Genomic DNA, 57,671 nt, shown 5'->3' on the forward strand with positions numbered 1-57,671 from the left:
TGGTAAAAAAATTACCAAAGAATTAGGAGCAGGAGTAGAAGAAAAATTAGCCTTATAAGAATATCTGAAATTTATGAAACGACCATGAATTTTAGCATTCTAGAATACACCCAAGAGAATGATTAAAATTCATCGGGAGTTCCATCTGACAAATGAAGATAAATTTTAAATAGATGAAAGAAATCGGAATTTTAAACAGAGCAATAGCAAAAATCATCTCAGAGCAAGGTCATGGAGATCTTTTGATGGTGTGTGATGCAGGTTTTGCCATACCCAAGGGTATTGAAGTTGTAGACTTAGCCCTGGCACCCAATAAACCTATGGTTATGGAAATGTTGACTGAGTTAAAGCAGTACTTCTCGGTAGAAAAAATGATACTGGCCAACCAAACAAAAGAAACTAACCCAACACTTTTCAAGGATGTTGCAGGTTCTTTTGGAGAAGGGATTGAAGTTGAAATGATTGACCATACTGAATTAAAACAAAAATCTCACGAAGTAAAAGCTGTTATACGGACAGGTGATTTCACTGCTTACGGAAACGTGATTCTGGTTTCAGGAGCGGGAGAAAGATGGTATTGTGAAAAATAAAAAGCTAAAAAATGAATATAAGTACAATTGATCTAATTATAATAATAGCATTTCTTGTTGGAATTACCCTTATCGGAATATTTCAGATGAGAAATAAAAGAGAAACCAGCGATAGCTTTTTTCTTGCTGGCCGAGATTTGAAATGGCCACTTATTGGATTGTCATTATTTGCAGCCAATATATCAACTATACACCTTGTAGGTTTAGCAGCTTCCGGTTTTAATGAAGGTTTGGTTTGGGGAAGTTTTGAGTGGCTGGCTGGTATATCTCTAATTTTATTGGCTGTTATATTTGCACCATTTTACTTTAAAAGTCGTGTACAAACCCTACCCGAATTTTTAGAACGAAGGTATGATTCGCGTTCAAGAACTGTGTTCGCTTTCATTGCTATTTTAGGGGCATTGTTTGTGCATATCGGTTTAAGTCTTTATACCGGAGCCATTATTTTTCAAAGATTCTTTGGTATTAGTGCATGGACTTCCATCTTTACCTTATCGGCTCTTACATTGGTTTATTATTTGGCAGGAGGTTTAAAAGCAGTTGTGTACACACAGGCTGTGCAAACCGGAGTATTAATATTCGGATCTGTGGCATTAACTATTGCAGGATTAATGAAGCTTGGTGTATTTATGGAAGAAAGCACATTAATGGCCAATGCTGCGATTGATGGTTCAGTTCAACAACTAGGCTTCATAGATAAATTTATGATGTTAATAAGAGAGGGGCAATTAGATGTACTGCATACAAATGAGTCAATTACAGCCTTAACAGGAAGCATCAATGAAGATTTTTCGGCAAATGGTTTCGATACCCTATCAGGAAGCGGGTTGACTTGGTACGCTGCATTTTTGGGCTATCCTATTTTGGGTTTATGGTACTGGTGTTCTGATCAAACCATTGTGCAACAAGTACTGGCTGCCAAAACCAAAAGTGACGCTCAACGAGGGCCTATCTTTGCGGGTTTTTTAAAGTTACTGACTCCATTTATCATGATTGTTCCAGGTATCATCGGTTATATCCTTTTTAAACAAGATATCTATGATGCGGCACATTCTGCAATTCCGGCGGTATCTCGCCCTGGAGATGTGGCTTTATCAGTATTGATCGATAAACTTCTACCTGTTGGATTAAGTGGTCTTTTTGCTGCTGCATTAATGGCAGCACTGATGAGTACTATTGCAGCGGCTTTAAATAGCATCTCAACATTAGTATCTGTAGATATATATAAAAGGGTAAAACCAGAAACGAATGATAAAAGCTTAATAAAAATAGGTAGAGTGGCAGCTATATGCATTATGGCTCTTGCCGCAATGTGGTCTACGCAAGGCGATAAATTCTCTAGCGTTTTTGAGGCCATTAACAAGGTAGCCGCAGCATTATCTCCGCCAGTAGCAACAGTCTTACTGTTAGGTGTACTATATAAAAGAGGGACAAAAGAAGCTTCGCTTATTACTTTAATAAGTGGTTTAGTATTGGGAATGACCTTGTTTGTCCTGGACTTTAAATTTACTCCGACGGGTACTTCAATAGTAACCGAAGTTTGGGGTATTCCATTTATGATGCAAGCTTGGTGGTCCTTCTGTATTTGTGTAGTAATATATTTAATTGTTAGCAAGCTAACACCAAAATCAGATGCTAAAGTTATAAAAGAATATACTTGGGAGAATCCATTGGCTATTGTAAAAGGGAAAATAGAAAAACTAAACGATATTAGGGTGTTAGTGATGTTATTGTTAATAACTATTGCTGCTTTGTACGCCATATTTTCATAATTCAGACCATTTAATGATGAGACAAGCAATAATGACAAAACCTGGTATTATCGAATTCCAGGATATTCCAAAACCAAATAAATTAGCACCAAACGAAGTATTATTAAAGATTCAACGTATTGGTGTATGTGGTACCGATATTCATGTTTTCCATGGAGAGCATCCTGCAACACCTTATCCTGTTGTTCAGGGTCATGAGTATTCAGCAGAGATTATTGAGGTTGGTGAAGCTGTAACAAAAGCAAAGCCCGGAATGAGAGCAACGGCACGTCCGCAGTTGGTGTGTGGTAAATGTGGTCCGTGTTTACGTGGCCAATACAATGCATGTCAGGAATTAAAAGTACAGGGATTTCAAGCACCTGGTGTAGCGCAAGACTTCTTTATTGTGCCGGAAGACAGGCTAATTATTTTTCCGGATTCAATGAGCTATGAATATGGAGCAATGATAGAACCTGCTGCAGTAGGTGCACATTCCACCAGCAGAACGACAGGCGTTGAAGGCAAAAATGTAGTAGTTTCAGGTGCAGGAACCATTGGTAACCTGGTAGCTCAATTTGCCAAAGCCAGAGGGGCAAAAAAAGTTTTAATTACAGATGTCAGCGATTTCCGTCTTGAAAAAGCCAAAGAGTGTGGTATCGAAGGAACTTTAAATGTAAAAGAGACTGATTTTGCCAATGGAGTAAAAGCTTTTTTTGGTGATGAGGGTTTTCAAATAGGGATGGAAGCTGCAGGTGTGCAGGCTTCACTGGACACATTAATGGCCAATGTTGAAAAAGGCGGTGATATCGTAATCCTTGGTGTGTTTGCAAAAAATCCTGTGGTCAATATGTATTACCTGGGCGAACACGAACTGAATGTGTTCGGCTCAATGATGTACAAACATGAGGATTACGAAGCGGCCGTTGAGATGATATCAACAGGTAAAATTAATCTTGAACCGCTGATAACAAAACACTTTCCTTTTGAAGAGTATTTGGATGCCTATAAATACATAGATGCACAAGCAGATAAGAGTATGAAAGTCATGATTGACCTTTAAAACAGTTGACTATGGAAAGTAAACCTAAAGTTATTGGTATAGGCGAATTGTTATGGGATGTGCTTCCTGAAGGTAAAAAATTAGGAGGAGCACCTTGTAATTTCGTTTATCATGCCCAAAAACAAGGAGCAGTCGGATTATCTATAAGCGCTATTGGCGATGATGAGAATGGTAAAGAAATACTGGAGGTTTTAAAGGAAAAAGGTATTTCATCTGATTTGATTCAAATCAATCAAAAGCCAACCAGTACAGTTGATGTTAAATTAAATGAACAAGGTGTTCCTGAATATATCATTCACGAAGATGTAGCGTGGGATTATATATCCTATACGGACCAATTGAAACAGGAAGTATCAAGTGCAGATATTATTTGTTTTGGAAGTTTAGCTCAACGAAATAAAGAATCTCGAAAAGCCATTAAAAGTATGTTGATGGATTGTGGATCAGATACCTTGATTGTTTACGATATCAACCTGCGTCAGGATTATTATACCAAAGAAATAATTAATGAATCTTTGCAGCTTTGTAATGTATTGAAGCTTAACGAAGATGAGTTGCCCATAGTTTGCGATTTATTAGATATTCATGGTGAATCCGAAGAGGAAAAGATTGAAAAACTTATTGATGCCTATAAGCTAAAACTACTTGCGTTTACCAAAGGCAGTGAAGGCAGTTTGTTGATGACTCCTTTTGAAAAAAGTTATTTGGAAACTCCTAAAGTTGATGTAAAAGATACAGTAGGGGCAGGAGACTCTTTTACGGCGGTTATGATCATAGGCTTTGCCAAAGGAGAGCCATTGAAACAGTTACATCAAAAAGCAGTTGATATTTCTGCGTTTGTATGCACCCAAAATGGCGCTATGCCGGATTATTCTGAAACTACAATAAACAGTTAAAATATAGAACAATGATTAATACAGATATACAATCGATTGACCCAACAACAGTTTGTCAATTACAATTACCCGATGGTACATTAATGCCACAAGCAGCCATGGGAACATTTCATTCCGATAATCCGGACCTTAAAGAGAAAATGGAAGACATCATTGTTGAGGCCATTCGTTTGGGGTATCGTCATTTGGATTGTGCTACAGCCTATCAGAATGAAGATGTGGTAGGTAGAGCAATTAAACGAGCGATAGATGAAGGATTGGTAACTCGAGAAGAGTTGTTTGTAACCACAAAGTTGTGGAACAAACACATGTCACCGGAGGAAGTAATTCCTGCTTGCGAAGATTCCTTAAGAATGCTACAGCTTGATTATGTGGATATGTATGTGGTTCACTGGCCATGGCCAAACTTCCATGTTCCCGGAGCTTCGGGCGATTCCGTTAACGATCATGCCGTACCCTATATTCACGAAGACTTTATGAAGGTTTGGGATAAAATGACCGAGTTAAAGAAAAGCGGCAAGGTAAAAAATATTGGTACATCTAACCAAACGCAAAAGACTATAGAGCTGTTGTTGAGGGATACCGATGACTTTAACCGTCCTGTATATAACCAAATGGAGCTTCACCCATTGTTCCAGCAACAAGAGTTGGTGAAATTTTTCCTGGATAATAAAGTTGTTCCTTCTGGTTATATGGCCTTAGGTTCTCCACGACGTCCAGGTCGCGACAGGTTTGCCGAACATCAGGCAGATATGCAACATCCACTCATTCAGAAAGTAGCACAAGAATCTGGGCTTACTCCACCTGAAGTTTGCTTGTCATGGGCACATCATCGCGAAAATAATCAAGTTGGTTATGTAGCTATGGCAGAACGTTCAGAGTGGATCAAGTCCAACCTGATGGTATCGTGCAAGAATATGCTTACTCAAGAACAATTTGAGGTAATTAACGGTGATGGAACGGAAGAAAATCCAGGCATTAATACAAATAACCGTCTGATCTGGGGGCAGGTATTTTTCTGGCCGGAAGCGAGAGTGCTTGGACATGATAGGGATGTGTTGTGGAATGATACTCAGGTTTTTGAAACCAAAGACGATTACGATAAATTTAGAAAGGCTGTTGGCGAATTTTATAAGGTTTGGAAAGAAACAGCTGTGGATTTGGCTATAAAATATTAAGATTGAAGGTTATGAAACAAATCAATATAACTCTTTACCTTGCTGTGACATTATTATGTGTTACATTTTTTTCGTGCACAACAAGTAATCAAGTTGAATTAAATCAATTAAAACTTTGGTACGACGAACCCGCCGAGCACTTCGAACAATCACTGGTATTGGGTAATGGTAAAGTAGGTGCTTCTGTTTTTGGAGGAGTGCAATCCGATAAAATTTATTTGAATGATGCTACACTCTGGGCAGGAGAACCTGTAGATCCGAATATGAATCCTGATGCACATAAATCGATACCCAAAGTAAGGGAGGCATTGGCCAATGAGGATTATGAATTGGCGGACAAGCTCATTAGAAATGTACAAGGCAAATTTTCTGAGTCCTTTGCTCCTTTAGGAACGATGCATATGGATTTTAACCATAAAGATTCTGTTTCTAATTATTATCGCGAACTGAATATCAGCAATGCCACATCGTTAACAAAATATGAGGTTGATGGCGTGCGGTTTGAGCGTGAGTACTTTATCTCGCATCCCGATCAGGTGATGGTAATTAAACTTAAAGCGAATAAGAATAATGCACTTAATTTTAAAGTTCGTTTCGAGAGTCTTTTAAAGTATGATTTAACCGGGAATGAAGATATTCTAAGAGCTGATGGCTATGCACCCTATCATGCTGAGCCAAACTATAGAGGGGATATGCCCAATGCTGTACAGTTTGATGAAAATCGTGGTATTCGTTTCTCTTCCTATTTTAAAGTAAAAGAAACGGATGGGGAGGTATTCATAAATGACAGTATACTTTCGGTTAAAGATGCCAGCGAAGCAGTATTGCTTGTATCTATAGCAACCAGCTTTAATGGTTTCGATAAAGACCCTGTTAAAGAAGGAAAGGACAATAAAGCTATAGCTGAAAATCAGATATTGAAAGCAGAGAAGAAATCTTTTGAAGAAGTAAGAAAATCTCATATTACCAACCATCAAACCTATTTTAACCGGGTTGAATTGAATTTGGGAGCAGAGGATTTGACAAATATCCCTACAGATGAAAGGATTAAAAGATACACAGCTGGAGCGGTAGATACTGATTTGGAAGCGTTGTATTTTCAATACGGCAGATATTTGTTAATGGCCGGATCCAGAACTGAAGGTGTTCCTATGAACCTGCAAGGCATCTGGAATCCTTATATGCGACCACCCTGGAGTAGTAACTATACGGTTAATATTAATGTGGAGACCAATTATTGGCTGGCAGAAAATACCAACCTTTCGGAGTTTCATCAACCTATGCTTTCGTGGATTAAAAATGTCTCAAAAACAGGAGAGGTTACGGCAAAAACATTTCTGGGTGTAAATGGGTGGACAGCCTGTCACAACTCAGATATATGGGCAATTAGCAATCCGGTTGGTGATTTTGGACAGGGACACCCTTGCTGGGCAGCCTGGTTTATGGGTGGTGCCTGGTTAAGTACCCATCTGTGGGAGCACTACACGTTTACTCAGGATCAGGAATACCTAAAGCAAGTTTATCCTACCATTAAAGGCGCTGCTCAATTTTGCTTAGAGTGGTTGGTAGAGGGTAAAAATGGTAACTTGATGACTTCTCCTGGCACTTCTCCCGAGAATCGTTTTTATACCCCGGATGGATATGTAGCATCAACATTGTATGGATCAACGGCCGATTTGGCTATGATTAGAGAGTTATTTGAATTGACCATTAAAGCTTGTAATAGATTGGAATGTGATAAGGATTTTAAGGAAAGTTTAAAAACAGCTCATAGTCGTTTACAACCTTATAAAGTAGGCTCAAAAGGGCATCTGCAAGAATGGTTTCACGATTGGGAAGATGTGGATAAAGAACATCGCCATCAAACGCATTTGTATGGATTATTTCCTGGAAACCATATCACAACAAACGATACTGTTTTGGCTAATGCATGTAGAAAGACCTTGGAAATGAGAGGACCCAAAGGTATGGGTTGGTCATTTGGCTGGCGAATTTGTTTATGGTCAAGGTTATATGATGGTGAAAATGCACATAAGGTACTGCAAAGCTTATTGAGATTTGTTGAGCCAACAGGGCCGCATCCGGATTATTCAGGCGGAGGAGGTACTTATGCCAATTTATTTAGTGCAGCTCCACCTCTGCAAATAGATGGTAATTTCAGTGGAGCAGCTGGTATAGCCGAAATGCTTTTGCAATCAACAGAAGATGAAATTAGAGTAATACCTGCCATTCCTGAAGCCTGGTCAACAGGTTCGTTTAAAGGAATGTGTGCCCGAGGCGGTTTCGAAATTGATGCCAGTTGGAAAGATAAAAAACTTGTTGAATTGAAAGTAAGGTCTAAAGTGGGCAAGCATTGTAAGCTGCATTTTGGAGATCGAATAATCGATTTTGATACCAAAGAAGGAAGTGAGTACTCGATTAATTCAGATTTTGAAGTTCGGGAATTATAAATGTGAAAATTGAAATTAAAATAATACTCAAAATGAAAATAAAATCTACAACTCTTACTATTGTAATGCTGTTATTCGCAGCCATGTTAGTTAGTGCTCAAATAACAGAGCGACAACTTCCTGCTGAATGGAAAAATCTTGTTTACGGAGGTCGTTTTATGGATCGTTTTCTACCCATGCATCCTGTTGGTGAGTTAACAAGGGATACCTGGGGTGCACCAGAAGTTGTACCTCGTTATACCGATAATGGGTTGGAAGATAATATTATTTCCTACTGGGGTGGCAATGTGAAAGTTGATAAAGATGGCAAATACAACCTATTTGTTTGTGGTTGGCCTGAAACCTCTCCAAAAGGGCATATGTTCTGGGCGAAATCTACACTTTACCAGGCGGTGGCCGATAATTCCTTTGGTCCCTATAAAGTTAGAAGGGCAATTGGTCCCGGGCACAATCCGGAAATATTTCAATTAAAAGATGGTCGTTATGTCATTTATATTATTGATGGATACTATATAAGCAACAACTTGAATGGACCTTGGGAGCGTAAAAAGTTTGATTTCAATCCTCGAGACCGTAAAATAATAGAAGGGCTAACGAATGTAACATTTGCACAACGCGAAGATGGTACATATTTGGCCGTTTGCCGAGGAGGGGGTATTTGGTTTAGCGAGACAGGAGAGTCGTCGTACAATCAGGTTACCGATAAACGTGTTTACCCTCCTGTTAAAGGACGTTTTGAGGATCCGGTTGTTTGGCGAACCAATATACAATACCATCTGATTGTGAATGACTGGTTGGGAAGAATTGCCTGGTACATGCGCTCGAAGGACGGCGTAAATTGGAAAACAGAACCAGGTGAAGCATACCTGCCAGGACTAGCCGTTTATGAAGATGGGACAAAGGTAGATTGGTTTAAATACGAACGTTTAAAATTTCTTCAGGATGAGTACGGGCGTGCAACACAGGCTCACTTTGCTGTAATCGATACCATAAAATGGAATGATTTGGAATATGATAACCATAGCTCAAAACATATTGTTATTCCTGTGGTGAAAGGACGTTTGCTTACTGTTTTAAATGAAAAACCACTTACTGCCAAAACAAAAACAATTGAAGTAAAGATTGAAGCAGAAGAGGACTTCAACCCCAATACCGATATTGATTTGGAATCAATCCGTTTTGGTGCATCTGAAGAGGTTAATTTTGGGAGAGGATGTAAATTAAAAGAAACTAAGGAATCGGGTAACGATTTAATCCTTGTTTTTGATGGCAGTGGTAATGGGTTTACAGACGATAATTTTGCCGGGAAACTATTGGGAAAAACATCAAAAGGAGAACTTTTGTTTGGATATTCGCGCTTACCCGGTGTTGAATATATTGAGCCGATTCTTTCTGCCCGTCAACCAAAAGTTCTTCAAAAGAACAAAGGACTATCCTTTAATGTAGAAGTTCAGAATTTTGGACAGGTAGCATCCGAAAAAGCCAAAGTTGAACTGAGGGTTGAAATCGATAAGAAAATGCAAAAGATTGCTAGTGGAGTAGTTATCCCTTTAAATCCTTTTGAAAAAACAACAGTAGGAATACAATCTGCTAGGAAACTTGAAAAGGGAAAAGAATATAAAGCAAAAGTTTTGATAACATCTGGTAGTTTGAAGCCCGTAGTTTTTGAAACGAGTGTTGTACTGAAATAGGAGAGGGTAAAGTTAAACTTGCTTAATTCTGCTTAAGAAAACAGCAATTCCAAAGTGAATTTAGGTTTAATACCGATTTGTTAATGGCATGAGCGGTAAATTTGTTCCTTTTTATAGCTGTCATTAATCGATCGGCATTATCCCAAGCGCTCATTTCATAATTAAAATGGTATAATATTCGATCTTCGACGTTTAACTGAGCGGTTTTTGTGGCGTAAAAAGAGATCTTTCGTCCTGAGATTGATGACCAAAAGAACAAGAGAATTAAATATCAATCTTTTTGATTCATAATTGTTAATACTGCAAACCTGTAGGATTTTAGAGCTAAGACTCCTTGTTGTATAGCCAGTCCTGATTTGTAATCAGGGCTTTGGTAGCTTAGGATTTTTAATCCGAAAAGAAAAAATTATATACAGATGAAAAAAACAACCATTTTTTATTGGGTAATAGCACTCAGTAGTTTAATAACGTCATGTGGACTATCTACTCAGGATAAGAAAACCAAACTTAAACTCTGGTACAACAAACCCGCTGAACATTTTGAACAAGCGCTGGTTCTGGGAAATGGAAAAGTAGGAGCTTCGATTTATGGAGGAGTTAAAAAGGATAAAATTCATTTAAATGATATTACTCTTTGGGCAGGAGAACCAGTTGATCCGTACATGAGCCCCGAAGCTTATAAGGCTGTGCCCGAGGTAAGAGAAGCCTTGGAGAAAGAGGATTATAAAAAAGCAGATAAACTGGTAAGGCAGATACAAGGAAAATTCTCGGAGTCGTTTGCACCTTTGGGAACCATGTATCTCAATTTTCAGCACAAGGGTGATGCCAGTGAGTATTATCGCGAACTGGATATCTCAAATGCTGTTTCAAAGCTGACTTATAAAGTGGGTGATATACAATATAACCGAGAATATCTGGTTTCGAACCCTGATAAGCTGATCATGATAAAACTATCGGCCAGCGAAAAAGAAGCTTTAAACTTTGATGTAAAATTTGAGAGTTTACTAAAATATGCCACGGCTAATGAGGAAGGAGTTTTAGTGGCTCATGGTTATGCACCTTATCATGCCGAACCTAATTACCGGGGTGATATGCCCAATACCGTCCGGTTCGATAAGAATAGAGGAACCCGTTTCTCTAACCTGATTAAAGTAAAAGAAACCGATGGAGAAGTTGTAGTTACTGATAGTACCATACAAGTAAGAGGGGCAAAAGAAGCTGTTTTGTTGCTTAGTATTGAAACCAGCTTTAACGGATTTGATAAGGATCCTGCCAAAGAAGGAAAAGACAATAAAGGCTTAGCTTTAAAATACTTGTCAGAAGGTTTGGCAAAATTAACCGATGCAATAGAAAAAACTCATTTAGATGATTACCATTCTTTCTTTAATCGTTTGGAATTAAATCTGGGAACAGAAACAGAAATAAACTTGCCAACCGATGAGCGTCTGCAAAGATATGCAACAGGTGCTCAAGATAAGAATTTGGAGATATTATATTTTCAGTTTGGACGATATTTGCTGATCAGCTCATCGAGAACATTAGGTGTACCAGCTAACTTACAAGGGCTTTGGAACCACTACTTGCGTCCGCCTTGGAGTTGCAATTACACAGTTAATGTAAACGTAGAAGAAAATTACTGGTTGGCCGAAAATGCTAACTTATCCGAGTTGCACTTGCCTATGCTTAGTTGGATAGAGAATGTATCGAAAACCGGTGAGGTAACAGCAAAAACTTTTCTTGGAGTGCAAGAAGGATGGATGGCTTGCCACAATTCAGATATTTGGGCCATGAGCAACCCTGTGGGTGATTTTGGTAAAGGACACCCGGTTTGGGCCAACTGGTATATGGGTGGTGCTTGGTTAAGTACTCATTTGTGGGAGCATTACTCGTTTACCCAAGATAAAGCATTTTTACAAGAGGCCTATCCTATTATGAAAGGAGCTGCGCAGTTTTGCTTAAACTGGTTGATAGAAAAGAATAGAGAATTAATTACTTCACCTTCTTCTTCGCCAGAGAATTTATATAAAACTGATAAGGGGTATGTGGGAGCAACCCTATATGGTGCAACCGCCGATTTAGCATTTATTCGCGAGTTGTTTGAGCAATGCCTAAAAGCAACTGATGTTTTAGGGATTGATGCCGATTTTAAAAAAGAAATGGAAAAAGCCTACTCTGACTTACGTCCATATCAAATAGGTAATAAAGGAAATCTGCAGGAGTGGTATCACGATTGGGAAGATTACGACCCACAACATCGCCATCAAACCCATTTGTTCGGATTGTATCCCGGCCATCACATCTCTACCACTAAAACTCCTAAGCTAGCAGAGGCTTCACGAAGAACATTGGAAATCAAAGGAGATGAATCCACGGGTTGGTCAAAAGGATGGAGAATTAATCTTTGGGCACGCTTAAAAGATGGAAATCATGCTTATAAAATGTATCGCGAATTGTTGCAATATGTTGATCCATCTGGCTTAAAAACTACCTATGGTGCAGGAGGTGGAACCTATCCTAACCTGTTGGATGCTCACCCACCATTCCAGATTGATGGTAATTTTGGAGGAGCAGCTGGAGTTATAGAAATGTTGGTTCAATCCAATGGTGAAAGCATTGAATTATTGCCCGCATTGCCTGATGCTTGGAAGGAAGGAAGCGTAAAAGGGGTTTGTGCCCGAGGTGGTTTTGATTTGGATATGGAATGGAAAGATGGAAAACTTACCAAGCTTACTGTTTTATCGAAAGCAGGAAAAAAATGCTCCTTGCTTTATCAGGATAAAATAAGCGTATTGGAAACTGAAGCTGGCATGGAATATAAGCTGAATGGAGAATTAATTATAGAATAATTCAAAGACGCTTTTCTCTCATTGAGGATATCAATATTTTACTACTGAGAGCTTAATTTGGAATGAGAATTTCAAGTCTTCCTCTTATTTATATTTACCGGTAAATCTGCTCCCAAAAATTTTTATCGTACGTATTTTGGTTTTTCCCTCGGGCGAGGGAAAGACTTTTAATTGTACGTATCTTAGTTTTTCCCTGCCTCGAGGGAAAAGGTTCGACACTAGGGAGGGAAATGTCTTACCGAAAATATTGGTATATTATTATCATGATCCAGACACCAGTTTTCTTTACAGATTAACCAAAATTTATGCCTGATTGCTTGAAAGACCCAGATTTTTATCATGATTCCATGAACCTCCATTGTCTGGCCTTTGTTTACATTGGTATAAAAGAAAAAAAACCTTGCAAACGTACAGTTTACAAGGTTTTTCTTTCTGTTACATTTCTGCGAGGCGGAGAGAGAGGGATTCGAACCCCCGGTACGTTGCCGTACAATGGTTTTCAAGACCACCGCATTCGACCACTCTGCCATCTCTCCAGTATTTGTGCGAGCTTTGCTAGCTCTGTCATCTCTTGTGATAACGGGTGCAAATATAGAATAAAATTTAATTGCTACCAAAATTTTTTTTGCAATAAATTCGAATTGTTTTCGAAGCACTTGATGATCAGATCAATTAATTTATCTATGCATGCAGATCAAGTTCATTTAGCATGTAAAGAGAGTGTTCAATGGTTTTAAAAATCTCTCCGCAATACTCCTTAACAGCTTTAGGACTTCCAGGTAGGGTATAAATTAATGTTTGATCCATTACACCGGCAATTCCTCGGCTGAGCAAAGCGTTTGCTTTATTCATGCCATATTTTACTCTAATCAACTCCATAATTCCGGGAATCTGTTTTGTGATATGCTTATCAACCACTTCTGGTGTAATATCTTTTGGGCCTATTCCTGTACCGCCTGTAGTAAATACAATATCAAATCCTTCTTTTTTGGCTTTGTAAAGTAACTTTGAGAGTTCTTGTTCCCGATCGGGAATAATGTGTTTCTCTATTTTAAAATGTCGGTTTCGGGATAAATAAAACTCTTCACATAGCTTTTCAGCCAATGGACCGCTTTTATCTTCGTATTCGCCTTTTGAAGCTCTGTCACTTAGAGTGATAATCATTGTTTTAATTACCCTTGGATGATACATTAATATATCGCCGGCTTTTAAATCACCATCTTTAATCACCCTACAAAAAATCCCTTCTTTAGGCATCACACAATTTCCAAGTTCTTTGAAAATATTGCAATTGTCACCATGACATGTTTTTCCAATCTGCGTTACCTCCAGTTCCAGATCACCAAATGTGAATTTATCAAGAGGGGCAGTTTGATACAGTATAATTCCTTCTGTGGTAATATTCTCAGCAAATTCCCCAAAAGAAATTTCTCTTTTTGCTGCTGCCGAGAATATATCAATGCTTTCTTTGGCAAGCAAACTAACCTGGCGATGCCAGTTTCCTGTGTGAGCATCACCAACAACACCAATGGAACGCAATTGAATCGATTCAACAGGCTTTTTAATCGTACCTTTCTGTTCTGATATATTTACGGATAGTACATTAACTTCTTTTATCATAGTCTTATTTCAAATCAGTTTTATTTTTTTCCACCAAATGAATGTCTATTATTCTCATATTTTTATCAACAGCTTTGCACATGTCATAAATTGTAAGCAGAGCCACACTGGCAGCTGATAATGCTTCCATTTCTACTCCGGTTAGCCCAATGCATTTTACTCTTGTATCAGCAACAACTCCACCATCAAACACAGTACATGTAACTTCGGCTTTTGTAATTTGTAATGCGTGGCATAAGGGAATTAAATCGCTTGTTTTTTTAGCAGCCTGAACTCCTGCTATTTCGGCTACCGTTAGCACATCACCTTTTTTTATTGAGTTTTCTTTGATCAAACGAACTGTTTCCTGTTCCAATATAATTTTACCACTTGCTCTGGCTTCTCTAATCTTAGGAGTTTTACCAGCAACATCAACCATATTGGCTTTGCCTTTATTATCGATATGACTAAATTTTCCCATTCTATTATGTAATTAGCATGTTTTATGCGTTAAAGCGCATTTTTTATTATTAACCACCAATGCCATAGAAACTGTTCTTTTTATTTTTGCTTCCGGCTTCCGGTTTCTGATTAATTGATTGCTCTATTGCTCGTTTAGCACCCAATTCTTTCAAATCATATTCGCTCTGGTTAAATAAACATGGTTTTACTTTTCCGTTAGCAGTAAGACGAATGCGATTGCACTCAAGGCAATTTCCGCCTTTACCACCTTCAACAATAGAAAACTCACCAGTTTCCAGGTTCATTTGCCTGATAAATCGGAGATCAAGTTTTTTGCTCTTGCAATACTTCCTCAAAGCAGTTAAATCATTCAAATCAGTATCTGGCATTCTAACGCAGTTAATTTTAACCGGATGCAAACCTGCTTTCAAGGCGGCGTCAACTCCTCTAAACACATCTTCAATATTCCCAAAACGTGTTAATTGCCTGTATTTATCAGGATTCATGGTATCTAAGCTAATGTTTACACGCATTAGGCCAGCTTTTGCAAGTTTTTGGGCGTATTTTTCAAGCAGAATACCGTTGGTGGTCATGACAAGCTCTTCAATTCCTGCTGTGTTGGCAATCTTCTCTACCAATTCAACAATTCCTTTTCTTACCAATGGTTCACCACCTGTTAGTCTCACTTTCGTGATCCCCGAGGCTATTGCTTCTTTTACAAAATTCAAAATTTCTTCAAAGCTCAGTATTTCATCGTGCGCAATTAAATCAACCCCTTCTTCGGGCATACAATAAGTGCATCGAAGATTACAACGATCTGTAACGGATATTCTTAAATAGTTAATGTTTCGTTTATAGTTGTCTAACATGTACAAATTCTCCTTCGGTAAATTCATCAACCTCCCTGGGAACAGCCATTATTCCATCGGCAAATGTAAATGCGTTAATATGCGCTGATCCATGATATTCGATAGGAACAACTCTATTATTGGCATTAAATCGAACAGGAATAAATTCAAGCCTGTCAGTTCGTTTTCGCTTGTAATCTTCTGCTATAGGCATACGTACCATAGGAGCATTGTAGTCATGCCCCATTAATCTAAAAACAAGAGGTTTTCCTAATAGTTCGAACTGAACGAATGAGGATACCGGGTTGCCAGGCATTGCAAATACGTATTTTCCATTTTTTGCGGCAAATACAGTGTGTTTTCCCGGTTTTACAGCCAATGTGTGAAACCAGATGTTAAAACCAAGTTCTTTCAATATTTGCGGTACATAATCGTAATCACCAACCGAAACGCCTCCCGATACAATTATGATGTCATTTTCGGCAAGACATTTTTCCAAGGCTTCTTGAGTGACTTTCTTCGAGTCTTCAACTATCCCATAGTAATTTAGATCAATGCCAATTTTTTGCAATTGCGCTTGCAGCTGCCAGGAGTTTACATTTCTGATTTGAGAGATATTTGGCTTTTGTTGTGGTTCAACCAACTCGCTTCCAGTTGAAATTGAAGCTATACGAGGTTTGTTGTACACCAAAGGATGAGTACAACCAACAGTTGCCAATACGGATATATGCTGAGATTTTAATCTGGTTCCTTTTTTCAAAACAACATCATTTTCCTCAATGTCTTCTCCCTTTATGCAGATATTCGATTTTGTGATCTCTTTAATAATTCGAATTTTCTTGTTGTTCACTTGTTCAGTGTGCTCCACCATTACAACGGTATTGGCACCTTCGGGAATCATGGCTCCAGTCATTATTTTCGAACACTGTTTGCTTCCTATTTTTTTACTTGGAGCTACGCCAGCAGCAATTACTTCCAAAACTTCCAATTCATCAAACAAATCTTCTTTTCTACAAGCATAACCATCCATAGCCGATTTGTTAAAAGGAGGAATTGCCATATCTGATCGAACATCTTCAGCTAATACGCGATGTAAGCATTCTGAAATATCAATATGCTCTTTTTCTAACTTTTTTGTAGCGTGTTTTACTGTTTTAAGAGCCTCGTGAAACGTTATCATATTGCTAGTTCTTTATTATCCATTTTTTTTCAGAGAAACAGATGCTATTGGCATTAAGGCTGAATTTTTCACCATCAAATTCAATATTTAGATTCGCTATTTCTCTAAATTTTAATGTGTTGGGTTTTAGTTTCTTATTGTTTTTGCTTTCTATCATTATAAATAAACCGGGCCGAATAATATTTCTTAATCCTCCCGATTCTATTATAAAAAGGCTGTTTGTCGATATAATACTATTCAAGCAAAGCAGAACCTCATTTAGATATTTATCTTTTGATTGCACATAGTATACTTCTTTTGCTCCGGCTGCAAGAAGTCTGTTACTATCCTTACTGCCAACCTGATGGGTTTCTTTTATAATCTGATAATTATCCTCACTTGCTATCACTTCCGCATTAAGGTCAAGATCATGAAAATGAGGACAAATTTTAATTCCAATAACCGAATGTTTTTGCTGCAATGATTTGATAAGCTGACAAGCAAAAAGTGTTTTTCCAACATTTTGACCATTACCAGCAAGCAGAACTATATTTTTCCTCTTTATTGTCATACAAAAAAACCTCCAACTCATCGCAGAATTGGAGGTAATCTATATGTTTTGTTTTCAATAGATTGATGACAAGTACTCAATCCATTCCGATTCACACAATTTCGCTCCTTTCCAATTTTTGGACATTTATCCTGCGGGAGGCAAATCCGTTTACGAACTTACCCATCGGTTGATAAGTCGTGCAGATTTTGATATCTGTTTAGAACTTATAAACTCGGAGTTATTTTTATTACTGTTTGTAAAGATATTAATATTAACGAATCTAAAAATGTGTGTGTTTGATTTGTTCTAGGTTTTAAAATTAGGATGATTTTGAATGAATGGAAAAGGGAATACAAACCACTTGTCATCATTGGGTTTTATAAGAATTACTTAGCAAGCTGTAATAAAGTAAAAAAGACTTTTCCCTCTTATTTATAATTGATTTGATTAAAAATGGCTTTATTTAATATGTCATTTAGCTTATTTAATTGAATATGGGAAATCACGCACACCATCATAAACAGGATCATGGTCATTTGAAGGGAAGAAACTTAGGCATAGCAATTCTTTTGAATATAGGAATTACTGTAGCGCAAGTGGTTGGTGGATTTATTTCCGGAAGTTTAGTATTACTGTCTGATGCATTGCACAACTTTTCTGATGTTTTGGCATTAATTATTAGTTGGTTTGCAAGCAAATTGTCAGGAAGAAAGCAAAGTGCTCGTCAAACTTTTGGTTACAAACGAGCGGAAATATTGGCGGCCTTAATCAATGCTGTTTCATTAATTGTAATCGCATTTTTTCTTTTAAAAGAAGCAATTGAACGATTGGGAGAACCTCAGAATATTAACTCGGGAATTGTAATGATTCTAGGAGGTGTTTCGATAGTTTTAAATGGATTAAGTGTTTTGTTGGTAATGAAAGATGCTAAGGACAATATTAATATGCGATCAGCCTATTTGCACTTGCTTACTGACATGATATCGTCGGTGGCAGTTTTACTAGGTGGATTAGCGATGTATTTGTGGGGAATTTCTTGGGTTGATGGCATCCTGTCTATTGCAATAGCACTTTACCTTGTATACTCAAGTTGGGGACTAATTGTAGAAAGTGTCAGGATCATAATGCAATTTGCTCCAATTCATATTAATCTGGATGATGTTCAGGAGAAGTTAAAAACTTTAGAAGAGGTCGAAAATATACACCATGTGCACGTTTGGCAGTTAGATGACAAGCAGATTAATTTTGAGGCCCATATAAGTTTCAAAAAGGATTTACCTTTAAGTGTAGTGAATATTGTCCTACACAAAATAGAGCAAATCCTTCATGATGATTTTGAGATTAATCATGTTACCTTACAACCCGAAATTAATGGATTCTGCCAGGATGATAGCTTGATAAGTCAAGATAAACCTCTTTCGCATTAGTCGAATGAGGCCATTAAATCCATAGGATTTTCCAATAAGGTTTGTGCTCCGTTTTCCAACAATTCTTCCAAATCTCTAAAGCCCCATAAAACACCAACTGCATGCATGCCTGAGTTGTGAGCTGTTGCCATATCAACACCTGAATCGCCTACATACATTAATTCAGAAGGATCTATACCCATTTTATCACTAATAAAAATTGCACCTTTAGGATTAGGTTTTCTCGGTATTTCGCCACCGGCTCCCAATACATGTTCTAATTTCCAATCGGAAAGTAAAACTTTAACTACCTTTTGTGTAAGTTCGTTTGCTTTGTTTGAAAAAACTGAGATCTTAATCCCTTTATCCCTAAGGGAATCTAAAAGGTCTTTAATGCCAGGATATAAGCAGGTTTTAACAATGCAATTCTCATCGTAAACGCTCATCATGCGTTCGTAATTTTTTTTAATTTCTTCAGAGCTTCTGTTTTCATTTGGTAATGATTTTTCAACCAATGATCTTATTCCTCTTCCAACAAAGGTTTTGTAAGTGGTGTAGTCGTGGGTTGGAAAATTATTTTCTTCAAGCACCTGATTCATTGAATCGGCAATATCTTCAATTGAATTGGCAAGTGTGCCGTCTAAATCAAAAATTACTCCTTTTATCATGATTTGAGTCAGTTAATTTATATTTGTGTTCAATGCAAATATAATAACCAGAGTTTGATTAAAAATGTTCTTACAGTTTGCACTGATTTTAATTGGAAATTAATCTAAAAGTATTATAAGTTCTCTTAAAAGGTCATTGTTACAAAATCTTCAATCTCTGATATTAGCAATATAGATTCTAAAATATTTTTTAGGAGTCGCATTGTTTCAAAATAAAAATATCTATATTTGAACCTCACGAAAGCGTAGAAACAGATAATGCATAAAAGTACGAACATAGCTATGATGAACATGCCAACAGTTGGTATGTGCGCTGCTTTTGGCATTACCACCACCACAACTACAACAACGATGACCCGTTAGGGGTCAATATTATTACATATCACCAAATGTGAGTATTAACCATACTCAAAAGTACATCGAAAAGTTTGTGTCTGATAAAATACATGTCGTAAATTCATTTGCGATATTATAGTATTAGATAATGATTACCATTATATAATCATTGATGATGAAATCAACATTTGTAAGGAGAGAAAATCATCAAAACAAAACAAAAGCATGAAAGTTTTAAAATTTGGAGGAAGCTCGGTAGCCAATGCAGAAAGTTGCCATCGGGTGAAAGAGATTGTCAAAAAGAACCAAGAAAGCTGTAAGCAAGTTGTAGTTGTGTCGGCTTTTGGCGGTGTTACCGACGAACTTGAACGTTGCATTAAAATGGCTAGCCTAAAAAACAAGGAGTACGAAATGGTTGTAGATGATGTGCATCAAAGACACCAAAGTATGATTCAACAGCTAGGGCTTAATAGCAAATTAAATGAGAAATTGTACGCAAAATTTGCTGAAATTTCGGATCTATTGCAAGGAGTTTATCTTTTGGAAGATATATCGGAAAAAGTACGCAATACAGTATTGGGAGCAGGTGAATTGATGTCCTCTATGATTCTCGCAGAGTTCTTTAAAGAGGCTGGTCTTAAAACGGAGTATTTCGATTCCAGAAAATACATAAAAACACAAAATGGGAAAGGTGTTTATTTAAATGCCGAACAAACCAATGCCAAACTCAATGAACTTAAACAACAACAATTCGAGGTAGCGTTATTTCCAGGTTTTATAGCTTCAGGGCAAAAAGGGGAGATGACTCTACTGGGGCGCGGAGGTTCTGATTATACTGCATCAATTCTTGCAGCCGGCTTAGGCTGTTCAGAACTGGAAATCTGGACCGATGTAAGTGGAATGTATACTGCGGATCCAAGATTTGTTTCTCAGGCTGCTCCAATTAATAGAATGTCTTTTCAGGAAGCAATGGAGTTGTCTCATTTCGGAGCTAAAGTGATTTATCCTCCAACTTTGATTCCTGTTGTCCAAAATCAAATAGATGTTCGCATTAAAAACACTTTTGCCCCTGATGACCAAGGAACTTTAATAAGTAAAACTCCAGGAGAGGAAAGGTCTGTGGTTCGAGGATTATCTTCGGTGAACGAAATTAATCTTTTTACTTTATCTGGCAGTGGTGTTATTGGTATTAGTGGTTTTGCTTCCCGTTTTTTTACTGTTTTGGCACAGAATAAAATTAATGTTGTATTAATTACCCAGGCGTCATCGGAACATAGTATTAGTGTTGGTATCCATAAGGATGATACCGAACATGCAGTAGAAGCTCTTAAGAACGAATTTGAAATGGAAATTCGAATGAACCTGGTGAACAAACCTGCGGTGGAAGAAAATTTATCGATTGTAGCCATTGTTGGTGAAGATATGGGATTCACTCCCGGAATATCAGGAAAAGTGTTCAGCGTTCTTGGCAAAAACGGGGTGAATATTCGTGCCATGGCGCAAGGTGGTAACGAAATGAATCTAACTTTTATGGTTCGCACCAAGGACATTAAGAAAGTTCTGAATGTAATACATGAAGAATTTTTTGATTCTACTTACAAAAAGGTGAACCTATACATTGCAGGACTTGGAAATGTAGGAGGGAAATTGTTGGAGTTTATTAAAAATCAGTACGAACACCTTTTGGAGGAGAAAGGGCTGCAGTTAATCATTAGAGCCGTAACCAATAGCCGAAAAATGTACTTTGCTCAAAATGAGGGCCTGCTTGAAAACTGGGAAGAAAAACTAAATAGTGAAGGGATAAAAGCAGATTTGCAGGAGTTTGTAAAGTTAATGGATCAATCAAATCTACGTAATCGAATTTTTGTTGATATTACAGCCAGCGAGCAGGTAAGCGAGGTTTACGAACAAATATTAAACTCAACGGTTGCCATTGTGGCATGTAATAAAATTGCTGCATCCTCTGAATTCGAAAACTATAAAACCATTAAGGCAACAGCAAAAAAACACAATGTTGAATTCATGTTTGAGAGTAATGTCGGAGCAGGATTGCCTGTAATCAGTACCATAAATAGTTTGGTGAATACTGGAGATGAAATTATAGGGATAGATGCCGTTGTTTCTGGTAGTTTGAATTTTATCATGAATGAATTTAATAAAGGAAAGTCTTTAGCTGAAGCGGTAAGAATGGCAATAGAACAAGGGTTTACAGAGCCTGATCCAAAGATTGATTTAAGCGGAATGGATGTTCTTAGAAAATTGTTGATTTTATCCAGAGAAGCAGGATATCAATTGGAAGAAAAAGAGGTGGAACATCAACCTATGATACCGGAATCATGTTTGCAAGCTAATACTGCTGAAGATTTATTGAAAGATTTGGAAGCAAACAATGATCATTTCGAAGCATGGAGAAAAGTAATGAAAGAAAAAAATATCCGTTACCGATACATTGCTTCATTTATAGATGGAAAAGCCAATGTAAGCCTTAAAGAGGTTAGCCCAGATCATCCGTTTTATGATATCCACGGTAAGGATAATGTGATTTCCCTAAAGACCAAATGGTATGATGATCAACCTTTAATTATAAAAGGAGCTGGAGCTGGAGCAGAAGTTACGGCATCGGGAATTTTTGGTGATATTATAAGAGTGAGCAGAAATTAATCTAGTGTTAAGATGGAAAGGAAATCGGTAAACTATTGTAAAAACGGTGGTAAGAGTGGGGTAAACATGGTGGAAGAAGTTAAGGTTTTTGCTCCTGGCAGCGTGTCAAATGTTGGCTGTGGTTTCGATATATTAGGATTAGCCATTGATGGTGTTGGTGATGAAATGATCTTGAGAAAGAATGATGAAAATAGAATTATCATTCGTCCGGTAAACGGATATGAAAATTTGCCAACAGATCCGAAAAAGAATGTAGCCGGAGTTGCCATTCAGGCGCTTTTAGATGATTTAGCCAGCAATCAAGGATTCGATGTAGAAATTGTAAAGAATATCAAGCCAGGAAGCGGAATTGGTTCTAGTGCAGCAAGTGCGGCGGGAGCCGTTGTTGCTGCTAATGAGTTGTTGGGCAATCCCTATTCACGAATGCAGTTGGTAGAGTTTGCTATGATTGGTGAGGAAGTAGCTTCCGGAGATATTCATGCTGATAATGTAGCGCCAGCTACTTTGGGTGGTTTCTGTTTGATTCGCGGATACAACCCATTGGATGTAATTCATATCAATCCCCCTAAGGATTTGTGGTGTGTGGTAATTCATCCGCAAATTGAGATCAAAACGAAAGAATCAAGAGAGTTATTGTCGCCAGAGGTTTCATTAAAAAAAGCAATTCGCCAGTGGGGTAATGTGGCTGGTTTAATGTCTGGGTTGTACACTTCAGATTATGGCTTAATCGGAAGGTCGTTGGAAGATCATATTGTGGAACCACAAAGAAAAGTTTTAATTCCCGAATTTGATGAACTGAAATTATCAGTGATGGAGGCAGGTGCATTGGGTTGTAGCATTTCAGGCTCTGGTCCATCTGTATTTGCTTTTGCTAATGGAAAAGAATCAGCCGACGTGGTTGCCAATGCCATGGATGTGGTTTTTAAAAGAACCCAACTGGATTATAAAATATATGTATCGAAAGTAAGTGATGGAGGAGTGAAAATTTTATAAAAGAAGATTGATGAAGTATTTTAGTACTAATAATAAAGACTTGCGATATAGCTTTAAAGAAGCCGTATTAAAAGGATTAGCTCCAGATAAAGGATTATTCTTCCCAGTAAGTATCCCAAGATTAGATGATACATTCTTTCAAGATCTACCAAATAAAAGTTTAGCTCAAATTGGTTTCGAAGTTGCAAAGTATTTTGTTGGTGATGATATCTCGGAAGCTGAGTTAAGAAAAATATGTGAGGAGGTATTTAATTTTCCTATACCCTTGGTAAAAATTGAAGAAAGGGTGTACACTCTTGAGCTATTTCATGGTCCAACATGCGCATTTAAAGATGTTGGAGCACGTTTTATGAGTAGATGTTTGCGCGCTTTTGCAAAACAAAATCAAGAAAATGTTACCATTCTTGTTGCAACATCTGGTGATACAGGTAGTGCTGTAGCTAATGGTTTTTTAGGAGTAGAAGGTGTTAATGTAATTATTCTCTATCCCAAAGGAAAGGTGAGTCAAATTCAGGAGCAGCAGTTAACTACAATGGGGCGGAATATAACGGCTTTGGAGGTTGAAGGAACATTTGACGATTGTCAGACTTTGGTTAAAAGAGCTTTTGCGGATGAAGAATTAGGTAGGAAAATGAATCTAACATCGGCAAACTCAATAAATATTGCTCGTTTGTTACCTCAGAGTTTTTACTATTTCTATGCTCTTGCTCAATTGCCGGAAAAAGATAAGGATGTTCTTGTATCAGTTCCAAGTGGTAATTACGGAAATTTAACAGGTGGTTTACTAGCAAAACAAATGGGTTTGCCAATTAAGAATTTTATTGCATCTGCAAATAGAAATAAAATTGTTCCGGATTATCTTGATAACGGTATATATGAGCCAAAGGCATCAGTACAAACCATATCTAATGCAATGGATGTTGGTGCTCCAAGTAATTTTGTTAGAATGATGGAATTGTATCAGGAGAATCATTCAGATATTATTAATGATCTTAGTGGAGCTTGGTTTAGTGATCAGGAAACAATAGATGCAATGAAGAATGTATATAAAACGAAATCTTATATTTTAGATCCTCATGGAGCAGTTGGTTATTTAGGATTGAAAAAATACTTAAATAAAGAAAAGCAAGTTGGAATATTTTTAGAGACGGCACACCCTGCCAAATTCAAAGACACAGTTGAAAGTGCAGTAAAAAAAGAGATTGAAGTACCTAATTATCTTGTTGACTGTCTAAAAAAGAAAAAAAATAGTATAGCGATAAGTAAATATTTTGATGACTTAAAAGAATATCTATTAAATCAATGAATTAGAATGTATAAGCATGTATTTAAGGTGGTTTCTTTGAACAAATTAAAATGATATAAAACACTGGAATGTACATATGCGGAAAAAATAGTACTATTTTAGAAATTGATGTAAAGTGTTGAAAGTAAAAGATTAATGATGAATTTACTCGAAGTGTAATTTATATAAGTTATCTGGTAAAATGCTTTTCGTAAAGTGAATTTGGTTAAATCTAAATATAGAATAAGTACTGTTATGATTTGATTATATTTTCTGTGTGTAAGATATATTCTATGGTTTTAAAAAAGCCTATGCATTATTATGTTTTTATTTTAGACGGAAAAAGTTTCTTGTTTTTCCTAAATGAAATTTGCAAACGTTTAGAAATCCTTTATATTTGTATAGAAATCAAATTAAAAGAATTTTTTTAACCCTAAAATTTTATAAAGTTATGAACAAAGCTCAATTAATTGATGCAATTGCTAGCAAGGCTGGTTTAACTAAAGCTGATTCTAAAAAAGCATTAGACGCTTTTATTGAAACTACTACTGAAGCATTAAAAGGTGATGATAGAGTAGCCCTTGTTGGATTCGGTTCATTTTCTGTATCAAAACGTGATGCTAGAACAGGTAGAAATCCTCAAACTGGCAAGCCAATCAATATTCCTGCTAAAAAGGTTATTAAATTTAAGGCTGGTTCAGAATTAGCAGACTCAGTACAGTAAATATATTGTAAGTCAGATGAAATTAGGGGGGTAATCATACCTCCTTTTTTTATACCATAAGTTTTAAATATGGATAAAGATTTACTTCTGCGATCAATTCAATTTTTAGAGGAATTTTCAACAAAAAATCGCATAGATCTTATAAATCAAAACATAAACAACAGAACAAGATTTATTTCTGTTGTTTTAGAAAATATTTTTCAATCTCAAAATGCAAGTGCAGTTGTGCGTTCTTGCGATTGTTTTGGTATTCAGGATTTACATATCATCGAAAATTCCAATGAGTATATTTTGAATCCTGATGTGGTAATGGGGGCATCAAAATGGGTTGACCTATACAGGCATAATGAAAAGGAGCAGAATACGCTCGAAACAATAAAAGAACTAAAAGAGAAAGGATACAGAATTGTTGCAACAACTCCTCATACTAATGATGTTCTCTTACCGGATTTCGATTTGTCAAAAGGGAAGTCAGCTTTCTTTTTTGGTACCGAACTAACAGGTTTATCCGATGTTGTAATGGAACATGCTGATGAATTTGTAAAAATACCCATGTACGGTTTTACCGAAAGCTTTAATGTTTCTGTTTCTGCTGCACTAGTTTTAAATCAATTGGCTACCAATATTAGAAAAACAAATGTTGATTGGCAATTATCAGAATTAGAGAAGTTGGAATTAAAGCTTGAATGGTTGAAAAAATCGGTTAACAAAGGCGAAATGTTGTTAGAGGAACAGTATAAACGCTGGAAAATGAGATAATAAAGCCAAAATTTTAGTTGAACTGATGTCTAGGTAATATTTTCTATAAATATTTCGGAAATGGTAAAAAGATTGTTATTTTTGATGAAAACATTCTAACAGTAGACAAATAATATTTATTCGCTTGTACCTGACAATTAAATAATACCACTATATGAACTGCGTTGTAATAGATGATGATAAACTTTCAAGAAAAGTTGTAGAGAGTTACATTGAAAGAACAGATTTCCTAACTTTTGGAGCATCCTACCCAAGTGCCATTGATGCAATCAATAACATTAAAAAGAACGAACCTGTTGATTTGATATTTTTGGATATTGAAATGCCGGAAATGAGCGGCATGGAATTCCTTAATAGTTTAAATACAACGCCTCAGATTATTATCATATCATCGAAAGAACAATATGCTTTAGAAGCTTTTGAATATGATGTTACTGATTATTTGTTAAAGCCCATCAGTTATAGTCGTTTCTTTAAAGCAGTAAGTAAAGCAAATAAGCGTTATAAAAATAGCGAAGGATTTATTCAGGATAAGAATGAGATTTTTATCAAAAGCAACTCTTCACTGGTAAGATTGAATTACGACGACATTTTGTGGATTGAAGCCCTGGAAAATTATGTTGTAGTGAATACCTATCAGGAAAAATATACAATTCATTTTACCATGAAGGCTATTGAAGAGAAGATGCCTGCTGCCCGTTTTTCGAGAATCCATCGTTCGTATATCGTAAATCTTAGTAAAATAGAGATGATTGAGGATAACTCAGTCGTAATTGAAACCGATGGAGGCCCAAAGTCAATTCCAATAGGAAAATCATACCGTGATAAATTAATGGGAGACATCAATTTAATGACTCGATAGTTTTCTTTTCGCAGGATTTTTTTGAATTTTGTATTCATTAAAAATTCTGAGTATGATTAGCAATAGACAATTATTTTTACAACATGTAGCTACAACTTCTGATTTTCCAATTGCATTGGAAATAGAACGAGCAGAAGGAATATATATGTACGACCCGAGCGGGAAGCCTTATTTGGATCTCGTTTCGGGCGTTTCTGTTAGTAACCTGGGGCATGGACATCCAAAAGTGCGACAAGCCATAAAAGATCAGGTAGATAAATACATGCACTTAATGGTGTATGGTGAATTTATCGAAACCCCGCAGGTTCAGCTAGCAAAATTACTTTCCGATAATCTTCCTGAAAATTTAAATTCAGTTTATTTCGTGAACTCAGGTAGCGAAGCAAATGAAGGAGCACTTAAACTTGCAAAAAGATATACAGGAAGATCTGAAATTATTCACTTTACAAGAGCTTATCATGGAAGTACTCATGGAGCTTTAAGTGTATTGTGCGATGAGGAAATGAAAAATTCTTACCGCCCATTGTTGCCGGATGTAAGAATGATTGAATTCGGAAATCTAATGCATTTGGAACAGATAACAGAGCGCACAGCTTGTGTTATTTTAGAGCCTATTCAGTCGGAAGGAGGAATGATCATTCCTTCGAAAGAGTACATTCAGGCCTTAAGAGCTCGTTGCACCGAGAAAGGAGCCCTGCTTATTTTCGACGAGGTACAAATGGGTTTCGGACGAACTGGTAAGCTATTTGCTTTTGAACATTTCGATGTTGTGCCGGATATTTTATGCTTGGCTAAAGCCATGGGAGGAGGAATGCCTGTTGGAGCGTTTATTTCTGATAAGAAAATTTTAGACTCTTTTAAAACCAACCCAATGCTTGGCCATATCACAACCTTTGGAGGTCATCCTGTGTGTTGTGCAGCTGCTAAAGCTTCATTGGAGGTTCTGTTAGAGGAAAAGATTGTTGAAGATGTTCAGCGAAAGGGAGAGCTTTTTGTTGAACTGCTAAAAGATCATCCTTTGGTAAAGGGGTTTCGACAATTGGGACTTTTTATTGCGGTAGTTGTAGAATCCAAAGAAATAATGCTTGAAATTATGAAGGAAGCCCACGAATTGGGAGTTGTGATGGATGCATTTCTTTTCTGTGATGATGCGTACAGAATTGCTCCACCTTTGAATATCACTGATAAGGAGATTCACCACGCTTCAAATCTATTAATTCAAGCTATGGATAAGGTAAATAGCTAATATGAAAATTGCTTGCATACTATTGTTATTATGTTTTGGAATTGATTCACATGCTCAATTGGCAGAATCGGAAAGTAAATTAAAGTCAAATTTTGATGCTTTGATTGAAGCTGAACAGGATTCTGTAAAACTGGCAATCTGTAAACGAATCGAAAAATCTCTTGTAAAGATCTTAAAGCAAGAGGAGAGCTTTGAATATCCTTTTGCCAAATTAAATTACTTGGGAAAAATAACTTCTCCGGATTTAAGATTCAGAATTTACAATTGGAACTGTGCACTATCGGATGGAAGCTACAAGTATTTTGGTGTGTTTCAGTTCAAAGAAAAATCTAATATAAAAGTGCAGGTTCTTGCCGATAAAGTTGAAGCAAATATGTTTTCCTCTTACCGAAAGGAAAATTGGCCGGGAGCTTTGTATTACAAAATCATACCTTTTAAATCAAAAGGAATGGCTAGTTATATTTTACTAGCTTGGGACGGAAACAATATGACTAGCAATAAAAAAATAATCGAAGTCATTTGTTTTGATAAGACTGGAATTGTATTTGGAAAACCAGTCATTTTTTGGAGAGGAAAAATGTTGAATCGTGTGATTTTTGAATATGCCAAACAAGCACGAATGAGTATTGAATATCAAGAAGAAGAAAAAAGATTGGTGTTTGATCATTTGGCTCCATCTTCACCACAATATAAAAATCAATTTGAATATTACGGTCCTGATTTTACCCATGATGCTTTGGTTCTTAAAAAAGGAATCTGGGTATTGCAGGAAAATGTTGATGTAAGAAAAAAATAGTTATGAACGATACTTTTAAATACCAAACGGAGCAATTTGCCGATGTAAAAATTTTGCGATATCAGGTTCCGGGATTTCAGGACTTAAGTTTACAGCAAAAAAAGTTGATCTATTTTTTGGCCGAAGCTGCAAGATGTGGTCGTGATATTTTGTTTGATCAGAACAATAAATACAACCTTAGGATCAGAAGAACATTAGAAGCGATTGTAAAGTCGTATGATGGTGATAGAGAGACTGACGACTTCAAGAAATTTTTAGTTTATACAAAAAGGGTTTGGTTTTCAAATGGTATTCATCACCATTATTCCATGGATAAATTTATGCCCGAGTTTGATGAGGAATATTTTGGAGAATTACTGGCTAATACCAATCCTGATTTATTACCATTGGCACAGGGACAGGAACTTATAGGTTTGATGGATGTTCTTCTTCCCGTGATTTTTGAGAAGGAAAGTGAGGCAAAGAGAGTAGTCTTAAATCCTGATTTGGACTTAATCTCCGATTCTGCTAATAACTATTACGAAGGAGTAAATCAGAAGGAAGCAGAAGAATTTTATTCAAGCGCATACAAAGGAGATCCTGATCAACCATTATCGGTTGGTTTAAATTCAAAGTTGATTAAGGAGAATGGTCAATTAATCGAAAAAGTATGGAAAATTGATGGTATGTATGCCGAGGCAATCGAGAAAATTGTTTTTTGGTTGGAAAAAGCCATTGATGTTGCTGATAGTAATCTTCAAAAAGAATCGTTACTAAAACTTGTTGATTTTTATAAAACAGGAGATTTAAAAACTTTTGATGAGTACTCGATACTCTGGGTAAAGGATTTAGATGCGCATGTGGATGTGGTGAACGGGTTTATTGAGGTATATGGCGATGCATTGGCATTTAAAGCCAGCTGGGAATCGGTGGTTAATTTTAAGGATATTGAGGCTACCAAACGAACCGAGATGATTTCGGATAATGCGCAGTGGTTCGAAGACAATTCGCCTGTTGATGATAGATTTAAGAAGGATGAAGTGAAGGGAGTTAGTGCGAAAGTGATTACAGTAGCCATGTTGGGAGGCGATTGTCATCCGGCTACTCCAATAGGAATTAATTTGCCTAATGCCGAATGGATTCGAAAAGAACATGGTAGCAAATCGGTAACCATTGATAATATTACGCATGCTTATCATCAATCATCACTAAAAAGTGGGATGTTAGAAGAATTTGCCTATAACCAGGAGGAAATTGCAAGGGCCAAAGAGCATGGCTATTTGGGTGGAAATCTTCATACCGATTTACATGAATGTTTGGGACATGGGTCAGGACAATTGTTGCCGGGGGTTGGAATGGATGCCTTAAAGAATTATCACTCGACCTTGGAAGAGGCCAGAGCTGATTTGTTTGCCCTTTACTATATGATGGATCCGAAAATGCTTGAAATCGGCTTAATGCCAAGTTTGGATGTAGCCAAAGCAGAGTACGATGGATATATCCGCAATGGATTAATGACCCAACTTACACGAGTAGAGTTGGGTAAGGATATCGAGGAATCGCACATGCGAAATCGCCAACTGATTGCCAAATGGGTTTTTGAAAAGGGTGAGAATGCCATCGAGAAAATCGTAAAGGAGAATAAGACTTTCTTTGTGATAAAGGATTACGAAAAACTACGAGACCTTTTTGGAAAATTACTTGCAGAGGTTCAGAGAATTAAATCGGAAGGTGATTTTGAGGCAGGTAAAGCCTTGGTTGAAGATTATGCAGTTGTGGTAGATACCGATTTGCACAAGGAGGTGAAAGGGCGATTCGAAAAACTGAAGCTTGCTGCATACGCCGGATTTATTAATCCTGATTATCATCCGGTAATAGAAAATGATGAGATGGTTGATGTGGAGATTTCGTATCCTATGGATTTTTCAGAACAGATGCTAGAGTATAGCGAGAAGTACTCCTTCTTGCCACACATCAATTAAAAAATAGTTTTGCGAAAAGGATACTATAAGTTTTAATTATTTGAAGAAGGCAAAGTTCATTGCAACTTTGCCTTCTTTTTTTCTTCACACATTTTTTGTAAGACCCGTTTTATCGCACCAATTTGGGTTTACAACGAATAATATAAAGAGGTAATCCCATAAGAGCTTTTCTTTTTCTAAATTTAAAGTCTAAACCATTAATTAAACCATAAGTCATGATTAAAAAAATATCGATAAGTATTGGCCTTTGCATGTCATCCTTTTTCTGTTTTGCTCAGGATATGGATTATACCAGAACGCTGGTTGAAAAATTAAGCTCTAAAGAATTTCACGGTCGTGGATATGTAAACAAAGGCGATAGTGTTGCAGCAGCCTATTTATCGAAAGAGATGAAGAGCATTAAGCTAAAAGGTTTTACTGATAACTATTATCAGCCCTATTCAATTTCTGTGAACACTTTTGCAAAGAATACCAAGCTTTCATTCGATGGAAAAGAGTTGAAGCCAGCAAGCGAGTATGTTGTAAACCCGGATGTGAGAACAGGAAAAGGTGAAGCCAAAATAACATGGATTACCAAGGATATTTTTAAAAATACCTATGCCCTTAGTACGTTTATGAAGAAGGATCATTCAAATTCATTTTTGGCAATTGATTCAACAGGATTAAATAATCCGGAGCTATACGATTTTGCTCAAGTCATGATGAAAAAGAATGTTTTTGATGCAAAAGGTATGGTGCTGATCAATGGAAAATTGAAGTACTCGGCGAAAAATAAATTGGTTGATTTTACAACAATATTGGTGAAGACCGGGGCAATTGATTCGAAAGCAAAGACAATACAATACGACATTAAAAGTGAGTTTATTGAGGATTATAAAACGCAAAACTTGCTGGGATATCTTCCTGGTAAAACAGATACTTGTATTCTATTTACGGCACATTACGATCATTTAGGATATTTTGGCGAAAACATGTATCCGGGAGCTAACGACAATGCCAGTGGAGTTGCCATGGTATTGAATTTGGCAAAATATTTTAAAGCCAAAAAGAAAAAGCCACATTACACTTTGGTTTTTGCTTTGTTTAGTGCCGAAGAAGTTGGTTTGTTAGGATCGAAACATTACGTTGAAAATCCATTGTTTCCGCTGGAGCAAACCAAAATGGTTTTAAATTTTGATATGGTTGCCACAGGAGAGAAAGGTATTTATGTAATTAATGGGCAAATGGTTCCTGATGAAATGAAAAAGTTTCAAGCCATTAATAAAGAGAAGGAATATGTGTTTAATATGTTTGGAACACCAGAATCTTCTTCTTCCGATCATGCCCCTTTTCACGATAAAGGCGTAAAAGCCGTATTCTTTTATACTCATGGTGATAATGCCGATTATCATGAGACCACCGATACGGCAGACCGATTATCCTACAAGCAATTCGAAGGAATTTTTAAGTTGGTGAGAGATTATGTGGAGATGAAATAATTCCGTAGAGACGCAGTATACTGTAGAGACGCAGTATACTGCGTCTCTACAGTATTTTCAAACGAAAAAACTGTCAGGTTCAGAATTCTGACATTTTAAAATGTTATCAATGATTGTTGTGATATTCTACTAATTTGTAGAGGGAATTATAATTTTCCGGAAGGAAAAAGAATTTAAGAAATTATCCGTGTAACGGTGGCAAAATGAAGAATTAAGCTTGCCGATTTTTACCTCAGAGCTAAAGAATAAAGATGATATATCAGATCTTTCTTAAAAAAACAAAACAAGGCCTCTCAGCCTTGTCTCTGCCTGCAACCGCTTAATCCACTTTGCTGCTTACTTCTTCATCGGTTGTAGCTTTGCTTCTGCGAGTTCTGATTTTTTGGTTGATTAAATGGATGTAGTGATTAATCTTTGCATATGTATCGGCATAGGTTTCAGGCTGATTGTCTGTTAAAATTCCTATGTAGGGAAGTAATTTTTTATTGATAATTTCCACTACTTCTTTTTTAAATACCCTGGAAGGAATGGTTTGCTTTTTTATGGCTTTTACTTCCTGTCCCTGACGATACATACTTTGCAAATTGGAGTAAGCCGTTTTGCACAATGTATAGCTTTCTTTTACGCCAAACAGATCTGACATCATGCTCTGATAGTCTTCCTGATCCAATTCGGTAAATAAAGACATGGCATGGGTCATTTGATCTTCGTAGCCCAATTTGTACAGATAGCGATCGTTGGCATCTACCTGAGCCCAGATTTTGCCGGCCTTGTTAACAAATATAGGATCTGCCAAATGCATGTTGGCTTCCACAAACATTTTAAAACAGATGATCCTGTCATCAAAAATTCTATCCAAAGCCGAAATTTCAGCCGTAAATTCCGACTTGCTTTCAACTCCAATTGAATTGAGAAGGCTGTTTTCTTTCGATTCTAGTTTGGTAACAATTGCAGTTAGGTTGGTATCTGCGCTAAAATCGATTTTAGAAAGAACAGATCGAGCGTTACTACTGGCGTCGTATGCTTCGCCGCCTGTACATGATCTTAATAATTTTATATCCATTATTAGATAAGTTTAAATTAAAATATTTCGTTGAGTGGTTTGAACTTAATAAAAACGCATCTATTAAGAAAAGAAAAATTTACAAAAATCCTTAAAGTGTAAACTTTTGCTTTTCAGTGTTTGTTATTTGATGGACAATGGTTAAATTGATCGGTTTTCGAATTAACAAAATAGATTTATATAAAAAATCAGGCTGTGTTGCCTCAGAAATTCAGATCAGGAAATTTACAAGCGAAATTGGAGTGAGAAATCCAGAGAAATAAAATTTTACTTGTAAAAGGAGTGCGAAATTCAGATTAGTGAAAAATGACAGTGTTTTTTGTCTCAGAAATCCAGATCAGGAAATTTACAAGCGAAATTGGACTGAAAAAATCCAGAGAAATAAAATTTTACTTGTAAAAAGGAGTGCGAAATTCAGATTAGTGAAAATGACAGTGTTTTTTGTCTCAGAAATCCAGATCAGGAAATTTACAAGCGAAATTGGACTTAGAAATCTGGAGAAATGAAAACAAAATGAAAAATGGGAGTGAGAAAGTTCGATTTTTAAATTTCAGAAGAAAAATGCTTTCAGAAATCCATCGAAATCAATTTTGAATAAAAAAAGGCTTTCAGAAAGTCAGATTTCCCGAAAATGATTTGTAAAAAGACTGATCCGGACAGATCACTGCAAAATTCAAATTAAATTTCGCTCAGAAATCGAGCGAACTGCCATTTCCGGATTTTGAAGTTCTCAGAAATTCGGATTTGCGGTATTTCATCACTAAAGGATAACAAAGGATTTTTGTCATTGGTAAAGACGTCATACTAGTGTAAAGAATGCTAATTCCCCGAACTAATTTTTTGACCTATTTTCCTTTCTACTACGTTAAGCTTTTTCGCCGTAGCTAAGGCTATGCCTGTAAACCTTGCCTTGTAAATAGAAGAATATTTTCAAAAACTTTAATTCGTTTTATTAACACTCTTCACACTAGCTTTGTATAGCCCAAAACAAAAGCCTGTAAGATTTCAAACTCTGACAGGCTTAAAAAGCAATTCCTTAAATATCCTTAAAAATTAAACTTCAATTTCACACCGGTATCTCTATGATTTTTGCCATCGAAACTCCACACCACTTCAACATCCATAAAAAGGAAAATCTGCGATAAGCCATAACCAACTTCCCAATAGTTTTGCTTGTTTACGTCGAACTCACGTTATTTAAAACCGGCAATCGTTTAAATAAAAGTTGGCTTTTTAATAAATGTGTGGTTTTTAGATACATCATATACTTTAAAACAGTGGAAAAACAATGTGAAGTGTGAATTTATAAAATGCATGATCTTAAAGTAAGCCATTTAAGAAGTTTTATATTTTGTTAACAGTATTGATTTAAGTACTGGTGCAAGAAATTTTTTCATATTAGGAGTAATATCATCTGCCAAAATTCTGCACTTTTTTCATCTTTCCTGTCTTAATGTCATAATTGTTGTATTGGCACAGGCTTTGACTAATGGCAATCGGAAAAATTAAAATTAATCTTTAAAACAATATAAGTATGTCAACAGGAAAAATTGGTGTTACCAGTAACGATCTGTTTCCAATTATCAAGAAATTTTTGTACTCAGATCATGATATCTTTTTGAGAGAGATTGTGTCGAATGCAGTAGATGCAACTCAAAAGTTGAAAACCTTGTCTTCAACCGGCGAATTCAAAGGTGAATTGGGTGACCTAACTGTTCGTGTGAACATTGATAAAGAAGCTAAAACCATTACCATTTCGGATAAAGGTATTGGTATGACTCAGGAAGAGATCGAAAAATACATTAACCAAATTGCCTTCTCGGGAGCCGAAGAATTCCTTGATAAATACAAAGATCAGGCGAATGCCATTATCGGTCATTTTGGTTTAGGATTTTACTCTTCGTTTATGGTATCCGATAAGGTGGATATTGTAACTCTATCGCATAAAGAAGACGCAAAGGCTGTAAAATGGAGCTGCGAAGGGAATCCGGAGTACTCTATCGAGGAAGTTGAAAAAGCGGAAAGAGGTACCGACATTGTAATGCACATTTCGGAAGACGAGAAGGATTTTTTGGAAGAAAGCCGCATTCAGGAATTGTTGAACAAGTACTGTAAATTCTTGCCAATCGAGATTGCTTTTGGTAAAAAGAAAGAGTGGAAAGATGGTAAGGAAGAGGAGACCGATGAGGACAATGTAATTAACGATATCAATCCGGCTTGGACCAAGAAACCGGCTGATTTGAAGGAAGAGGATTACTCAAGCTTCTACCGTCAGTTGTATCCAATGGGCGAGGATCCATTGTTCCACATTCATTTAAATGTTGATTATCCTTTTAACCTTACGGGGATTTTGTATTTCCCAAAAATCAAAAACAGTGTTGAAATTCAGAAGAACAAAATCCAGTTGTACTGTAACCAGGTTTTTGTAACCGATTCGGTTGAAGGAATTGTTCCTGAGTTTTTGACTTTGCTACATGGTGTTATCGATTCACCGGATATTCCATTAAACGTGTCTCGTTCCTACCTTCAGTCTGACGGAAATGTGAAGAAAATTTCGAATCACATTACCAAAAAAGTGGCTGATAGCCTACTGGACATCTTCAAGAAAGATAGAACAGAGTTCGAAAACAAATGGGATGACCTTCGTTTATTTGTTCAGTATGGCATGTTGACCGAGGAAAAATTCTTCGACAGAGCCAAAAAATTCTTCTTGATTAAGAATACCGAAGGAAAGTATTTTACATTGGAAGAGTACGAAGCAATCGTTAAGGAAAATCAGACCGATAAAGAGAACAATATCATTAATTTGTATGCTACAGATATGGACGCTCAGTTCTCGTATGTTGAAGCAGCAAAAGCAAAAGGATATGATGTATTGTTGATGGATAGCCAGTTGGATAATCACATCATCAACCACTTGGAGCAGAAAGAAACAAACAAGAAATATGTACGTGTAGATTCTGATGTTGTTGACAAGTTGATTCAGAAAGATGAGGTAAAAGAGTCTAAACTTTCAGAAGAGGAAAAGACTGATTTGATTCCTGTTTTCAATGCTCAATTGCCAACCGAGGGTGTAAATTACATGGTAACTTTCGAATCCTTAGGCGAGGAAGCTCAACCATTAATGATTACCCAGGCGGAGTTTATGCGCAGAATGAAGGATATGGCTGCTATGAATGCCGGAATGGGATTCTATGGCGAAATGCCCGATTCATACAATTTGGTTGTAAATACCGATCACAAGTTGGTAGGAACAATTTTGAAAGATAAGGATGCCAAGTTGAGCGACAAATTAACAGAGGTTTCGGCAAAATTGACTCCACTTTTCGAGGAAAGAGATGCTTTGGAAGCTTTGAAAAAAGACAAAAAAGAAGAAGAAGTTCCGCAAGAGGAGAAAGATAAGATGGCCGATGTTCAGAAGCAAATTACCGAGGTAAACGCCGAGAAAGAAGGCTTGCTTAAAGAGTTTGGTGCAGACAACCAGTTGGTAAAACAATTGATCGACCTTGCACTTTTGGCAAACAACATGCTAAAAGGAGAGGAGCTTGCAAAATTTGTGAAACGTAGCGTTCAGATGATTAAGTAAGAATCATATTCGTTTAAATTGAAAAGCCGGACATTTTGTTCGGCTTTTTTGTGTGGTCTTATCATTATTTGCGCTTATTTCTTTTCTTTCGATTTCTTTTTTGCGCTTCTAATTGTTTTTGTCGGCCTTTCGAACCCGAAGGCGTTTTCATATTTTTGGCTTTTTTCTGATGGAAGGCTCCTGTATCTCTACTCACGGTATTTTTTACCTTGATGTTTCGAGTTTGTTTTTTCTCATCTTCCAAAAGCTGAGATGTAATTTCAACATCCAAGGGAACCGATTCGAGAGAGACAGGCTTGCGAATCAAATCTTCAATTTGCTCCATCAATTCTTCCTCGCCTTCGTTCACAAAGCTGATAGCGGTACCTTCTTTTTCGGCACGGCCGGTTCTACCAACCCGGTGAACATACTCCACATAGTTGGTAGGAATATCAAAATTGATTACATGACTCACATCTTCAATATCAATACCGCGGGCAGCAACATCCGACGAAACCATTACTCTTGCTTTGCCTTCCTTAAAAGCATTTAAGGCATTAATACGAGTATTCTGAGCTTTATTGGAGTGGATCACGCTCAATTCCTCGCCCAGGATATCTTCCAGTCTGTCCACAATTCTGTCGGCATTCTTCTTGGTTTCGGTAAACACCATCACCTTGTTAAACTCTTCTTTGTCCTCTAAAAGATACTTTAAGAGGTTTATCTTGCTCAGGATATTTGGAACACGATATTGAATTTGATGAATGTTTTTTACCGTTGTTGCCTGCGGAGCAACTTCAATTCTTTCTGGTAAAAACAAGAAATCGTCGGAGAGTTTGGAAACAGTATCAGAGAATGTGGCAGAGAACAACAGATTCTGATGCTTTTCCGGTAAAATATCGAATATGGCATTCAACTGAGGCATAAAACCAAGATCCATCATCTTGTCTGCTTCATCAATCACCAAAGTTTTAACTTGCGACATTTTTAGAATACGGGTCATGTAAATGTCCATCAAACGACCCGGAGTTGCTACCAAAATATCAACCCCTTCGTATACTTTTTCTTTTTGTGTATTGATATTTACTCCTCCGTAAACCCCCAAAGCACGGATGTTTATATATGGAGTAAGCAACTCAATGGTTTCGCAAACCTGCAAAACCAATTCCCGGGTAGGAACAACGATTAAGGCACGCGGATCCATTCCCTTGGCAAAATTCAATTTCATTAATATTGGCATCAAATAAGCCAGTGTTTTACCTGTACCTGTTTGTGCAATACCTATGATATCCTTTCCCGAACGAACAGGGGAAAATACCTGGTGCTGAATTTCGGTAGGTTTTTCAAATCCTGCTTCATCCAAAGCCATTCTGATTTGCTTGCTTAATTTGATATCGTCGAATGAAATCATTGCTTAAATTTTTTTAGAAAAGTTCCGCAAAAATAGGGATTTTTTAGTAAATGCGTTCTTTAAATTTACTTGTTATGGAATAGCAGTCTAGTTCCAAATACTGCTCACCTCACTTTTTAAAGCAGCAATCGTTTTGTCGATTTGTGGATTCTGAATCTGCATGTGCGATTCAATTACAGTCTTGCTCAAACCAAGAGAGGAATCGCTTGGCAGCAATTGTGAACCTTCCGAATAGATCAATTGAAGAATGCTTTCTTTAGCACTTTTTATTTCTTTCCAGAGATCAGCCGAAACATACACCTGTTGTGATAGATTGTGCTCGAATTCGGTTCTAATTGCAGCAATTAATTTTTGTTGCAACTGTTGGTTGCTCATACCTACAGCATTTTCCCTTACGATTAAAGATTCGGGATGTATTCGCTCCAGGAAAATGATTAATCTTTCATAAGCTTGCAAGCGGATAGGGGTAATTTCTTTCTGATTATTAAGAAAGAATTCTTGTTTTCTGTTTTGTTCATCTCTTTTAAAAAATGCTTTTATTACTAGGTAAGCAGTAGCAAAAACCACCAGTGATGGTAAAATGTATTTTACTATTTCTAAAACACCTGTCATTTTTTTAGGCTTAAATTAAAAATTCGATTTTATTACATGTCCGATATGTTTAAAAACAGTATCTTTATCAGCCGTAAACATTGATGAGTAGAACAATCATTTTGTTTACAGGGGGACAACATATTTTAACAAAAGTATTAAGCAAATTTTTAAATCCCTAAATTAAATCTAGAATGTTGAAAGTTTCGGACCGTATTGCAGCGATGGAATTGTCTCCAACGCTGGCAATGTCACAGAAAAGCAGAGAAATGAGAGCTCAGGGCATCGATGTTATTAACCTGAGTGTTGGAGAACCTGATTTTGACACCCCTGACCATATTAAGAAAGCGGCACAAAAAGCGATCGATGATAATTACTCACATTATTCACCGGTTCCCGGATTTCTTGAATTGCGTCAGGCTGTAGTTAACAAGCTAAAACGCGAAAATGGTTTGGATTATACATCAGATCAGATTGTTGTATCAAACGGAGCGAAACAGTCCATTGCCAATGCCATGATGAGCATTGTTAACGAAGGAGATGAAGTAATTATTCCATCACCATTTTGGGTAAGCTATAGCGAAATTGTAAAGTTGGCCGAAGGTAGCTGTGTTTTTATTCCAACCAATATTGATCAGGATTTTAAAATTACTCCTGAACAGTTGGAAAAAGCAATTAGCCCCAAAACCAAAGCCTTTTTATTTAGTTCTCCGAGTAACCCAACAGGTAGTCTTTATACAAAACAGGAATTAAGAGCATTAGCCGATGTGTTTGTAAAGTATCCGGAAATTCTTGTAATGTCGGATGAAATTTATGAGCACATTAACTATGCAGGAGCTCACGAGAGCATTGCGCAATTTGAAGACATGAAAGATCGTGTAATAGTAATCAACGGTGTTTCTAAAGGTTATGCAATGACAGGCTGGAGGATTGGCTATATTGCAGCTCCATTATGGCTTGCAAAAGCTTGTGGTAAATTGCAAGGTCAAATGACTTCAGGAGCATCTTCGATTGCTCAAATGGCATCGGTTGCAGCTTTGGATGGCGATCAATCAAGTGTTGAAACTATGAGGGCTGCTTTTAAGAAAAGAAGAGACTTGGCTTTGGCACAATTAAAAGAAGTTCCCGGATTTGAAATTCGTAAGCCCAATGGTGCTTTTTATCTGTTTCCTCAGGTTAAAAGTATATTTGGTAAATCCAACGGAAGTGTAACAATTAATAATTCAACCGATTTAAGTTTGTACCTGTTGGAGTATGCCAATGTAGCTACTGTAACCGGTGAGGCTTTTGGTGCTCCGGAATGTTTGCGCTTATCTTATGCAACCAGCGAAGAACAAATGGCTGAGGCAATTGGCAGAATTAAATCGGCGATTGAAAAGTTGATATGATACAGATATAATATCAAAAAACAGATATATCATAAAGGGGCCTTCTCAAAATTGAGAGGCCTCTTTTTTTGAGTCTGATAAATCAAATGTTAAAAAATCATAAAAAAACAAGTTGATAGGTGGTGATTTATTGCTGAATAGGTTTATAAAAAACAATAATCATGAAAAAAAAACTTATTAAGCTTATTATTTGTCTTGCTGACATGCAATTTTTTAGCTGCACAAAATGTGGTGCATTATTCTTTTGATAGCCAAAATACAAGCAAACATTTCGATTTTTCAACAAAAAAGGAAAAGCATCATGAAAGTGATTTGGAAGTAGGTTTACATTATGGACCAGCATGGACATCCGGAGAAGCAAGAGATTTTGCACATAACGGGAGTTCTTTTAGTGTGAATTTGGGTGCTAACAATGGAGTATTTTATTTTGGAACCGAGTTTAGTGTTACCCATTGGAAGGATCATAATGAGATGCCGGAAGCAAAAGACTTGAATTTTAATGAACTAACTTTTTATGGTTGGTGCATACCCGGGTTTTTTGGGAGAGGGCAAAGTGCAGCCCTATTTAACGTGAGTTCGACGTAAAATTCGTTCACAGTTTGCACTGATTTTGAGTAGAAATTTTCTCAAATTTTCGAAGGAATATCGGGATATTTCAAGAAGATTTGAGGAAATTTATTCCGAAAGCAGGCAAACACATAATGGAAAGTTCTCTTTACGAGATCTTCACATTAAAAATTTCTCAAAATAGCCCGCTATTCTTTCCAAAATTTTAATGCAAATCTATCGCAAATAGAACTTTCTGTGGATAGAATTTTATGTCGAACTCACGTTATTTAGGTATGGGAACAGACTTGCTAAGTTTTGGAGAATATTTGATTACCAATGAAGAGGAGGACGATTGTTATTCTTGTTACGATGAGGAAGAGAAAAATACAATGCCTGGGTGGTTCCTAATTTTGGTATTCGTTGGAAAATGGGAAATGATCTTAGTGGAAATGTGGGTTTGAGTGCCGATTTATCGGGAAATTATAGCTATACACGATTACAGTTGGAAATCGTTTTTTAATTTACCGATTAGATTTTTATACCAGTTTTATCATGAAATAATATGATACTTCATGATAAAACTGGTATTAGGTGAACAGATTCTATTAACTTTTAATGTATTCTGCCATTTAAAATAAGTTGGAACGATTAGAAATTGAATTTGATTTCAGCTCCATAAAAGCGCGGTGTACCCGCAATGTAAGTTGGAATTCCAAAATTACGACCTGTGTTTCCTGCATCAATTAAGTAATTTTTATCAAATGCATTGTTCACATAGAAATTAAAATGAAGTTTTTCTTTCTTAAGATTGAAACCGCCTCTAATATTAAAAATTCCATAAGCATCTTGTGATTCTATATCCAGATTGCTCTCTTCAAAATAAACTTTTGTTCTGTAGTTATAATTTGGATGCAACGAGAATAGAAGATTATCAGATAAAGGAACTTCAAAATCCAAACCTAAGCCCATGGTATGCTCAGGGGTTAATCTGAATGTGTTTCCAGCATACTCTTGTGGATTTCCGTCGGAGTCTTTGTCATCGAATTCGGCGTGAATATAAGAGTAGTTCCCATATAGATTTAGTAAATCACTAACTCGCCATTTTAAAGAACATTCGAAACCATAAGAGTTTGCATTACCTGCATCTTTTACAAGTATTTGATTGGTTTGTGAATCAATGGTGTTGGTTTGGAAATTTTTATAGTCGTAGTAATAAGTAGCTGCATCAAAATAAAAACTTTGACCCATACTTAAACCTTTTACGCCTAGTTCGTAGCTATTTACAGTTTCTCGTTTCAATACTTGCGGTTCGTAACTGCTTGTAAAGTACGCATCGTTGTTTGGTTTTGATATAAATTGAATCACATTTGGTCTTCTTCCTCTGGCGGCAGTTGCATATAGGTTGATTTCATCGGAAAGTGAATAGTTTAAGGCCAGCCTTCCTACCAAGGATGTAAAGCTTTTATCATGTTCTGTTTTTTCTGTAGGCATAAACAAAATGTTTGGTCCCGCACTACTTACAAAACCCAGATTAGCATTTTGAGAATCTAAATTTGCTGCTTCGAAAGCCGATTTTATTTTTTCAATACTCAAACGAAGTCCAGCAGTAAGTTTTAACCTGTTACTAAGTTTGTATGTTCCATCGGCAAAAAATTCAAATGCAGTATTTTCTCCATAGTTTTTATAGTATTCGTTATGACTGGTTAATAAGGGGCTTTGCAAAATAGCATACAAAGCGGCTACCTGTTGTTGCACTTCTGGTGGCAACACTCCAATAGGAGGTAGAGGATTGCTTAATAGTTCGCTTCCTGATGCAGGCAATAGGGCTTGTCCATTCAACACCAATGGAATAGGGTTTAATTGTGTGCCTAAGGCTTGTAACGACGGATTGATTGAGTTAGCCAAAATTGGCGAGATTAAAGCGAAATAAGATCTTTCGTCGGTGCTAAAAGGTACTTTTTGTGAACCTTTCTCATAAAACAAGTTTGCTCCTGCGAAACCTTCCAGTTTATCATTCAGTTTTAAATTCAATCGAAATTCCTGGCTGAATTGCTCACCTAAGGCATCTTCAGCAAACCATAAAGCAGGTGCCACAGTACCATCGGCATCGAATGATTCGTAAGAATCAAATTCACGATAAGCACTTATTGATGTTAAGCTTAATTGATTGTTAAAAAAGTGCTTTCCCTGAAGGGTGATTCCCCAAACTTTTCTGTCAAGGCCTAAATCTTTTCCTTCATCCAAATCAGCAAAATTCCATGCTTTTGTATCTCCATCTAGTGGAGCATACGTTCCACTTTTAAAGGCTGTTCCCGGAGGAGTATCCTTCTGATAATTATAGATTAAATCGAATTTGGTTTTACGACCTGCCAATAATTTTAATGAGGCTCTAAAAGCTTTTGTGTCTTTTCCGTTTAGGTTTCCTCCCGATAGATTTTTTATATATCCGTCGCGCTCTTGATAATAACCTGCCAAACGAAAGAACAATTTGTCTTTAAGCAGTGGGGTATTAAAATATCCTTGTGCACTTCTATTGTCATAGTTTCCCGAAGCTATGCGAATTGATCCCGAAGTTTCGTTTTTAGCTTTGTTTTGAATGAAATGAATAGCTCCAATTTGTGCTCCTCTTCCAAATAATGTTCCTTGTGGGCCTTTTAGAACCTCAACGCGTTCCATATCGTAAATTTCTACTATCGAACCTCTTGATTTACTTATTGAAACGCCGTCCTGAAAAACAGATACCCTTGGTTCGATATTGGCAGCACCATTATCGCTGGTAATCCCTCTAACTACAAATCCGGGATTGTTTGGACTTTGTATTTGTAGTTGAATTCCGGGTATGTAATCGGCCAGTTGGTCCATTTGTGTAAAACCTGTATTTTCGATAAAATTGCCTGATACAGAGCTTAAAGCGGTGGGTATTTCTACAATAGATTGACTTCTTTTTTGTGCTGTTACAATAAGGCCTTTTAAAACAACACCTTCCTGCAATTCAATCTTTAATTCAGTTGTTTTGGTAATCTTTATTTTGGTGGAGTATTTAGTATATCCAATGTAGCTTACAGTGATATTATACTCACCATCCGGAATTTTATCGATACTATAATTACCATTAAAATCGCTAACCGAACCAAGTTTTAATTCTTCGATGTAAACATTAGCTCCGATTAAGGCACTCCCATTTGGGTCACTTACCGACCCATGTAGAGTATTCAATTTTTGTCCCAAGCACAATTGAATATTAAGAATAGCTATTAGGGCAATAAACATTTGTTTCATAAGTATATCAGATTATTAAGGTTAAAAATCAATATTACATTGTTAAGTATAATTGTAGGTTATATGATTTTATAATAATGGTTAAGTATTTGTGTCGATTGCTTAAAGAATATTTAAAAAAATATTAATAATAGTTAATGAATCGTAAAGTGTTTGTATTTTACTTTAAAGGTGATAATATTCATTAACCATTACTTTCGGTTTTATTGTGAAATGATTATTTCATACTGATACTGGCATAACTTGTAAACTTTGTATTATGAAACGATTGGCTGGCTTTCTTGCTAAAGCGATATTTGTGATTTTATTGATATTTATTGGATTCTATTTTTGGGCAAAACAATCCAGTTTATCTTCAGATCAGTATTGCTTAATAAAAAATCATGAAAATGAAATACGGCATAAGTGTGACAGTGTATTGCATGTAATGACTTATAATATTGGTTATTTATCAGGAATGACGAATAACCAGCCAGTTAGAGCTGCAAAAAAATGGTATGATGATAATTTACAGCATGTAATTAATGAGCTAGGTAATCTGAATGTTGATATCGTAGCAATGCAGGAGATTGATTTTAATAGCAAACGCTCATATTATCTGGATCAGAACAAGGAAATAGCCAATGGCTTATTTACATATTCGGCAACTGCTGTGAACTGGGATAAGAAATATGTGCCTTTTCCTTATTGGCCTATCCGGGTTAATTTTGGTAAAGTATTATCAGGGCAATCGGTGATGAGCAAATACGAAATTGTGAATCATGAAAGAAATGTATTGAAAAGAGTTGAAAGTAACCCTTTTTATTACGATGCATTTTATTTAGATCGTCTTGCGCAGCTTGTTCGATGTAAGCATCCTATTAAAGATTTTACTCTTATTAATATTCATGTTGAGGCATTTGACCAGGCTACAAGAATAGACCAGCTAAAATCTGTATTGAAATTGGTAAAAAGCGAAGCTCAAAATTCACCCGTAATTGTGTTGGGAGATTTTAATAGTGATCCGAATTATAAAAATTCGGCAATAAAAATATTCTTGGAAGAGGAAATATTAGCCTGTGCCGGAGGTATAGACATGTCTCAGTATGAAAAAACATATCCATCACGAAATCCTTCAGAAAGGCTGGATTACATCTTTTATACGAAAAAAGATTTTAAGCATACAAAGGCATTTGTAGCTAAGAAATTTGCGGAAGCATCGGATCATTTGCCTTATTATGCCGAATTAAAATTTCACTGATCGGAAAAATAAGATACATTCTAATAAGAGTACGCCCAAAAAATCATTTGTTTTATGGGCGTTCTTATGAAATGTTTTTTCGGAATTTAAGAGTACAATTCCTTCAAGCGTTTTGCCATACCATCAGCCAAAGCTTCGCATTGATCGAAATCTTCTTTTCCGGGAGCGCATAAAGCTTCGGGACTAACCTCAATGGTTTCCCATTTGATGTTCTCAGCAAATTTATTCAATCGCTTCAGGCCTCCGCCTCCCCACGATTTAGAACCGAATACACCCAATACATGATCTTTTACTCCCATGTGTTCCAATTCATTGATTAAGGTTTCCATGGTTGGGAATACATCTCCATTGTAGGCACAGCTACCCAAAATTACTCCTCGATATCTAAAAATATCATTGATAATGTATGAAGGATGTGTTTTTGAAGAATCGTGAATACGGATTTTTTTAATTCCTTTCTTTACCAAATGGCGAGCAATATTATCGGCCATTTTTTCGGTATTACCATACATCGATGAGTATACGATTACACAACCTTTGTCGGTTTTGTATTGGCTCCACTTGTCGTATTTGGCAACAATATCAGCAATATGGGTTCTCCAGATCGGTCCGTGAGTTGCACAAATCATTTTAATCTCAAGTCCACCAAGTTTCTTCAATGCATTTTGAGTTGGGCGGCCATACTTCCCAACAATATTTGAATAGTAACGACTAATTTCTTCCTCCAGGTAATCTAAATCCAATTCATCATCGAAAATGCCACCATCAAGTGTACCAAAAGCACCAAAAGCATCACCCGAGAACAGTATTCCGTTGTTTGATTCGAATGTTACCATGGTTTCCGGCCAGTGTAACATTGGAACCATGTAGAAGTTCAATTTGTGCTCACCCAAATCGATACTGTCGCCTTCTCTAACCTCCATTAAATTGTCTTTTATCCCGTAAAAACGTTCCAGCATAGGGAAAGTTTTTTTATTGCCAACAATTTTCATTTCAGGATAGCGCTCAACCAAGGATCGAATTGAACCGGAATGATCAGGTTCCATGTGGTTAACAATTAGGTAATCAGCTTTACGACCATCAAGAACTTCCTCTATATTGTCAAGATATTCGTCCATTGTCCCTTTTTCAACTGTATCGACGATAGCTATTTTTTCATCTGCAATAACATATGAGTTATAAGCAACACCTTTTGGCAAGGGCCAGTAGTTCTCGAAAATATGGGTTCTACGGTCATTTGTTCCTACCCAGTAAATCTTTTCAGAAATATTGTTTTTATTGTGCATTTCTTATTGTTTTAAAATATTATGCATGATCCCGCTTTAAAATCTTTTTGAATCTCCTATCAATCAAAAATCAATAAGTATAAAAAGATAAAGCTCTTCTTTTAATTTAAAACAATTAAAAAGAAGCCTTGTTTTCAGCCCACAAAAGTAAGAATTAATTTGTTTTCTGAAATCAGAAAACAAAAAGTTATTGGTAAAAAAGATGCATGCCGGTTTATTGTTGGAGAAGTCTAATTAGTTGTTGTCTGTTCAGGATTTTGATTTCTCTTCGATTGGTTTGTATTAAGCCTTCTTTTTCCATTTCTTTTAGGCTGCGAGCAAAGGAGGGACGGGTTACCCCAAAAAACTGAGCCATTTCTGATTGCGACTTGGGCAAACTAACCTGAACCTTATCAGGAGCAGCCAGTTTTAGAATGTAATTGGCCAATTTTCCTTTGATTGTTTTAAAATTAAGGAACATCAATTTGTTGGCTAAAAACTGACTTCGGTTCGAAATAGAATTTAGGTAATTGGTAAGAAATATTTTGTTCTTCTGGAACAGGTCAACAACAGATTCTTTAGCCAAAGAAAAGATTTCTACATCTTCGTTAGCTGTAACATTAACCGGAAATTGGTTTTTTTGTCCGAATAAAAAGGCAGATGCAATTGGGTAGGGAGCCATAATATCTTCAATTTTAATGCTTTTTCCTGAAGGATCTAGCATTTCTCCTTTCACACTGCCTTTCATTACAATCATTAAATGCTCACAACGATCTTCGCGAAAGGCTACCATATCACCTTTAGTGTATTTTTTAATTTTATATTGAGCTCCCTGCAACAAAGATTCCATTTCTGTTGGAGAAATCCCTCTAAACACAGGAGATTGAGAAAGCTGTTCAAATTGCATTTTGTTGTATTCAATTAAATTTTTTCTCAATGATAGGGGTTTCTTGCCAATCTTCAAAGAATAAAAGAGGGTTTGATCCTTTTTATGAACGAGATGCTCATTCAATCTTAAAACATCTATACCATTTTCAATAAATTTCTTCTGAAGCTGATAACAGAAATGGCGGTGAGTAAAGTACCAATTCCCAATAAAATTAGCATTTTAGGAAGAATATCGATTAATGGCAATTGTCTCCAGAAAATATCAAAGAAGCCTTCCATTGCCCAATAATTAACCGAGATTACTGCTATTTTTTTCATAATTGCAGGCATAAAGAACAATGGCATCATGCTTCCACCTATGGCTGATACAACAAGAATGATAAGAGTGGATAAACTTTCTACCTGTTTTCTGCTTTTACAAACCGAGGCCATAAATATCCCAAAACTTGAACAGGCAATTGCTGCACAAAGAATCATTAGAACTAAAGCAGGCAGGTTAATGAAAATATCCAAGCCTAAGGCCAACCACGAGTAGAGGAACATTACGGTTAACTGTAATATTGCCATAAAAAGAGTTGATAGCATTTTGCCATATAGAATCTCGGAAGGATTTATAGGTGTAATTAAAAGACGTTTGAACGTTCCGTCTTCTTTTTCCTGAAGTAATGTGGCACCACTGGCCGAAACACTAAACAGTAACATCATAATGGCTACTCCTGCTATGGCCTGAACCAGTCCCAGGTTACCATTTTGTGTTTCACTCACCAAAGCAGTCATAGGAAGTTCAGAGTTTTCTTTTATTTCTGATGATTTTCCTGATGATTCAAACCCACTAAACTGTTCTTCAACCTGCGCTTGAATATCTGCAATTTGAGAATCATTCAAATCCGGATTTTTCTCTTTTATCCAATTGTTTACCTTTCCTTTTATTCCTTTCTTCATGGTAATACCAAACAGGTTCGACCACAAAGCCTGTTGCAGCAGACCCATTTCTATCTCCTTTGCTTGGTCGTAGAAAAGTTCCATTGGAACTTTTTTTCCCATTTCAACCGAGTCCTGAAAGCCTTTGTACAATACCAATACAGCTGTTCTTTTTCCTTTTTTGATTAAGCTTTCGGCTTCAGCATATGTTTTCGGTTCCAGTTTCAAGCCTTCATCTGCGTCTAATTTGGTGAAAACCTCTTGTGAAAGGGCTGTATTGTCTTCATCTGCAAAAAGCAGGTTAACGGCTTTCGATTTTTCAGATTTACCAATTCCACCATACATTAAGGCAAAAATGGTGATGAGTACTATGGGAAGTAGAAGTGATAAAAAAACTGCAGTTCTATCTTTAAAATATCTTTTGATGCCTTTGAGTGCTATTGTAAACATAAAATGGTAATTTTAAAACGAGCATGATTAAATTAATGATTCAATATATTCGGTAATTTGATTTTGATCTTGTGGTATCCATCAGACAAATGGAAAAAAACATAAACAGATAAAATTAGATGGATTTAGTCTCTTAATGATTTGCCGGTTAATTCAAGAAAAACACTTTCTAAACTCAGACTTCTAATGTCGATTTTATCAAGCAGAAGTTCACATTTAGAACACAATTGAATTAAGCCTGGCAATTCTGCATTGGCCTTCGATGATGAAAGAATTAAGTGATCTTCATTGATAAGAAGTTGTCCTTTGTAACGATCTGTCAATGGATCAAGTCCACTTTGGTTGGGATTGGAATACTTCAAATGAATTTCCTCTTTTAATGAAGAGTCGGCTTTCAGCTCGTCCAAACTTCCTTCAGCAATGATTCTGCCTTCATCTATTATTCCAATTCTGTCGCACAAACGTTCTGCCTCTTCCATGTAATGAGTGGTGTAAATCATTGTTAATCCACGTAAGTGCAGTTCTTCAATTACCTCAAATATCAGATTTCTACTTTGCGGATCAATCCCCACTGTTGGTTCATCCATAAATACAATTTTGGGATTGTGGAGTAGGGCAGCGGCAATATTAATTCTTCGCTTCATTCCGCCTGAGTAGGTTTTTATCTTGTGATTTTTTCTGTCGGAAAGTCCCAGAAAATCTAACAATTCATCACACTTTTTTTGCAAACTTTGGCCTTTTATTCCATACATGGTTCCCCAGAATTTAAGATTCTCTGAGGCAGTTAAATCTTCGTATAATGCAATTTTCTGAGGAACAACACCTATTAGTTTCTTACATTCCGCAAGGTTTTGATACAGATTTTTGTCTTCGTAGAAGATTTCGCCTTCATCGGGTTTTAGCAAGGAACTCAATATGCTTATGGTAGTTGTTTTTCCGGCTCCATTTGGCCCAAGCATGCCATAAAGTTCTCCTTTTTGAATGGATAAGTTAACGTTCGAAAGAGCTTTTACTTCATTGTATGATTTTGTGAGGTTTTTTGCAAAAAGCATAAGTGCTATTGTGTATGGTTAAAGAGTGAGAAAATTACACAATAAAAATAGAAATATAAAATTGTTTAATGATTTATCGAAGAAGAGATACGTTCCCTTTTTTAATCATTTTTTTACCATCATGGTAAGTCACTTTCAGAACATAAACATATACGTCGATATCTTGAAGTTCCCCTTTAAAATATCCATCCCAACCTACATTAATGTTTTTGCTTTCGAAGATTTTTTGCCCGAGTCGATTGTATATCATTAAAGTGGCATTTTTGCAATTGGAGCCATGAATAAATAGTTTGTCATTGTGGCCATCACCGTTTGGCGAGAATGCTTTAGGCAATCCAACAAATGGATAATCTTCAAGGAAGCCCACTTCGATCGTATCCTGAGCGGTACAATTTACCTGGTTGATTACTTTTACCCAATACTGTCCTTCGGTATTTACCTTTATCTTTTGAGTGATTTCACCAGTAGACCAGGTATAAAAGCAATTTGCTGTTCCTGCATCCAATACAATTCCTTCATTGGGATATGAAACAAGATCTTGACCCAGTTCCACCCTTGGAACTTCCTTGCTGATAAGTTCCATATGATCCGACTCTTTGTTCCCGTTGGCATCGCTTACTTCTACAAAGTACTGTCCTTGCTTTTTCAGGTAAGTTTCAGGAGCATTGCAGTCAATGCCAATCCATTTGTAGCTTAAGGGAGGTTTCGGATTTCCTTCCAGTTGCACTGTAACATATACCGAATCACCTTCGCATATGCTTTGATCTTCGCCCAGGTATACGCCAAATTTATGCCCATTCTTATAATCGATATACAAAGTATCCTTGTTGGAACAACCGTACTGATCCGAAACTTGAACAACATATATACCACCACTATTGGCCTCTATTGTTTGGCTGGTAGCACCAGTGTTCCATATGTAACTTGCGCCTTTATTTTGTGCATTTAGCAAGACCTTTTCACCTTCCCAGAGTACCAAATCAGAGCCTAAATCAACAATAGGCTTGTGGTGATATTTTATTTCAGTACTTGCCGTTTTCGAGAATCCGTCGGGGTCGCTTACCTTTACCGAATATACTCCGGCAGTTTCAATTGTAATTTCTTTCTCTTTTGATCCTGTGCTCCACTCAAATGAATAGTCCTGATTAATGGATAGAGCCGGACTTAAGATCATTTTCTCATTGCCACACATGTGAATGATTTCCGGTAATTCCATATTAAAGATTTCATCTTTTAGTTTCGCTTTGAAATTTTTAGTAACTGAGCATCCGAAAGCTGATGTTTTGGTAACAGAATAGTTTCCTGATTCAGAAAATGTATTTGTAGCATCGGTACTTCCATCGGACCATAAATAAAGGCAACCTTCATCATAAATATCAATGGTATGCTCTTGATCTAATAAAACAAGCAAATCATTAATGGAAATTTTTGGTGCCTTATGAACCACCACATCAACAGAGGCATTTACCTTTTGATTATCGGTTATATCTGTAACTGTTAATTCGTAGCTTCCTGATTTGCTAACAGTAATCGATTTACTTGTTTCTCCTGTCTTCCATTTAAAAGAATAGTTAGAGGGTAAATCAATAACAGGCAACAACTCACATGAATCTCCGGAGCAGATATTCTTTGTATCTCCCAAATCAACGCTAAAACTATTTACGATATCAATGCCAGCATAAATGGTATCGCTGTTGCATCCAAAAGCATCTGTCTCGATAAGTTTAAAGAATTTGGCTCCTTCCTTGTCAGGCCATTCAATTTTTAGATCAAGTTTTTTACTGTTTTCTTCAATCCTGCTTTTATTTTCATGCATTTTTGCACCTTGAGGAAGAACTACCTTGTAGGAGGAGTTTTTGCCAATGTTAGCACTGTATTTTTTAGTAGAACGGGTTTTGGCTTTTGGATAATAATCATTGAATTCAGGATCTGGAAGAGGGAGTAAATGTATGCTTGCTGAATTGGCATCAGTAGGAATGTGCAGAGGAGTTAAATCTTCCAACCAGGCTTTTTTCAGTTCAATGGTATAATCCTGAATTTTACCACTTAAGTTTCTAAGAAAAAGAGATATTTGATATTCTGAAATTTTAATGGCTTTGTTCCCATTGGCGGTCATTGCCGGGCTATTATTAACCGAATAGCTTACATACCAGTTTTTATCCTTGGGCCCCTTAATTAAGAGTTTAAGCTGCTGCATAGGAAGCATTTCTCCGTTGGTTGCCGAGCAGTACAAGGCTTCATAATCGGCAACAATTCTAACCGATTCATCATCATCTTCATCATTGTCATCATTCTGGGAGAGCAGGGAAAAAGGCAAAATCATAACAATAAAGATGATGGATATCTTTAAGAAGAAAGGAGATGATATGTGGCGTAAACTTGTCATTGGCTACAATATTTCATTGTAATACTGGAATTGAATATAGCTCAAAAATATCAATCGGTAAATTTTAGTCAATAATATAAGTTGATTAGTCGTTTAAAAATACGCATTAATCTATAGATTGTTGTTTTAAGATGCAAAAGAAACTCTGCTTAATAAGTAAAAATGTGCATATTGTAACATCGGTTACATTTTATTTTTGCACGAGCACCTACATTTGCAATAGAAAATCAATAAAAATCGATTTCACAATGGAGAATCAATATTTTAATACCACAGATAGTTTGCTTGAGATTTGTACGAAATATCCCGAAACAGTTAAAATTTTTGTTTCAAACGGATTTAAGCAATTAGAGGATGAAAAGAAAAGAGCTCTTTTTGGAAAATCTCTATCCTTAGAGATGGCTTTAAAGATGAAGAAATTGAATGTGGATACTTTTACTGCATTGTTGGTAGAAGGTATTGATTCAAATCGTGGTCAGGTTGATGGCGACTTGAACCAGAAAACAAAAGAAAAGAAAAAAGATTCGGTTCACGTTCAGGGATTACTACCATGTCCGGTAAGAGTTCCTTTGGTTGAAGGCATTGACTCATTCATTGCTGATTACGAGCAAAAATACAACAACGAGGTTGTGTATGATTTAAAAGCAGCATCAATGGGATTGGATTGGTTGATAGATGATGTAATCAGCCAAGAAAATACCGATAATTTGGCAGATATCTTTATTTCTGCAGGATTCGATTTGTTCTTCGATGAAAAATTGATGGGGAAATTCAAAAAGCAAGGAGTCTTTAAAGATAGCACGGGATTCAGCCGATTGAATAAAGATTTCGACAACGATGAAATTTGTTTGAAAGATCCGGAAGGACATTATTCAATGATAGGAGTGGTGCCTGCAGTTTTTCTTGTGAACACAGATGAGTTGGGTAACAGACCTGTTCCTCGCACTTGGGCAGATATCTTCAAACCAGAATTTAAAAGGAGCGTAAGCTTACCAATTAGCGACTTCGATTTGTTCAACTCCATGTTGTTGCATATCTATAAAGCTTATGGCGAAGAAGGAGTAAAAGGATTAGGAGCTTGTTTACTGGAGAGTATGCATCCATCTCAAATGGTAAAATCTCATACCAAGAAGAATGAGAAACCTGCAATTACAATTATGCCTTATTTCTTTACCAAAATGGTAAAAACAGGAGGGCCAATGATTGCAGTATGGCCTGAAGATGGAGCAATTATAAGTCCTATTTTCATGTTGACTAAGAAAGAAAGATTGGAAAAAACACAACCAGTAATTGATTTCTTTGCTTCTGAGGGTGTTGGAGAAATTCTATCGCACCAGGGATTGTTTCCAAGTATCAATCCAAATGTGGATAATAAACTACCGGAAGAAAACAAATTTATGTGGTTGGGATGGGATTATATCAATAATAATGATATCGGATCTTTGATTAAGAAGTGTGAAACAATATTCAATAATTCGATTAGAGATGAATCGTTCGCAAATTTAGGTCCATTAAGTTATTCACCCAACAATTAGGAGTTAGAAATGATGAATTTTGGATAATTCATTACAAGTTCACGAAATAACACAATTACGCATTCACAAAATACAACATATGAACTTAGTTACAGTATCAGGACCTCCATCGTCAGGAAAAACAGCAGTGATTCTTAAAACCATAGATTCTTTCCAGAAACGCGGTTTAGAGGTGGGAGTAGTAAAATTCGATTGTCTTTATACCGATGACGATATTTTATACGAGAAAGCAGGAGTTAAAGTAAAGAAAGGATTGTCCGGATCGCTTTGTCCTGATCACTATTTTGTTAGTAACATCGAAGAAGTTACTCAATGGGGAATTAAAGAAGGTTTGGATATTTTAATCACCGAAAGTGCTGGTTTGTGTAATCGTTGTTCGCCTTATGTGAAAAGTGTAACCGCCGTTTGTGTTATCGATAATTTAAGTGGTATTAACACGCCAAAGAAAATTGGACCGATGTTAAAATCGGCCGATATCGTAATCATTACAAAAGGAGATATCGTTTCTCAGGCCGAAAGAGAAGTTTTCGCATCGAGAGTAAATACGGTAAATCCTGGAGCTAGCATTATGCACGTAAACGGATTAACTGGCCAGGGAGCTTACGAATTAAGTACTTTGTTGTACGACGAAAAGGTTGAAGTGAAAACTTTGGTTGGTGAAAAACTTCGATTCTCGATGCCATCAGCTCTTTGTTCATACTGCTTGGGCGAAACCAGAATTGGTGAAAGTTACCAAATGGGTAATGTTCGAAAAATCGACATGGAAGATAAAAGAAAAAGTTAAAAGTACTTAAAGTTGAGAATAACTTAAGGCACTCTATGTAATTAAGGCACTATAGGCACTGGTTGATATAAGCAGTTAAAATCAATGAATTATTGACTTTTAGATAAAAGTACTAAAAACAAAAAAGAATGATCACAATTCAAGATATACAACAAAAAACAATAGCCGATTTATTTGAGCAGTATCCTTTTCTTCCCGGATTTTTTGAGGAGAACACCTTGGAAGTTGACGGACAAATCAACGAGAAGTTGGATGATTTTCTGAATATTCTTGATGATGAAGAGGAAAAGGAAAATCGTGCAATGGATAAGCCCCAGGTAATGGAATCGATGGCTGAGTACATTACCCAAATGTTGGCTTTTCTTGGCGAAGATGAGGATGAAGGAGTAAATAGCATTACGCTTTTACCGGGAACCAATAAGTCGGGCGAGAAAGAAGAATTCGAAGAATTAACGATCAACAAAAGTGAGATTGTTTGTATTGTAGGTCCAACAGGATCGGGTAAAAGTAGATTGCTGGCCGATATCGAATGGGTAGCACAAAACGATACACCAACATCCCGAACCATTTTGGTAAATGGCGAAAAAGGCGATAAAAAATGGCGCGTTACTTCGGGGCATAAGTTGGTTGCTCAGTTGTCTCAGAACATGAACTTTGTGATGGATCTTTCGGTTTATGAGTTTATCGAGCTTCATGCACAAAGTCGATTGGTTGAGGATGTTGAAGGAGTAATCAATAAGATATTTGAACAAGCGAATAATTTGGCTGGAGAGAAGTTTAGCTTAGATACTCCAATAACAAGTTTAAGTGGAGGCCAATCGAGAGCTTTAATGATTGCAGATACGGCTATTCTTAGTAAATCGCCAATTATATTGATTGACGAGATTGAGAATGCAGGTATCGATCGTAAAAAAGCATTGGAATTGTTGGTAGGCGAGGAGAAAATTGTATTAATGGCAACTCACGATCCTATTTTGGCTCTAATGGGCGATAGAAGAATTGTAATCAAGAATGGTGGAATTCATAAGGTGATTGATACCAGTGGAGACGAGCAAAATCTTCTTTCAGAACTGGAGAGAATGGATAATGTGATCCAGAACATGAGAACGCGTCTTCGTGATGGTGATATTATCCGCCAGGAAGATATTGGTTTTTAAGGATAGATTTGAGATAAAAGACATGAGATTTGTGAAGAATTACATGTGATTAGGAATTACGGCTTGCTTAACAAGTCTACAAGTATATATTAGAAAGAAAAGTAAATTAATAAAATACAGTATTGAGAATTGAGTAGATCACACATCTAATATCTCGCTTCTCATATCTAAATTTAGGAGGAAATAATTATGCATGACGGATGTGCGGGAAGTTTTGAAAATGGAAAACAAGTAGTTGATAAGATTAGAATGATGGGATTTGCACAGCAGCTGATGCCAATGCCTATGGAAATTGAATGTCATGGTTGCAAAGAAACTTTCACGATGGAAGAGTTTGAAGGACATTGTCCGAAGTGCGGTATGGTACATGGTGTAACACCTTGCCATGCTTTCGATCCTAATAACATTATGGCTGCTGGAATAGGATACTAAAATACAGTCTGTAAGAACACGCCATGCTATTATAACTCCCAATAGAATTTTCTGTTGGGATTTTTTGTCTCCTTAAATTCTTAAATTAGCTGGCATTATTTTACGTCGAACTCACGTTATTTATAAACCAGGCTATTGAATTGGAACATGCATAACAAAGAACAGATTATAAATAAAACTGTAGATTTCGTAAAACAAACACTAGCCAAAGCCGAAGGAGGTCACGATTGGTGGCACATATACAGGGTTTGGAAAACCGCAAAGCACCTTGCGAAAGAAGAGGAAGTTGATTTGTTTATTGTTGAACTTGGTGCTTTACTTCACGATATTGCCGATTCAAAATTCCATGATGGAGATGAAAGTATTGGACCGAAAAAGGCTGGAGATTTTTTATCTACCCAGCGGGTGCAAAAAGATGTGATTGAACATGTAGAACAAATCATCAGTAACATCTCGTTTAAGGGAGGCAAGGAGGCTAAGAAATTTAAATCGCCTGAATTGGATGTGATACAGGATGCCGACCGCATGGATGCCATTGGAGCCATAGGTATTGCTCGTACCTTTAACTATGGAGGACATAAAAATCGTGAAATCTATAATCCGGAAATTGAACCCAACCTGAATATGAGCAAAGAGGAGTACAAAAACTCAACAGCCCCTACCATAAATCATTTCTATGAGAAATTATTGCTATTAAAAGATCGAATGAATACCAAGGCAGGGAAAGAAATGGCAGAACAACGTCACCGGTTTATGCAAGAATATCTACGTCAATTTTATAGTGAGTGGGAGGGAGAAGTTTAATTTTTTTTTTGCAACAGATAAAGAACCATTCTGCATAAAAGAAGAAAGAGTAAATGGCTTTCTTATTCTTTTGATTGGAAGGTATTGTTTTTAGATACAAGCGATATTAAAATCTTAACAGCTCTTAAAAAAAGCTAATTTTCAAGGTGTATCAGTAATAAATTCAGAAATAAAAAGGAAGCATACAATCAAATACAAGCGAGGCCATTGAGCCTTGTTTTTTTTATACGCTCATATTTCTTGGCACGAGATTTAAACCAAATGGATAAATCATGATCTTATAACTGAACAAATAAAAGATGAAACTATGAGAAACATGATAGGATTGCTGTTCATTTCATTGATTTTGGGATGCAGTTCAAGTGATGATTTAACAGAGGAGATTGTTCAGGAAGAAAATCAGGATACAGAATTAACATCAAAAGCCTATCATATTGTTGATACGGGCGTAGATGATTTTTACAGTGATGTTGCTACAATATCAGAACCATTGCAATCGCAAGCTTTTTATGGACAAGATGCGACCTACAGCGGCAACCAGCCTTCGTATACCAATAACGGAGATGGAACCATAACCGATAATGTAAGCGGTTTGATGTGGGCACAGGATATGGGTGACAAAATTACTTTTGACGATGCATTTACCAAAGCAT

The 57,671-nt window shown here is 36.6% G+C and carries 46 protein-coding genes, 1 tRNA gene and 1 riboswitch (2 of these 48 only partly in view); of the genes, 31 read left to right on the forward strand and 16 right to left on the reverse strand.

The genetic code is table 11. From position 1 onward, the window contains the following. The 9 genes from ACO05S_RS15460 to ACO05S_RS15500 all read left to right on the forward strand — a co-directional run. On the forward strand, positions 1 to 58 hold the final stretch of the coding sequence (locus tag ACO05S_RS15460; RefSeq protein WP_421918913.1) for a glycosyl hydrolase family 95 catalytic domain-containing protein. The gene continues 2,306 nt to the left of window position 1, outside the view; only the last 58 of its 2,364 coding nucleotides appear in the window; its start codon lies off the left edge, out of view; it ends in the stop codon at positions 56 to 58. A gap of 115 nt (positions 59 to 173) precedes the next feature. Continuing rightward, positions 174 to 590 carry a D-ribose pyranase gene (gene rbsD / locus ACO05S_RS15465; protein ID WP_421918914.1) on the forward strand — a complete coding sequence of 139 codons (417 nt, stop codon included), beginning with the start codon at positions 174 to 176 and terminating at the stop codon, positions 588 to 590. A gap of 11 nt (positions 591 to 601) precedes the next feature. After that, on the forward strand, positions 602 to 2,362 hold the full coding sequence (locus ACO05S_RS15470; protein ID WP_421918915.1) for a sodium:solute symporter family transporter: 1,761 nt from the start codon (positions 602 to 604) through the stop codon (positions 2,360 to 2,362). Positions 2,363 to 2,378: 16 nt separating this feature from the next. Beyond that, positions 2,379 to 3,401 carry a zinc-dependent alcohol dehydrogenase gene (locus tag ACO05S_RS15475; RefSeq protein WP_421918916.1) on the forward strand — a complete coding sequence of 341 codons (1,023 nt, stop codon included), beginning with the start codon at positions 2,379 to 2,381 and terminating at the stop codon, positions 3,399 to 3,401. Positions 3,402 to 3,412: 11 nt separating this feature from the next. Next, positions 3,413 to 4,297 carry a carbohydrate kinase family protein gene (locus tag ACO05S_RS15480; protein WP_421918917.1) on the forward strand — a complete coding sequence of 295 codons (885 nt, stop codon included), beginning with the start codon at positions 3,413 to 3,415 and terminating at the stop codon, positions 4,295 to 4,297. An 11-nt stretch (positions 4,298 to 4,308) separates the two neighbouring features. After that, positions 4,309 to 5,475 carry an aldo/keto reductase family protein gene (locus ACO05S_RS15485; protein ID WP_421918918.1) on the forward strand — a complete coding sequence of 389 codons (1,167 nt, stop codon included), beginning with the start codon at positions 4,309 to 4,311 and terminating at the stop codon, positions 5,473 to 5,475. Positions 5,476 to 5,486: 11 nt separating this feature from the next. Then, entirely contained in the window at positions 5,487 to 7,925 is a 2,439-nt protein-coding gene (locus tag ACO05S_RS15490; protein ID WP_421918919.1) for a glycoside hydrolase family 95 protein, read from the forward strand. 32 nt (positions 7,926 to 7,957) lie between these two features. Beyond that, complete coding sequence (locus ACO05S_RS15495; RefSeq protein WP_421918920.1) at positions 7,958 to 9,616, forward strand: glycoside hydrolase family protein; 1,659 nt, start codon at positions 7,958 to 7,960, stop codon at positions 9,614 to 9,616. Positions 9,617 to 10,032: 416 nt separating this feature from the next. Beyond that, a complete protein-coding gene (locus ACO05S_RS15500) occupies positions 10,033 to 12,462 on the forward strand; it encodes a glycoside hydrolase family 95 protein (RefSeq protein ID WP_421918921.1) in 2,430 nt (809 codons plus the stop codon). 451 nt (positions 12,463 to 12,913) lie between these two features. On the opposite strand, the gene ACO05S_RS15505 is transcribed toward ACO05S_RS15500, so the two are convergent. The 6 genes from ACO05S_RS15505 to ACO05S_RS15530 all read right to left on the reverse strand — a co-directional run bounded on the left by ACO05S_RS15505 (position 12,914) and on the right by ACO05S_RS15530 (position 17,101). Continuing rightward, positions 12,914 to 12,998 (reverse strand) — tRNA-Ser (locus ACO05S_RS15505). A gap of 145 nt (positions 12,999 to 13,143) precedes the next feature. Further along, the gene (locus tag ACO05S_RS15510; RefSeq protein ID WP_421918922.1) at positions 13,144 to 14,082 is read right to left on the reverse strand and encodes a molybdenum cofactor synthesis domain-containing protein; all 939 of its coding nucleotides are present in this window, start codon (positions 14,080 to 14,082) and stop codon (positions 13,144 to 13,146) included. A gap of 4 nt (positions 14,083 to 14,086) precedes the next feature. Continuing rightward, complete coding sequence (gene moaC / locus ACO05S_RS15515; RefSeq protein ID WP_421918923.1) at positions 14,087 to 14,542, reverse strand: cyclic pyranopterin monophosphate synthase MoaC; 456 nt, start codon at positions 14,540 to 14,542, stop codon at positions 14,087 to 14,089. 49 nt (positions 14,543 to 14,591) lie between these two features. Continuing rightward, positions 14,592 to 15,392 (reverse strand): GTP 3',8-cyclase MoaA, encoded by an 801-nt coding sequence (locus ACO05S_RS15520; protein ID WP_421918924.1) that lies wholly within the window; start codon positions 15,390 to 15,392, stop codon positions 14,592 to 14,594. Next, complete coding sequence (glp, locus tag ACO05S_RS15525) at positions 15,376 to 16,551, reverse strand: gephyrin-like molybdotransferase Glp (RefSeq protein WP_421918925.1); 1,176 nt, start codon at positions 16,549 to 16,551, stop codon at positions 15,376 to 15,378. Before glp ends, ACO05S_RS15520 begins: the two co-directional genes overlap by 17 nt. A 4-nt stretch (positions 16,552 to 16,555) precedes the next feature. Next, positions 16,556 to 17,101 (reverse strand): hypothetical protein, encoded by a 546-nt coding sequence (locus ACO05S_RS15530; protein WP_421918926.1) that lies wholly within the window; start codon positions 17,099 to 17,101, stop codon positions 16,556 to 16,558. 88 nt (positions 17,102 to 17,189) lie between these two features. Continuing rightward, positions 17,190 to 17,333: riboswitch (molybdenum cofactor riboswitch) on the reverse strand. Between the two features lie 244 nt (positions 17,334 to 17,577). Between ACO05S_RS15530 and ACO05S_RS15535 the strand changes: the two genes are divergently transcribed. Continuing rightward, positions 17,578 to 18,510 (forward strand): cation diffusion facilitator family transporter, encoded by a 933-nt coding sequence (locus ACO05S_RS15535; protein WP_421918927.1) that lies wholly within the window; start codon positions 17,578 to 17,580, stop codon positions 18,508 to 18,510. On the opposite strand, the gene ACO05S_RS15540 is transcribed toward ACO05S_RS15535, so the two are convergent. After that, positions 18,507 to 19,157 (reverse strand): HAD family hydrolase, encoded by a 651-nt coding sequence (locus ACO05S_RS15540; protein ID WP_421918928.1) that lies wholly within the window; start codon positions 19,155 to 19,157, stop codon positions 18,507 to 18,509. The genes ACO05S_RS15535 and ACO05S_RS15540 overlap by 4 nt on opposite strands. Before the next feature lie 561 nt (positions 19,158 to 19,718). On the opposite strand from ACO05S_RS15540, the gene thrA reads away from it, so the two are divergent. The 10 genes from thrA to ACO05S_RS15590 all read left to right on the forward strand — a co-directional run bounded on the left by thrA (position 19,719) and on the right by ACO05S_RS15590 (position 32,258). Next, a complete protein-coding gene (gene thrA / locus ACO05S_RS15545; protein ID WP_421918929.1) occupies positions 19,719 to 22,154 on the forward strand; it encodes a bifunctional aspartate kinase/homoserine dehydrogenase I in 2,436 nt (811 codons plus the stop codon). 12 nt (positions 22,155 to 22,166) lie between these two features. Then, complete coding sequence (locus ACO05S_RS15550; RefSeq protein WP_421918930.1) at positions 22,167 to 23,147, forward strand: homoserine kinase; 981 nt, start codon at positions 22,167 to 22,169, stop codon at positions 23,145 to 23,147. 10 nt (positions 23,148 to 23,157) lie between these two features. Next, complete coding sequence (gene thrC / locus ACO05S_RS15555) at positions 23,158 to 24,453, forward strand: threonine synthase (protein WP_421918931.1); 1,296 nt, start codon at positions 23,158 to 23,160, stop codon at positions 24,451 to 24,453. Between the two features lie 400 nt (positions 24,454 to 24,853). After that, positions 24,854 to 25,156, forward strand: coding sequence for an HU family DNA-binding protein (locus tag ACO05S_RS15560; RefSeq protein WP_421921295.1), 303 nt, complete (start codon positions 24,854 to 24,856; stop codon positions 25,154 to 25,156). A gap of 69 nt (positions 25,157 to 25,225) precedes the next feature. Continuing rightward, positions 25,226 to 25,915, forward strand: coding sequence for a TrmH family RNA methyltransferase (locus ACO05S_RS15565; RefSeq protein WP_421918932.1), 690 nt, complete (start codon positions 25,226 to 25,228; stop codon positions 25,913 to 25,915). A gap of 154 nt (positions 25,916 to 26,069) precedes the next feature. After that, the gene (locus ACO05S_RS15570) at positions 26,070 to 26,777 is read left to right on the forward strand and encodes a LytR/AlgR family response regulator transcription factor (RefSeq protein WP_421918933.1); all 708 of its coding nucleotides are present in this window, start codon (positions 26,070 to 26,072) and stop codon (positions 26,775 to 26,777) included. 52 nt (positions 26,778 to 26,829) lie between these two features. Continuing rightward, the gene (locus tag ACO05S_RS15575) at positions 26,830 to 28,023 is read left to right on the forward strand and encodes an aspartate aminotransferase family protein (protein WP_421918934.1); all 1,194 of its coding nucleotides are present in this window, start codon (positions 26,830 to 26,832) and stop codon (positions 28,021 to 28,023) included. Position 28,024: 1 nt separating this feature from the next. Next, positions 28,025 to 28,819: a hypothetical protein gene (locus tag ACO05S_RS15580; RefSeq protein ID WP_421918935.1), complete on the forward strand. Its 795-nt coding sequence runs from the start codon at positions 28,025 to 28,027 to the stop codon at positions 28,817 to 28,819. Positions 28,820 to 28,821: 2 nt separating this feature from the next. Next, complete coding sequence (locus ACO05S_RS15585; RefSeq protein ID WP_421918936.1) at positions 28,822 to 30,780, forward strand: dipeptidyl-peptidase 3 family protein; 1,959 nt, start codon at positions 28,822 to 28,824, stop codon at positions 30,778 to 30,780. Positions 30,781 to 30,995: 215 nt separating this feature from the next. Further along, the gene (locus ACO05S_RS15590; protein WP_421918937.1) at positions 30,996 to 32,258 is read left to right on the forward strand and encodes a M28 family metallopeptidase; all 1,263 of its coding nucleotides are present in this window, start codon (positions 30,996 to 30,998) and stop codon (positions 32,256 to 32,258) included. A gap of 319 nt (positions 32,259 to 32,577) precedes the next feature. Here the strand turns inward: ACO05S_RS15590 and ACO05S_RS15595 are convergent, their stop codons facing one another. Continuing rightward, positions 32,578 to 33,321 (reverse strand): hypothetical protein, encoded by a 744-nt coding sequence (locus tag ACO05S_RS15595; RefSeq protein WP_421918938.1) that lies wholly within the window; start codon positions 33,319 to 33,321, stop codon positions 32,578 to 32,580. 1,534 nt (positions 33,322 to 34,855) lie between these two features. Between ACO05S_RS15595 and htpG the strand changes: the two genes are divergently transcribed. Continuing rightward, positions 34,856 to 36,907: a molecular chaperone HtpG gene (htpG, locus tag ACO05S_RS15600; RefSeq protein ID WP_421918939.1), complete on the forward strand. Its 2,052-nt coding sequence runs from the start codon at positions 34,856 to 34,858 to the stop codon at positions 36,905 to 36,907. A gap of 64 nt (positions 36,908 to 36,971) precedes the next feature. Here the strand turns inward: htpG and ACO05S_RS15605 are convergent, their stop codons facing one another. Both ACO05S_RS15605 and ACO05S_RS15610 read right to left on the reverse strand, forming a co-directional pair. Continuing rightward, positions 36,972 to 38,297, reverse strand: coding sequence for a DEAD/DEAH box helicase (locus ACO05S_RS15605; RefSeq protein ID WP_421918940.1), 1,326 nt, complete (start codon positions 38,295 to 38,297; stop codon positions 36,972 to 36,974). A gap of 87 nt (positions 38,298 to 38,384) precedes the next feature. Continuing rightward, positions 38,385 to 38,909, reverse strand: coding sequence for a hypothetical protein (locus tag ACO05S_RS15610; protein ID WP_421918941.1), 525 nt, complete (start codon positions 38,907 to 38,909; stop codon positions 38,385 to 38,387). Positions 38,910 to 39,082: 173 nt separating this feature from the next. Here ACO05S_RS15610 and ACO05S_RS15615 point away from each other — a divergent pair, with 173 nt between their 5' ends. The 3 genes from ACO05S_RS15615 (at position 39,083) to ACO05S_RS15625 (ending at position 41,286) form a co-directional block, all read left to right on the forward strand. Beyond that, complete coding sequence (locus ACO05S_RS15615; RefSeq protein ID WP_421918942.1) at positions 39,083 to 40,276, forward strand: pyridoxal phosphate-dependent aminotransferase; 1,194 nt, start codon at positions 39,083 to 39,085, stop codon at positions 40,274 to 40,276. A gap of 195 nt (positions 40,277 to 40,471) precedes the next feature. After that, positions 40,472 to 40,861 carry a hypothetical protein gene (locus tag ACO05S_RS15620; protein ID WP_421918943.1) on the forward strand — a complete coding sequence of 130 codons (390 nt, stop codon included), beginning with the start codon at positions 40,472 to 40,474 and terminating at the stop codon, positions 40,859 to 40,861. 233 nt (positions 40,862 to 41,094) lie between these two features. Beyond that, the gene (locus tag ACO05S_RS15625; RefSeq protein WP_421918944.1) at positions 41,095 to 41,286 is read left to right on the forward strand and encodes a hypothetical protein; all 192 of its coding nucleotides are present in this window, start codon (positions 41,095 to 41,097) and stop codon (positions 41,284 to 41,286) included. A 187-nt stretch (positions 41,287 to 41,473) separates the two neighbouring features. Here ACO05S_RS15625 and ACO05S_RS15630 read toward each other — a convergent pair whose 3' ends face one another. Continuing rightward, complete coding sequence (locus ACO05S_RS15630) at positions 41,474 to 44,104, reverse strand: TonB-dependent receptor (protein WP_421918945.1); 2,631 nt, start codon at positions 44,102 to 44,104, stop codon at positions 41,474 to 41,476. Positions 44,105 to 44,363: 259 nt separating this feature from the next. Between ACO05S_RS15630 and ACO05S_RS15635 the strand changes: the two genes are divergently transcribed. Further along, positions 44,364 to 45,344, forward strand: coding sequence for an endonuclease/exonuclease/phosphatase family protein (locus ACO05S_RS15635; RefSeq protein ID WP_421918946.1), 981 nt, complete (start codon positions 44,364 to 44,366; stop codon positions 45,342 to 45,344). A gap of 86 nt (positions 45,345 to 45,430) precedes the next feature. Here the strand turns inward: ACO05S_RS15635 and ACO05S_RS15640 are convergent, their stop codons facing one another. From ACO05S_RS15640 to ACO05S_RS15660, 5 genes are all read right to left on the reverse strand, one after another. Continuing rightward, positions 45,431 to 46,630, reverse strand: a complete 1,200-nt coding sequence (locus tag ACO05S_RS15640) for an FprA family A-type flavoprotein (RefSeq protein WP_421918947.1) — start codon at positions 46,628 to 46,630, stop codon at positions 45,431 to 45,433. A gap of 214 nt (positions 46,631 to 46,844) precedes the next feature. Beyond that, positions 46,845 to 47,546 (reverse strand): Crp/Fnr family transcriptional regulator, encoded by a 702-nt coding sequence (locus tag ACO05S_RS15645; protein WP_421918948.1) that lies wholly within the window; start codon positions 47,544 to 47,546, stop codon positions 46,845 to 46,847. 86 nt (positions 47,547 to 47,632) lie between these two features. Next, complete coding sequence (locus ACO05S_RS15650) at positions 47,633 to 48,868, reverse strand: ABC transporter permease (protein WP_421918949.1); 1,236 nt, start codon at positions 48,866 to 48,868, stop codon at positions 47,633 to 47,635. Between the two features lie 125 nt (positions 48,869 to 48,993). Continuing rightward, positions 48,994 to 49,920 carry an ABC transporter ATP-binding protein gene (locus ACO05S_RS15655; RefSeq protein WP_421918950.1) on the reverse strand — a complete coding sequence of 309 codons (927 nt, stop codon included), beginning with the start codon at positions 49,918 to 49,920 and terminating at the stop codon, positions 48,994 to 48,996. Between the two features lie 73 nt (positions 49,921 to 49,993). Then, positions 49,994 to 52,306, reverse strand: coding sequence for a gliding motility-associated C-terminal domain-containing protein (locus ACO05S_RS15660; RefSeq protein WP_421918951.1), 2,313 nt, complete (start codon positions 52,304 to 52,306; stop codon positions 49,994 to 49,996). Between the two features lie 248 nt (positions 52,307 to 52,554). On the opposite strand from ACO05S_RS15660, the gene ACO05S_RS15665 reads away from it, so the two are divergent. From ACO05S_RS15665 to ACO05S_RS15690, 6 genes are all read left to right on the forward strand, one after another. Beyond that, positions 52,555 to 53,841, forward strand: a complete 1,287-nt coding sequence (locus ACO05S_RS15665; protein WP_421918952.1) for an ABC transporter substrate-binding protein — start codon at positions 52,555 to 52,557, stop codon at positions 53,839 to 53,841. Between the two features lie 79 nt (positions 53,842 to 53,920). Beyond that, complete coding sequence (locus tag ACO05S_RS15670; RefSeq protein WP_421918953.1) at positions 53,921 to 54,625, forward strand: GTP-binding protein; 705 nt, start codon at positions 53,921 to 53,923, stop codon at positions 54,623 to 54,625. 128 nt (positions 54,626 to 54,753) lie between these two features. Continuing rightward, positions 54,754 to 55,782: an ATP-binding cassette domain-containing protein gene (locus ACO05S_RS15675; RefSeq protein ID WP_421918954.1), complete on the forward strand. Its 1,029-nt coding sequence runs from the start codon at positions 54,754 to 54,756 to the stop codon at positions 55,780 to 55,782. A gap of 189 nt (positions 55,783 to 55,971) precedes the next feature. Continuing rightward, positions 55,972 to 56,214 (forward strand): hypothetical protein, encoded by a 243-nt coding sequence (locus ACO05S_RS15680; RefSeq protein ID WP_421918955.1) that lies wholly within the window; start codon positions 55,972 to 55,974, stop codon positions 56,212 to 56,214. Between the two features lie 147 nt (positions 56,215 to 56,361). Next, a complete protein-coding gene (locus ACO05S_RS15685; protein WP_421918956.1) occupies positions 56,362 to 57,018 on the forward strand; it encodes an HD domain-containing protein in 657 nt (218 codons plus the stop codon). A gap of 307 nt (positions 57,019 to 57,325) precedes the next feature. Continuing rightward, positions 57,326 to 57,671, forward strand: partial view of a DUF1566 domain-containing protein gene (locus tag ACO05S_RS15690; RefSeq protein ID WP_421918957.1) — the start only. 881 nt of this gene lie beyond the right edge of the window; only the first 346 of its 1,227 coding nucleotides appear in the window; its start codon is at positions 57,326 to 57,328; its stop codon lies beyond the right edge, outside the window.

This window comes from Marinifilum sp., from assembly GCF_965230805.1.
Lineage (GTDB): Bacteria > Bacteroidota > Bacteroidia > Bacteroidales > Marinifilaceae > Marinifilum.

Excerpts from the sequence above, each read along its gene's own strand:
- ACO05S_RS15675 (WP_421918954.1), top strand. The coding sequence starts at position 54,754 with ATGATCACAATTCAAGATATACAACAAAAAACAATAGCCGATTTATTT.
- ACO05S_RS15490 (WP_421918919.1), top strand. The coding sequence starts at position 5,487 with ATGAAACAAATCAATATAACTCTTTACCTTGCTGTGACATTATTATGT.
- rbsD (WP_421918914.1), top strand. The coding sequence starts at position 174 with ATGAAAGAAATCGGAATTTTAAACAGAGCAATAGCAAAAATCATCTCA.
- ACO05S_RS15590 (WP_421918937.1), top strand. The coding sequence starts at position 30,996 with ATGATTAAAAAAATATCGATAAGTATTGGCCTTTGCATGTCATCCTTT.
- thrC (WP_421918931.1), top strand. The coding sequence starts at position 23,158 with ATGAAGTATTTTAGTACTAATAATAAAGACTTGCGATATAGCTTTAAA.
- ACO05S_RS15520 (WP_421918924.1), bottom strand. The coding sequence starts at position 15,392 with ATGTTAGACAACTATAAACGAAACATTAACTATTTAAGAATATCCGTT.
- ACO05S_RS15655 (WP_421918950.1), bottom strand. The coding sequence starts at position 49,920 with ATGCTTTTTGCAAAAAACCTCACAAAATCATACAATGAAGTAAAAGCT.
- ACO05S_RS15475 (WP_421918916.1), top strand. The coding sequence starts at position 2,379 with ATGAGACAAGCAATAATGACAAAACCTGGTATTATCGAATTCCAGGAT.
- ACO05S_RS15635 (WP_421918946.1), top strand. The coding sequence starts at position 44,364 with ATGAAACGATTGGCTGGCTTTCTTGCTAAAGCGATATTTGTGATTTTA.
- ACO05S_RS15550 (WP_421918930.1), top strand. The coding sequence starts at position 22,167 with ATGGAAAGGAAATCGGTAAACTATTGTAAAAACGGTGGTAAGAGTGGG.
- ACO05S_RS15485 (WP_421918918.1), top strand. The coding sequence starts at position 4,309 with ATGATTAATACAGATATACAATCGATTGACCCAACAACAGTTTGTCAA.
- thrA (WP_421918929.1), top strand. The coding sequence starts at position 19,719 with ATGAAAGTTTTAAAATTTGGAGGAAGCTCGGTAGCCAATGCAGAAAGT.
- ACO05S_RS15580 (WP_421918935.1), top strand. The coding sequence starts at position 28,025 with ATGAAAATTGCTTGCATACTATTGTTATTATGTTTTGGAATTGATTCA.
- glp (WP_421918925.1), bottom strand. The coding sequence starts at position 16,551 with ATGATAACGTTTCACGAGGCTCTTAAAACAGTAAAACACGCTACAAAA.
- ACO05S_RS15510 (WP_421918922.1), bottom strand. The coding sequence starts at position 14,082 with ATGATAAAAGAAGTTAATGTACTATCCGTAAATATATCAGAACAGAAA.
- ACO05S_RS15685 (WP_421918956.1), top strand. The coding sequence starts at position 56,362 with ATGCATAACAAAGAACAGATTATAAATAAAACTGTAGATTTCGTAAAA.
- ACO05S_RS15530 (WP_421918926.1), bottom strand. The coding sequence starts at position 17,101 with ATGACAATAAAGAGGAAAAATATAGTTCTGCTTGCTGGTAATGGTCAA.
- ACO05S_RS15680 (WP_421918955.1), top strand. The coding sequence starts at position 55,972 with ATGCATGACGGATGTGCGGGAAGTTTTGAAAATGGAAAACAAGTAGTT.
- ACO05S_RS15585 (WP_421918936.1), top strand. The coding sequence starts at position 28,822 with ATGAACGATACTTTTAAATACCAAACGGAGCAATTTGCCGATGTAAAA.
- ACO05S_RS15610 (WP_421918941.1), bottom strand. The coding sequence starts at position 38,909 with ATGACAGGTGTTTTAGAAATAGTAAAATACATTTTACCATCACTGGTG.
- ACO05S_RS15565 (WP_421918932.1), top strand. The coding sequence starts at position 25,226 with ATGGATAAAGATTTACTTCTGCGATCAATTCAATTTTTAGAGGAATTT.
- ACO05S_RS15575 (WP_421918934.1), top strand. The coding sequence starts at position 26,830 with ATGATTAGCAATAGACAATTATTTTTACAACATGTAGCTACAACTTCT.
- ACO05S_RS15595 (WP_421918938.1), bottom strand. The coding sequence starts at position 33,321 with ATGGATATAAAATTATTAAGATCATGTACAGGCGGCGAAGCATACGAC.
- ACO05S_RS15670 (WP_421918953.1), top strand. The coding sequence starts at position 53,921 with ATGAACTTAGTTACAGTATCAGGACCTCCATCGTCAGGAAAAACAGCA.
- ACO05S_RS15630 (WP_421918945.1), bottom strand. The coding sequence starts at position 44,104 with ATGAAACAAATGTTTATTGCCCTAATAGCTATTCTTAATATTCAATTG.
- ACO05S_RS15640 (WP_421918947.1), bottom strand. The coding sequence starts at position 46,630 with ATGCACAATAAAAACAATATTTCTGAAAAGATTTACTGGGTAGGAACA.
- ACO05S_RS15535 (WP_421918927.1), top strand. The coding sequence starts at position 17,578 with ATGGGAAATCACGCACACCATCATAAACAGGATCATGGTCATTTGAAG.
- ACO05S_RS15540 (WP_421918928.1), bottom strand. The coding sequence starts at position 19,157 with ATGATAAAAGGAGTAATTTTTGATTTAGACGGCACACTTGCCAATTCA.
- ACO05S_RS15660 (WP_421918951.1), bottom strand. The coding sequence starts at position 52,306 with ATGACAAGTTTACGCCACATATCATCTCCTTTCTTCTTAAAGATATCC.
- ACO05S_RS15470 (WP_421918915.1), top strand. The coding sequence starts at position 602 with ATGAATATAAGTACAATTGATCTAATTATAATAATAGCATTTCTTGTT.
- htpG (WP_421918939.1), top strand. The coding sequence starts at position 34,856 with ATGTCAACAGGAAAAATTGGTGTTACCAGTAACGATCTGTTTCCAATT.
- ACO05S_RS15665 (WP_421918952.1), top strand. The coding sequence starts at position 52,555 with ATGGAGAATCAATATTTTAATACCACAGATAGTTTGCTTGAGATTTGT.
- ACO05S_RS15480 (WP_421918917.1), top strand. The coding sequence starts at position 3,413 with ATGGAAAGTAAACCTAAAGTTATTGGTATAGGCGAATTGTTATGGGAT.
- ACO05S_RS15570 (WP_421918933.1), top strand. The coding sequence starts at position 26,070 with ATGAACTGCGTTGTAATAGATGATGATAAACTTTCAAGAAAAGTTGTA.
- ACO05S_RS15625 (WP_421918944.1), top strand. The coding sequence starts at position 41,095 with ATGTCGAACTCACGTTATTTAGGTATGGGAACAGACTTGCTAAGTTTT.
- ACO05S_RS15500 (WP_421918921.1), top strand. The coding sequence starts at position 10,033 with ATGAAAAAAACAACCATTTTTTATTGGGTAATAGCACTCAGTAGTTTA.
- moaC (WP_421918923.1), bottom strand. The coding sequence starts at position 14,542 with ATGGGAAAATTTAGTCATATCGATAATAAAGGCAAAGCCAATATGGTT.
- ACO05S_RS15650 (WP_421918949.1), bottom strand. The coding sequence starts at position 48,868 with ATGTTTACAATAGCACTCAAAGGCATCAAAAGATATTTTAAAGATAGA.
- ACO05S_RS15615 (WP_421918942.1), top strand. The coding sequence starts at position 39,083 with ATGTTGAAAGTTTCGGACCGTATTGCAGCGATGGAATTGTCTCCAACG.
- ACO05S_RS15495 (WP_421918920.1), top strand. The coding sequence starts at position 7,958 with ATGAAAATAAAATCTACAACTCTTACTATTGTAATGCTGTTATTCGCA.
- ACO05S_RS15605 (WP_421918940.1), bottom strand. The coding sequence starts at position 38,297 with ATGATTTCATTCGACGATATCAAATTAAGCAAGCAAATCAGAATGGCT.